We start from the raw sequence: 57,671 nt of genomic DNA on the forward strand, positions 1-57,671 counted from the left end.
ATTGGTGCACAAACATTGATTAACTTGGGTGTTCAAAATCCCGTGGTTGCGCTCGAGAACGGCACACAAGGTTGGTATTTAGAGGATTTGAATTTAAACCATGGCAAAGACGAGCGCTATGCGGAGATTGACTCGACCCAGGATTTGAGTGATCGCCTAGCCCGCTCACAAGCTTTGGCGCAACGATTCTCGATTCCGACGGTGGATGCACACACATTACAGAGTTGGTGGCAAGATGGTGATCGCAGTGTGTATCTGTGTGATGTTCGCACGCCCGAAGAAAACAAACGTCAACCCATTGCCGGTGCGCAGCATGCCCCGGGTGGTCAATTAATTCAAGCGACCGATCAATACATCGCCACACGTGGCGCACGGGTTGTGGTGGTTGATGATGATGGTGTTCGCGCACCGGTTGTCGCAAGCTGGTTATATATGTTGGGCTGGGATGTGAATGTCTTGCCACCCCAAGAAATTGAAGCGTGGACTGCTTGGTATAACGCGCACCAATCGGACAAAGCCAGTGCTCCTGTCTTGCCAGCATTGTCTGAATTAGATATGGAGGGTTTAAAGTCGCTCCTCCAAGAAAACGTGCCTGTTCTCGATATTCGACTTAGTCTGACTTATCGCGATGGACATATTGCAGGTGCGCATTGGACGACGCGCCCAATTCTGACACAGACTTTGAAAGATCTGGGTTCATCGGTTGATCGAGTTGTGTTGCACGCGAACGATCTGCGAGTGGCACAGTTACTGGCCATGGAACTTCAGGCACAGGGTATTCAGTGCGCCGGGGTTTTTTTGGGATCTTTGGGGTCGCTCCAAGAGGCTGGCGTGTCCACTGAGTCCACACCAGATATGCCTGCAGATGACGCTTGTATCGATTATTTGTTCTTTGTGCACGATCGTCATGATGGCAACAAAGAAGCTGCGCGTCAGTACTTGAAGTGGGAAACAGGACTGATTGCACAGTTGGATGAACAAGAAAAAGCGATGTTCCGTTTCGCGTAAACGAGGTGCGCTAGCGCAAGATGTTAGAGTCTTGCGCTAGTTACTAAGATGATCGACGGCGCAACGTCATCGGCACAAAATGAAATAAAGTGGCGATCACAATCACAATACCCAGCGTTTGCAACGGTTTGATGAGTTCGATTTCTAGACTGTGGGTTGCCAAGATATAAACACTGACCAGACCCATAATGGCCGCTAAGCGTGTCAGCCAGCCTTGAGGATCAAACCAGCGCTGGGGTAGTTTGACAAAAAGCTGTACTGCCATTAATCCAAAAAACAAACCAATCGCTGCACCCGCGAAAACGTCTGATGGCCAGTGCGCACCGACTGCCGTGCGCGTGACACCGCTGATGATAGCCAGCCCGAACAACCAGATGCCGTGGATACGATAAGGTTGTTTAAGACTGAAGTAGAGAGTGGTCGCGATTGCGAAGACGGTGAGTGTGTGCCCAGACGGCATGGAGAGCGCTTCAAGCACGTCCCCAACAATGCGGAAAGTCTCACGATCTAGAACGGCTGCAGGCCTAGAAACATCCAGAGAGTTTTTAAGAATGCGCCCTAGTAGACCGGCCATTAAACCGGCTGCAGCACTTGCCACCAAAGGCCGAGGTGCAAAAATAACCAATGGAAATGCGAGCGCTAGCAATCCCCAACCATTGCCTAGAAACACAAAAAAGGCCAGTGTTCCATCTGACCAGTGCTGTCCAAACTGGTTAAGGGCATAAAACAGTTCGACGTCGGTGATGAATAGCCGCGAACCGAACCAGATGAGTAACGGGATGAGGGGCAAAATCCAAGCACGGCGACAAAAGACGGGGTGATGAGCGCTCAAGCGTTTTCCTCGATTTGTTGTTGTGTGACTTCAAAAACATCATGAACCTGAATCGCTTGCATACAGACGTTGTCTTTACAGGCTGTTTTTCTGTGGTTGGCGGCACTCACACAGGGTGAGCATGCCAAGCCTGCGGTGATCGCGCGTGAACGCCCACCCAATGCGCCATACAGGGCCGGTGTTTCAGGTCCAAATAAAACCACAGTGCGCAGTGGCGTGACGGAAGCAAAGTGCGCGGGTCCCGAGTCATTGGTGACCATGACACGCGCAATGCTATAGAGTGCAGTCAGTTCGTTGAATTTGACTTGTCCCGCAAAATTCAGAACTCGTGAGTTGCGTGACAACAGTTGCACTTGTGAAACGTAATCGAACTCTTGAGGGGAGCCTGTTAGCAAGATGATCGCATCTGTGTATCGTTCTAGCAGCTGATCGGCCAAGCGGGAAAATTGGATTTGTGACCAGCGGCGCTGCACCAACAGCTCACTGGCGTTGACGTTGAGCAAAATGAGCGGCGCTTTGTCAAAATCAAACTCGATGCCCTGTTTGGATGCAAATTGCTCAATACGTTCGCGCATGGCTTGTTGATCGGCTTCTGGGACCTGTGCTTGTGCAAGCTGAGTGAGCGTATCGTCAATGCGAACTTTGCTGAAAGGAATTTCTGGTTCGTTACTAAAGGTTGCGTGAATGAGTGACAGAAAGTTTTTTGAGATATGGATATGCGGGTTGTAATGGACTTTGTGGGTCAGCATACCGCCACGCCACAAACCTTCACCATGGAAATTATGATATCCAACACGTCGATGGGCACCACTTAGTCCGGTGAGTAAGGCTGTGAATCGAGAAAACAATTCCAGGTCGATGACGGTGTCGATTTTTAACTTGTGAATGCGACGCAAACAACGCCATGTGTCGAGTGCCAAAGGGACTAAGCCGCCGGCATCGATCGTTAAAATGCGATCGGCTGGGACGGTTTGTAGTAGATCTAAGCTTTGCGCATTGCTTTTGAAGATCAGAAAATAAATCTCCGCCCCTTCATCAATCGCGGCTCGCATGGCAGGGTCAGCCAGAATGGCACTCCCCATTTCTGAAAGTTCGATGAATAAGACGCGATTCGGTTTATCAGATGAGACACGACGCTGTCGCCACCAGTCTCTGAGTTTGACAAAAGGGGTGATGAGCGCACACAGCGGAATCCCCGCGAGGCGATCAATCAGGCGCATGTTATCGACACTTAAGCTCATAGTGAGTGGATTATAGACATCAGATCATTGTTTAGGTTGTTGTGGGTTTTGAAATGACGCGGTTACGTATCAAAAACCAGCCTGCAGGTAAGTAGCACACCACGATGATTAGGCCAAAGCTTATAGACGCTAAAACGGTCGCGGAGGCGGGTACGGACCAGATGGCAAGGACTGCAGATAAGGTCGATTCACGCAGACCCCAGCCAGAAATACTGATTGGTAAAATCATTAGGATCGTCAAGGCAGGAATGCCAATCATAATGGCTTCAAAGGGAACTTCAACGCCATATGCTTTGAGGCACAGTAAAAATCCGTAGAGCGTGAGCAAATGAATCAGAATGCCTAAGAGCAACTGCCCCAAACTGGCTGGTATGGCGATTGTGGTTCGAATAGCGGCAAGGGCACCCGGCAATCTCAGACGATTTAAAATTCGATCGACCAGTCGAGTGTGCGGCTCCAGTGCCATTAAAACGCTCACGATGGTAAAGCCGATGCCGATCAGACCGAGAATGAACCAACCGATCCTGGGTGCCCAAGGGATTAAGAACACGCCCGCCAAAATCAGACCTGTGGCCCCAATAAGCACGTTAGTCAGTAGACCAATGCCGCGATCGAGGGCGACATAGAGAACGCCATATCGCAGTGCGGGATGGTCTGAAATGTGTTGATCACGCGCGCTCAGAATGGCACGATATGTGTCGCCTCCAAGCGTGGAAGGTAGACCTTGGTTAATCAGGCCGCCTGCAAAATACAGTGCAATGAAACGTCGCCAGCTTAGCTTCAATCCCCCTGAGCGGGCGATCCAACCCCAACGGATTGCTGCCAGAATATTGGTTGTCACCATGACCAACAAAGCCAGAACTAACCAGCTAATAGAGAGTTGATTGCGTGCGTCTTGCAACGTCTCCCACTCGATAGGGCGCAATGCCAACCATAACAAGGCAATGGATAACGCCAGTCGAATTAGAGTCCACAGTTGACTGCGCTTGATCATGGCTGCCCCTGCCAGTTTCGGCAAACTAAGAACTCAAAATTCGAGACTACACGCGAGAACCGCATGCTTTCAAACGAGGCTGTCAATTCGCATGTCTCAAAAAGTTGATCACCCACCGGTGCGGGATAGGAGGCTTGTGACCAATTGACGAACAAGGTGTCTTGTCCTGCTGAAAAATCGCCATACCACAGGTCAAATTGATCAAAACGATCATCTAGCACAATCACAGGCAACGGTTTGGCATACCAAGCGAGTCGGCTGGCAAGTGTCCAGTTGCGCACACTCAGTGTATCTAGGTTGTTTTGTTCGGCGATTTCACGCGCCATTTGGCCTGCTTGTTCCCAACCCCATAAGTCGGCCAGTGGGTTTTTTTGATGAAGTGGATGCTGTGCGCTCAGACCGGGGACACCAATAAAAAATAACCCTACAAAAGCAAGCGTACACAAGATTGCCTGAAACCAGGCGAAACCCGCCAATAAACGGCGTTTACCTTGTTGCCAAGTGATGGCCAGGGTTGGGGCAGCCAGCGCAATAATGGCGATCCAAGCAGGCGCCATCCAGTGGGGCAGGGTGCGTCCGCCACCTGCCATGACGGCGGTGATAAGTAATGGAAGTAACGGGAAGCTGGCCAGTCCGAATAAAACTTTCGAGCGTTGTGTGCGCAAAGCCATGAAGAGCCGAGTCAAAGCCACAATGACAAGGGGGCCAAATGCCACGACCTGCAAACCGATAAAGGCGCCAATGCGGTAAGCACGCCACTGGCCACCTTGACTGTGAGCGATTTGATATTGAAAAGAAATCCAATCATGAGTGGCATTCCAGAAGACAACTGGACTCACCAGAACTAAAGCAATGAACCCAGCCAACCAGGGGCCAGGTTGTAAAAGCCAGCGCCAGCCCAAATTGAGGCATAGAAAAACAATGACGGAAACGGCATACAACACACTGGTGTACTTAGAGAGACCGCATAAGCCCAGTAAGACGCCTAACCAGACCCAGTCGAGCCACTTTACCGAGGGTTGTGTGCTCAGTTTTAGCGTGGTTTGCATGAGGGCCAGGATGAGCACCATGAGCAAAGTGTCGGGTAGCAAACCAACGGCTAGTACGTGAAGCACGGGTGCCAGCAAAATCAATAAAACGGCCCAGTGGCCTGCTTGCCCGGGTTGTAAGGTTTGAGCCCAGTTTGGGATTAGATTGCGTAAAGTTTCCGCCAGCTGCCAAGCCAGTAGCGTTGCCAGTAACCACAGAAACTCCGGGACTAACCGTAAAACCCAATCCGGTTGATGACTTAAGACCAGAGGCCACTGAATCCAGCCGACTAAAGGTGGATGATCGAAGTAGCTCCAATCTAGCCAATATGCATAAAGTGCATAATGCGCTTCATCGACGGAGAGTGTCAGAAGACCACCGAAGACCCCATGAATGATGAGACCCACGGCAATGAGCCATAGGGTCTTGGGGTATGTGCGCAAAGTGAGAAGATCGGGTTTGATAGGCACTGCCGCCTTACTGGTTGAAAATAAACAAAATCAAAGTGCAAGGTTAAGCGCAGGATTTTAGCCCAGTGTTCGTCTCCACATACTCATTTTTGAGAGCTTTAGGAATGTATTAGCTGAGCAAAGTGTTTAGTGGTTGTACTTTGACGTGGTCGGCGTCACGAAGAATCGTTTCAGGATCAAATCGCAACTGTCCTTGTGTTTGTAAAGCAGCCGCTGCGCTGGCTGTGGCAATTTGGCTGGCTCTCGTTAAGTTCAGTCCTTGATCCAGCGCCCAGACCAACCCACCTACAAAACTGTCACCAGCCCCCACGGTACTTGTGACTTTGACAGGAAGTGCAGGCACATAAAGACGTTCAGAACCTTGACAGACGAGTGCGCCTTCACCGCCTAAAGACAAGGCCACGCCTTTGACAGGGTGTGTTTGCATGAGCGTGTGACAAGCTTGCTCACATTCTTGTAACGTATTTAAAGGCAGACCCATGAGATCTTGCAGTTCATCACGGCTGGGCTTGATCCAATCAATTTCTGATTGAATCGCCTGAGAAAGGGCAGCCCCCGACGTATCGAGGATGATTTGTTTGCCGGGTCGACGAATTTGATCGATTACTTGACGATAAAAGTCATCAGGTAAACCAGGTGCCAAACTGCCACTGAGAATGAGCCAACGGGCTTGAGCTGTACAAGTTTTAAGGGTCTCAAGACAACGCTGTGCTTCATCTTCACTCAGCGTGGGGCCAGGTAGAATGAATCGGTATTCTTGTTCTGTGGATGTTTCGTAGACTGTGAAACATTGCCGACTTTCTTGGGCAATCGGGATTGGCAAGCATTCAATACCATCCGCTGTCAGACGACTGAGGATTTCTCGTCCGCGCCAGCCACCACTTGTGAAAGCGGCTGTACTCGGGGTGCCTAAGGAATGAATGACTTGGGCCACGTTAATGCCACCACCACCGACTTGTTCTTGTTCGGTTTCGCAACGTAGCTTTTCACGATGCACAAGACGCTCGACACGGGTTGCCACGTCGAGCGTCGGATTGAGTGTGACCGTCAGAATTCTGACGGTCACACAAGTGGAGTCTTGCAAAATCACGATAACTCTTTCGCTTCCTCTCGTTCATGCTCCAAGGTTTTAGCGCGTAAGAAAACTTTGGCTGCACTAAAGAATGACCACAGTAAAATAACTGCTGTAATCACCAGAATCCACATACTGATTGGACGATCAATAAATGTGGCCATGTCACCGCGAGACAGTAAGAGTGCGCGGCGCATATTCTCTTCCATCAAAGGTCCGAGAATAAAGCCTAGTAACAAAGGTGCGCCCTCAAAATTTAGCACCATGAGGAAGTAACCAATCACGCCAATGACGGCGATCATATAGATGTCAAAGGTATTGTTGTTGACACTGTAGACACCCATCATGATGAACACCAGAATCGTTGGGTACAGCAAACGATAAGGAATGTTCAAAAGTGATACCCACATTCCAATCAATGGGATGTTCAGAACCACTAGCATGACATTTCCGATCAAGAAACTGATAATCAGCCCCCAGAATAGATCAGGCTGCTCAACCATGAGCATGGGGCCAGGCTGAATACCGTGAATGATTAGGGCGCCCAACATCAGAGCCATGGTGGCACTACCTGGAATACCGAGAGTCATGGTTGGAATAAAGGCGGCTTGCGCTGCAGCGTTGTTGGCCGATTCTGGTGCCGTGACACCCTGAACAGCACCCTTACCAAAGATGGTTGGATCTTTAGCCACTTTCTTTTCAACCGCATAAGCCACGAAAGCAGCAATCGATGCACCAGTACCTGGTAATGCACCAAAGAAACCTCCAAGGACGCCACCGCGTGCGATTGGACCTGCACTGACTTTGAGATCTTTTTTGGTGGGCAGCATGGATTTGAAAGTGATTTTTTCTTTAATCTTCGATCCACGGGAAACCGAAATACTCTTGACGATTTCAGAAATGCCGAACAGACCCATGGCCAGTGCAACCAGGCTGATACCATCCATCATCTCAGGGATATCGAAATCAAAACGGGCAATACCGGAGTTGATATCGGTACCAACCGTTCCCAATAGCAGACCGAAAACCACCATGGCTAGGCCTTTAGCCGGTGATCCAGACGCCAAGGTTGAAGCGGCAACTAAGCCTAAGACCATCAACGAAAAATATTCGGCAGGCCCGAAACTCAGCCCAATCTCCACAATTGCAGGTGAAAACAGAATCATGGCAGTCACCCCAGCGATACCGCCAGCCAGCGAAGCGATGGTCACCATGAAAAGGGCAACACCAGCTCGACCGCTTTGAGCCATGGGATAACCGTCCAGACATGTCACAGCTGCGGCTGCTGTGCCTGGCAGGTTCAGCAAAATAGAAGCGGTTGATCCGCCATATTCGGCACCGTAATAAACGCCAGCCAGCATCACGATCGCAGCAGTCGGTTCAATGTGATAGGTGATAGGGAGCAGCAATGAAATGGCGGCCAATGGGCCAATGCCGGGCAGCACACCCACGAAAGTGCCTAAAAAGACACCGATAAAACAATACATTAGGATGTTGGGCTGGAGTGCCGTTTGAAATCCTACAATCAGACTATCTAAGAGTTCCATGAAATGATTCCTTCAGATGACAGTGGTTCGAATGACGTATGTGGGATTAGTGAGACCAAGGCCACACAGGAATCACCATGCCAAGTCCGAAGATAAAGATAAGCCACGTTATGAATGCAACTGCGATTGACAGCAGAATGCGACTTTTCCAAGTCATATCCACACCAGGTATGCTGCTGAAAATAATCATGGCGATGGATGAAATGATTAGACCTGTGCTGTCAAGCAAGAGTCCAAAGGCCACCACACCGATCGTGCACCAAATCAAACTTTTCCAGTCAATGCGAATGATCGTGCCTGTTCTGAAGAAAGCCGGAATTGCAATAAAGACGCCTAATCCAGCCAAAATAATGCCTAGTACGACTGGGAAAAATCCTGGGCCCATTCGTTGCAGTTGGCCGATTTGGTATTTTTGCCCGTATATCGCGGCAAATGCACCAATTAATATCATGAGCAGGCCGCCCAGTATGTCTCGATAGTCTTTACTTGTCATAAGTTCCCCGTTTGCCATCATCAGACAGCGTTTTACTTTGTTTTATGAAAACAGTAGTTTGACTAAACCTGCTGCGTTGAGTCACTTGGTTGCATTCATAAATGAGTTCAACTGTACGATCGTACAGTCTATTGCACGATATCGCCGTAGTCTGAGCTGTGAGCGTTTCTGTGTATCAGAAATCTTTGATTCTCTTACTCAAAAATAAGCGAGCCTGAACATAACAGATCTTCAATGTTTCATGAAATCTGCGCGTAGTCATTCATCAGGCTTCGACAGTTTAGAGATCACAGCAGAATCGTGCATTCAGGGTTTGTCCCAATAAAATCAAGTTCAATTATGTTTTTAGAGTTTCTGGTTGTGTAAGTTTTTGTTTCTTTGACGCAAATCAAAATGGAAATCAAAGTGCATTAAATTTGGATTTTGAATGAGTCGTGATGAGAGTTTTAGAGTGAGTGTATAAAACGTATAACTCATGGTGGCGTACATAATAATGGTCAAGATCAGTCCATTAGCGAGTTGGTTCGGGCGTTTTGGCTGTTGTTCTAAAACAACAAGAGCGTATTGAAAAAGACTGATGGTTGCTTTTGGTTTTGCTGCGTTCATGGTGTTTTTATTACGAATGCTCGGATTTTCAGCGTGTTATAAATATTTGTTCATGATTTTTTGTAAGTAAGTAATGCATGGAACCATCTCAAAAAACGCCCAGTCAGGCTGCGGATAACCGATCGCTCTTGCGCGGTCTGGAGCTGTTGCGGGCATTTCGCCCTGGCATTGATGTGCTCAGCAATGGGGAGTTGGCAGAACGTGCCAATCTGCCCAAATCGACGGTGAGTCGGTTAACAGGGACACTGGTGCGAGCGGGATTTTTGCAAATGGACGCCCGAACCGGAGGCTACCGGCTTCATGCTACGGTCTTGGGATTGGCGCATGCAATGCGCAGTGGTTCATTCATTTTGCACCATGCTCTAGATGCGATGCAGGATGCAGGTCGTGAATTACGCGTGAACGTCGGACTTGCGATCGCAGACCAAGACGAAATGATCTATTTAGACACATTGCGTTTTGGTCCTAATGCGTCATTGCGTAAGGTGGTGTCGGGACAACGCGTGCCGATGGCGGTGACTTCTTTAGGTCGTGCTTATATGAGTACGCTTCAGGGCAAAGAACGGCGACTGCTTTTACAGCGTTTACGACAACGCCATGATCGTGGTTGGACGGAAATTCGTCGCCAGATCGATGACAGCATGTTTCAGCTCTATGACAAAGGCTATTGCGTTGCGAGCTGGCAACCGCAGGTGATCGCCATTTCAACGCCTTTGGTGTTTCAGCATGATCCAACCCATGTCTTGAATATGAGTCTTTATACCCAACGCAGTCAGGAAGCGGTTCGAATTGACTTGGGTCCAGAGTTGCTGAAGTTGCGTGACACGATTTTGCGTCATGTGGAACAAGCCAATAGCGAGTGATTTAAGCGTGTATTGACGCACTCTTGCATCATTTCTCACCATGCGACTATTCGGTTTTAATTGATCGATTGTGATATTGTGGAAACCACGAGCATTGCGGATTCAGATTCGTTTGAATTGCATGGCTGCCATCATTTAAAGGAGCGTGAAATGAGTCAATTGAATAGCTTCGACTCTAGGCAAGCACTCAAGGTGGGTGATAAAACCTACGACATCTATGGGCTTGACGCCGTCGAGAAGGCCGGTTTTGATGTCAAAACATTGCCTTACAGCCTGAAGATTCTTCTAGAAAATCTATTGCGTACAGAAAATGGATCGGATGTCACAGCCGACGATATTAAGGCGTTGGCACAATGGGATCCGACGCAATCTGCCAGCCGTGAGATCGCATTTACGCCTGCGCGCGTGATTTTGCAGGACTTTACCGGTGTGCCAGCGGTTGTGGACTTGGCTGCGATGCGTGAAGCCATGGCAGCCCTAGGTGGCGATGCGGATAAGATTAATCCGCTGGCACCGGTTGAATTGGTGATTGACCACTCAGTCATTGTCGATGCCTTTGGTAAAGAGTCTGCATTCGATACAAACGTTGAGACAGAATACGCACGTAACTTAGAGCGCTATCAGTTGTTGCGCTGGGGGCAGACTGCTTTTGATGACTTTAGAGTGGTGCCGCCGGGTACGGGGATTGTTCACCAGGTCAACTTAGAGCATTTGTCTCGGGTGATTTTTACACGCTCGGATTCGGATGCGAACCTCGCCTACCCAGACACCTGTGTGGGGACAGACTCACACACACCCATGGTCAATGGCTTGGGTATTGTGGCCTGGGGCGTGGGCGGTATTGAAGCAGAAGCTGCGATGCTCGGTCAGCCAATTTCCATGCTGATCCCTGATGTGGTGGGCTTTAAATTAACAGGGTCCTTGCCAGCAGGCACAACAGCCACTGACTTGGTGCTTACCATTACGCAAATGTTGCGTGAGCATCGTGTGGTCGGAAAGTTTGTTGAGTTTTATGGGCCAGGTGTCGCTGCCGTACCCTTGGCTAACCGCGCCACGATTGGAAACATGAGTCCCGAGTATGGTTCGACGATTTCTATTTTTCCGATCGATGAGGTCACATTGAATTACATGCGTTTGACAGGCCGTTCTGAGGAGCAAGTTGCTCTGACACGTGCTTATGCTCAGGCGCAAGGTCTCTGGCATGAGCCAGATGCCAATCCGCGTTATAGCGAAAGACTTGAACTCGATTTGTCCACGATCGTGCCATCGATTGCCGGACCTAAGCGTCCACAGGATCGCATTGAGTTATCAGAATCCAAGCCAGCGTTTCGTGGTGCACTGACTGCCTACGTGAATCATGATGAAGAGCCTCTCAAAGGGTACGATCGGTCGATTGCGGGCTCGTTCCCAGCCTCAGATGCGCCTTCACATCAACAGTCATCAGTCGTGTCGCGTGCACCAGACGATCACGTCGAAGATGCACCTAAAGACGGATATCGGGAAAGTAAGCCTGTTTCGGTGACGTTTGCAGATGGATTCACCGGAACGATTGATCATGGATCGGTCGTGATCGCCGCGATTACATCTTGCACAAACACTTCGAACCCGATGGTGATGATGGCGGCTGCGCTTTTGGCACGTAATGCCGTGAAGAAAGGATTGCAGCGCAAACCTTGGGTTAAAACCAGTTTGGCACCGGGTTCGCGCGTGGTGACTGATTACTATGACCACGCAGATCTGACACAGTATTTAGATGCTTTGGGCTTTAACTTGGTCGGTTATGGCTGCACAACGTGTATCGGAAACTCCGGACCTTTAATTCCTGAGGTGAGTCAGGCTGTCACCGAAAACGATCTGGCCGTTGTGTCTGTTTTGTCAGGTAACCGAAACTTTGAAGGTCGTATCCACGCCGAAGTCAAGATGAACTATCTGATGTCGCCGCCGTTAGTCGTGGCGTACGCTTTGGCGGGCACGATGGATATTGATCTGTATAAAGAGCCACTGGGGACTGATCCGCAAGGGCAGCCAGTCTACTTGAAAGATGTGTGGCCTGACGCCGCCGAAGTCGAAGAGTTTGTACGCAACTCTATTGTGGCTGAAATGTATGAAAGTGGTTATGCGGATGTGTTTGCGGGTGATGAGCGCTGGCAAGCCTTACCTAAACCGTCTGCTTCGACATTTAAGTGGGAACCGGATTCAACGTATGCACGCCGACCACCCTATTTTGATGGGATGGGTAGAACACCTGAGCCTTTGCAAGATATTCACGGTGCACGCGTATTGGCCAAACTGGGTGATTCGGTCACGACTGACCACATCAGTCCAGCGGGTTCTATCGCTCGCAAGTCTCCGGCGGGCCAGTATTTGCTAGAGCATGGTGTCAAAGAGAAAGACTTCAACTCGTATGGTGCACGTCGTGGTAATCATGAAATCATGATTCGAGGCACGTTTGCCAACGTACGCTTGCGCAACCAATTGGCACCAGGCACGGAAGGTGGCTTTACGCGTGATTTCACACAAGCGGATGGACCCGTGACGACCATCTTTGATGCGTCTAGAGCCTATATTGCACAAAACACGCCGTTGGTGATTCTGGCGGGTGCGGAGTATGGGTCTGGATCATCGCGTGACTGGGCCGCTAAGGGGACTGCCTTGTTGGGTGTTAAAGCCGTGATTGCACAATCTTACGAACGGATTCACCGTTCGAACCTGCTCGGCATGGGTGTCTTGCCCTTGCAGTTCCCCGAAGGTCAAAGCGCAGAATCTCTTGGTTTAACGGGCGAAGAAACCTTTGAAATTACAGGTATTACTGCACTGAACACGTCGGATCAGGTGCCGGTGGTGCAGGTGCGTGCCGGTGATGTAAGTTTTGAGGCAAAAGTACGCATTGATACACCAAGTGAAGCCGCGTACTACCGTCATGGTGGCATCATGCAGTACGTCTTAAGGAGTCTACTCGACTAAGGCTCAAGAAAAGCATGAGGTGCTCTGTGTAAAACTTACACAATGTTTGTAAGTGCACTGAGCATTTCTTGCTTTTGTGTGTTATCTTTTGCCAAATACAGTCTGTGACTCGAATGTAGTCTGTGAGTGTTATAGATTTGTACTTTCCCCAAAAAAAGATCTGAGAATTAAACAGCGTGATCGCTGTTTTGGATCAAATAAAATGGAGTTATGCGATGAAACGCACTTGGAAACTGGGCGCCGTGATGACGGCTGTGATGGTCATGGGCGGTGTGTCAGTTGCACATGCAGAGTATCCGGAGAAATCGGTTCGTTTAGTGGTGCCTTTTAATCCAGGCGGTGGTACAGATACGCTGTCGCGTTTGGTGGCTAAGCGTCTGGGCGATGGAATTGGACAACCTGTTGTGGTGGATAACAAAGGTGGTGCGGCTTCCATGATTGGTACCCGTATTGTGGCCACCAGTGAGCCCGATGGTTACACTATGTTGGCTGGCGCCAGTGGTCACACCATTAACCCATCAATGTACAAAGACCCAGGTTACGATGCGACTAAAGACTTTGTGTGCTTGACGCATGCCACAAACCAACACATTGTGTTGGCTGTGCCTGCAAACTCGCCTGTGAACACCATGGAAGAGTTTATCGCCTACGCAAAAGAGAACCCAGGTAAATTGAGCTACGGTTCTTCTTCATTTGCCACAGGTCTGCCTATGCAATTGCTCATGGCATTGACTGATATCGACATGACAGACATCCCTTACAAAGGTTCTTCACCTGTCATGACTGATCTGATCGCAGGTCGTCTGGACGCGACATTTGGTGCATTGGCCACCATCAAGCCGTTCATTGACAGTGGTCAGGTTAAAGCACTGGCACTGGGCGATAACAAGCGTTCAAAAGTATTGCCAGATCTGCCCACAGTGGCTGAGCAAGGCGTGCCTGAGTTCCAAGCCGCATTGTTTAACGGTTTCTTTGTGCCAACAGGTACACCTCAAGAAGCCATTGATCGTCTGACCAAAGAGTTTGCAGTCATGTACACAGAGGATGACTTTGTGAAAAGCGTGACTGACGCCGGTTTTGAAGTGGTCGGGACTGATGCGGCTACATGTGAAGACACTGTGAAGCGTGATCTGGAGAAGTGGGCCATGGTCGCCAAGCGCGCAGGGATCGTACCGCAGTAATTCGGGTGCTTTAAGCGCAATGACAAAGACCCGCTTAGGCGGGTTTTTGTCATTCTAGGGCAGCCATTGCCGAATTTAAATTAAGGAGTTAGACAATGCCTTCGACGTTACCGACGCAAACTCGACATGCTTTGCATGGTCAATATCCCCAGGCCAGCAGCGTAGATGATTTGTTACACAATCGTGCGCAAATCCAGTTACGTATTGAAGCGGCTTGTCAGCGAGTGGGTCGAGATCTGAGTGAGGTGCGTCTACTGCCTGTCAGTAAAACTCAATCGCTGGAGATGATTCGGCTGGCTTATGCGGCTGGATGGCGTCTGTTGGGCGAGAATAAAGTTCAAGAAGCGCAGCGCAAGTGGGAGGCTACGCAGGATTTGCATGATCTGCAATGGTCTGTGATTGGTCATTTGCAAACGAATAAAGCACGACATGTGGCACAGTTCGCCAGCGAGTTTCAGGCGCTTGATAGTCTACGTTTGGCTCGTGCGCTGGATCAACGGCTGCAAAACTTCAATCGACAGCTCGATGTGTATGTCCAGATCAACACCTCTGGTGAAGACAGTAAATACGGCTTGTCACCCGAAGAAGCGGTTTCGTTTGTCAAAGAATTGTCTGCCTTTGAGACACTTCGTGTGCGTGGTTTGATGACGCTGGCCATGTTGAGTACCCAAGCTAAAGAGGTTCGTCAGTGTTTTGTACGACTTCGTCAGTTACGCGATCAGTTGCAACAGACTGTACAGTCACCCGAAGACTTCACAGAACTATCCATGGGTATGTCGGGTGATTTTGAGATTGCGATTGAAGAGGGTGCAACAGTTGTGCGTGTTGGACAGGCGATTTTCGGCGCACGCTCAACGCCAGACAGTGCGTATTGGCCGAGTTGATCTGACTTCTGACGTTGTATTGGTACAAACTCTCGGGGGTTTGTCAGACTGGTTGCTTGCGGTATAGCACAATATGATTCAGAAGACATTGGGCGATTAGCGCCTTAATTAATATAATAAAAAGGATTATAAGTCATGCGTTGGAGACAGTCGGTACAAAAAATGCTTCCCTGGACCGTCTGGTTTTTTCTGGGCGCGCAATTTGATGTGGCAGCTGCAAATCCAGATGATCAGATCGAGGTGAATTGGTTTGAACGAGGCCAACCGACCGCCTTGGTGGATCAGGCACTGGCTGTGATGCAAGCCGCCGACTTGGATGGACTGGATCCTGAGGATTATCAGGTGACGAAACTACGTCAAGATATTCAGGCTATTCAAGATGCTTCGACAGGTACAGATCAGGCACAAGCGATTGCTCAGCTCGAGCACAACTTGATGACGAATCTGACGCATTTCTTTGAGGATTTGTCGAATGGCCGAGTTAAACCCCAGGAAGTCCATCACAAGTATGATGTGAAGACAGTCAAGTCCGTGGATGCGCAAGCCTTGACGCATCAAGCCCTCTTGAGTGGCAATCTGGGTCTGACGGTGGAACAAGCAAAACCCATGTTCCCGTTATATGGTCAGTTGCGCCAGTGGTTGGCAAAGTACCGGGCGTTGGGAGAACCTTCTGCCTGGGATCAGCCTTTAGTCATGCCACGGGGCAAGAAGCTCACATCAGGTCAACCGTATCAAGATTTAGCACGTCTAAAAGAACGTCTGGTGATACTGGGTGATCTGTACCAACCAGCTTCGACTCAGGCCGAAGAAGAGCCTGACACGATTTACGACACACAGACAGAAGACGCGATCAAACGCTTTCAAGCACGCCATGGTTTAACCGTTGATGGCGTGATTGGGCCGGCAACGCTGGCGGCTTTACAAGTTTCCCCTAAAGAGCGGGCTGAGCAGATTGCTTTGTCAATGGAGCGATTGCGCTGGACACCTTTAACACAGGGTGAGCGAGTACTGGTCGTCAACATACCAGGTTACACTTTGTACGGTTATGAGGTTCAGGCCGATGATGATGTCAATCTTCGATTACAGATGCCTGTGATCGTGGGACGTGCGGGACGCCTTGCGACCCCTGTGTTTGATGAAACAATGCGTTATATCGAATTCAGCCCGTACTGGAATATTCCGATTTCGATTGCCCGTGGTGAAACCATGCCAGCGATTGAACGCGATCCAGATTATTTTACGCGTCAGCAAATGGAGTTTGTCAGCCGTGACGGTAAGGTTTACACTGACGTGACACCGGATCATCTCGAAGCAGTGCAGCGCGGAGAAATGCGGATACGGCAAAGACCTGGACGTTCAAATGCGTTAGGTGGTGTGAAGTTCATCTTTCCAAATAGCATGAATATTTACATGCATCATACACCTTCGACTGGGTTGTTTGCGCGCAGTCAGCGTGACTTCAGTCATGGCTGTATTCGGGTGGAAGATCCTGTGGCGTTGGCACAGTTTGTCCTGCAAAACGATGTGGAGTGGGATGAAGCCAGAATTCGTCGGGCGATGAACACGGGACGTTCTGTGACTCTTAAGCTTAAAGAGCCTGTGCCTGTAGTGATTGCGTACAGCACAGTCATGATTGGCACGGATGGTCAGATTGCTTTTTATCCAGATATCTATGGTCATGACAAACGTTTGTCACAAGCGTTAAACCGACATCACGGAAAATAATCAAGGAAGTTTTTTATATGAGTCAGAAATTAATAAGTCCGTCTACAGGGGTTACCCGTCGACGTTTATTAATCGCTTCAGGTCTGGGTTCTCTGTTTGTGAGTGCTCCGACTATCGCCAAAGTCACGTCACCGGTGATGGCGAAACTCGATAAGCAAATCAATTTGAATCATTTGCATACAACTGAAAGTATAGGGGTTGTCTATGCGCAAGGTGAGCGTTATGTTGATCCGGCGCTGACACAGTTGAATCAGTTTTTAAGAGATCACTACACGCAAGAAGTGGGTGTAATGGATCCTAAACTTTACGATATTCTGTTTGATATCCGCGTCTTGTTGGGTGTTCGTGAGCCCTATGAGATCTTTTCTGGTTATCGCAGTCCGTTTACGAATGAACGGTTGAGAAACACGCGTGGTGGCGGTGTCGCCAAAAAAAGCCTACATATGGAAGGGCGTGCAATCGATATGCGTTTGCTTGATGTGCCACTAGAAGAGTTGCGTGATGCTGCCATTTCGCTTGAGCGCGGTGGCGTGGGTTTTTATCCAAAAGATAAATTTGTCCATGTGGACACAGGTGACTTTCGAACTTGGTAATACAGGTGGGTAGCGGTTGCATTCTACGCTCAGGTCTGTACACTAAAAAGAAGCTTGGCAAGCCACAGGAGTTCGGATGGATTATGACCTGTTGAGGGCGACACACATTCTGTCTATGGTGCTTTGGATAGGCGGCATGATGTTCGTGCAGTGGTTCTTGCGTCCAGCACTGCTGCATCTTGCAGCACCAGAGCGGGTGATGCTCCTGCAAGAAGTGCTCCTACGGTTTTTTAGGGCGGTGATTGTGGCCAGTCTGGCCATGCTGATTTCCGGCGCTTGGATGCTCTCCAACATGTTGCTTCGTTTTCGGCGCGCAGATTTGCCGTTTGAAATGCCTATCTCTTGGTGGGTGATGACGATCGCAGGCACTTTCATGGTCGGTGTCTTCTTCCACATTCGACTTAATCTGTTTGTCAGTCTGCGGGCAGCTTTGCAATTTAATGATCCCGAGCGTATAGCCAGTGCCTTGTCAAAAATCCGAATCTGGGTGTCAATTAATCTAGTTCTGGGTTTGCTTATCATTGTGACGATGTACGTGTTTTAAGGCGTTTCGTCAAAACCAACAAAAAGAGAAGGAAACTTTTCAGGGATGGAAAATTTTAAGGCGTCATTTGGTGATTTTTGGAACATTGTGCAAGATGTTTGGACGACGGGGGTCTTTGGATACTCCGTGGGCAATGCATTGATCGCAGTTGTCATTTTTTTGATTTTTTATGTCTTTCGCGGCCTCTTTAAAAGAGTGGTCTCCGGTGTGCTTCACCGTTGGCTCAGTAAAAAACGCATTGATGAAAAGAAACACCTTGATCAAATTCTGATTGAAGCTTTGGGCGGCCCACTGCAATTGGCATTTGTGACCTTCGGTCTTTTCTTTGCATTTCAATATATTGGATTTCAAGGCGAGATGGGTCTATTGGCTGACCGCATTATCCGTACCTTGATTTCTATCGCGATTTTCTGGGCCCTGTATGATCTGATCTCGCCCGTCAGTAATGTGCTGACCAGGCTTGAGCGCGTGCTAACTCGCGAAATGATTGAGTGGCTGGTCAAAGGGATTCGCTGGGCGGTCATCTTTCTGGGGGCTGCAACGATCTTGCAGCTCTGGGGGATTCAGGTCGGTCCGATCCTGGCTGGTCTGGGACTCTTTGGGGTGGCCGTGGCACTGGGTGCACAAGAGTTGTTCAGAAACCTAATCGGTGGTTTGTGCATTTTGTTAGAAAAACAATTCCGTAAAGGCGAATGGATTCTTGTGGAAGGGGTGGTTGAAGGCACGGTCGAACACATTGGTTTTAGATCGACTCGGATTCGACGTTTTGATGCGGCGCCTGTGTCTGTCCCAAATATGAAGTTGTCCGATGCCGCGATGACGAACTTTTCCCGCATGACAGCGCGCCGTATTTCTTGGAAAGTGCCTCTGGAATATCGCACTTCGATCGAGAAGCTTTCTCATATTCGTGCCGGTATTGAGAAATACCTTACAGAAAACGATGCATTTGTACAGCCGCCCAGCGCATCGCTTTTTGTGCGCATTGATTCATTTGCCACATCTTCGATTGATCTGATGATTTATACCTTTACCCGTACGACTGTCTGGGGTGAGTGGTTGCAACACAAGGAAGCCTTGCTCTACAAAATCAAAGAAATTGTCAGTGAAGCGGGCGCAGACTTTGCATTCCCAAGTCAGGCAATCTTTATTGAAGAGTTCCCTAAAGACGTCGCACGTCCGTTTTTACCACAAGCGCAAGATCAGGAAGCTTCTGATCAACCACCGACACCCAATGCGCAATCCTGATGCAAGCATGATCTGTAATCGTGATTTGCAGAAACTGCAAATGTGTTAAAAGTTGGATACTAAAATTAAAACAGCCAGTTCGGATGAACTGGCTGTTTTAATTAATCGCTTGTTTTGTGTGATCTTGCTTATCAGTCAAACCATTGTGTGAAACTATCCACACTCTCGCGTGCACTGTGATAGGCATTCAGAGGGGCGTCTGGATCAGGGTATCCGATCGACATGCCGACCAGTAGCTGTTTGTCATCCGAGATTCCCAGTGTGTCACGCACGATTTTTGGATAGTTGCTTAATGAGGCCTGAAAGCAGGTCCCTAAACCATGTCCGACAGCGGCCAGCGCAATGCCCTGTAGAAACTGACCAATATCCATCAGCGACCAGTTGCTTAGGTTTTTATCCATAAAAATAAAGAGTGCACAGGGTGCCCCAAAAAACTCAAAGTTAGACAGTCGCAAGGCTTCACGTCCTGCCTTGTCTTCGCGCGCAATATTGAGTACTTCAAATCGGCGCATGTTATGCGTTCGAGCGCGATCACTATGCACTTGAGGCCATGATTTTGGATAAGGCATGTCAGAATGACCCGGTTGATCGATTGCTGCCTCACGTAATCTCATACTCAGAACGTCACGTGTTTTGCCGGTTACGACCGCGACTTCCCAAGGTTGTGTGTTGGTGAATGAGGCGCTACGCGACGCCAGCCTTAGAATATCTTCGAGTGTGTCTCTGGAAATGACATCGGGTTTGAATCCGCGGATGCTGCGTCGATTCTCAAAAAGTTCATTGAGTTTCATGAGTATTGTGGCTCCTGCGCTAAGATCAATCAATGGTATCTATTGTGCCTCAGAGATGTCGCTATGTTGACGTTTGGTCTTACAAACCGGATCAATGAGGCGAAGAAGTGGAGAGTAACGTTAGTGACTGAGTGGAATATGAACGGCTCTGGCCGCGTTAAGCGCAATCCAAAGCAGCACGAACTGGCCACGTTCGCCAGTGGCAAGCAATACAACGCCGACCTGAATGCCAGCTACAACATTGGTGCCCGTTACTGGGCATGGAAACTCAAGCTGACCCACCGAAAGGATGGGCAGTTGCCAGCAGACAGAAGCTCTGTCGGCAAACCGAGAATACCGGTCACGCTCTCAACCCTTTGGAATAACTCCAAAGGGCATTGCGGAGCGAGAAGCCCCTTATCATGCGCAGCATGATGAGAGGGTGTATTCACGTTGTCGTAAAAATAGATAGGCCTGCCGTTCAAGGCAGGCCTGATTCGTGCGATTAATCAGTTAAGTCACTGAATTAGTCGCTTGCTGACGCACCGGATTGTTTCACCGCCGCAGACCATTTGGTCACTTCATTTTGAATGAAATCACGACCTTCTGCCGGTGCGTGGTGCATGGGGAAGGCGCCGCGTGAAGTGATCACTTCCTGAATTTTTGGGGAAGCAATGACTTTGCCAATTTTTTCATTCAAAAATGCTGCAATGTCATCAGGTGTTTGAGCGGGTGCCAAAATGGTAGCCCAGCCAATGGCTTCATAGTCTGGATAGCCCATTTCAGCCACGGTGGGGACATCAGGCAGTGCATCAATGCGTTTGGCGGTGGTCACGGCCAGCGGAACCGCTTTGCCAGACGCAATGTTGCCTTGGGCAGCTGTGACAGAGTCCACCATCAGTGGTACATGATTGCCCAAGAAGTCCGCTTGTGCAGGACCACTCCCTTTGTAGGGGATGTGGCGCAGTTTGATGTTGGCTGCGGCATTGAGCATTTCAGCGGACAAGTGTTGTGTACCACCAATACCGGCACTGGCGTAGGGCAATGCATCTGGCTCGGATTTAGCTTTGTCGATCATTTGTGTGAGTGACGTGATACCGGATTCAGGGGTTGCCAGAAAAATCAGGGGTACAGAAAAAATACCGCCCAGAGGTCTGAAATCCTCAGTCAATGAATAACCAGGTTTGGCATACAGAGTCTGGTTGACTGCACTGGCACTACCTGCCACCGCGAGTGTGTAGCCATCTGGTTTGGCGTTGCTCACATGCTGCATGCCGATGTTGCTACCGGCGCCTGCACGGTTTTCTACAACCACGGGTTGTCCGAGCTCGACCGCAAGCTCTTCAGCAATGGCGCGTGCAAAGATATCAGTGGCTTGGCCAGGTGGAAAGGGCACGACCAGTTTGATGGGTTGCTCAGGGTAGGCTGCATGTGCACCGAGGGTCACACTGAGGAGTGTGCCTGCGAGTGCGATTTTACTGACTGCGAGGATCTGTTTCATAAAGTGTCCTTTTGGGCAGGAAAGTTAATCAAAAAGTACGTCTATGTACGATCGCGTCGTGACGCGAAGCCGTTTATCGTAAAACACTGGCCGTGTAATTTCAGATAAAACTTGTTTTTCAAATTATTTTTGTTTTGATAGTTTGTTTTTTTAAAGATTGTTGTTTGTTCATGGAACATTCGGCGTCTTGTTCGTTAGAAAACGACTAACATATCGCTTTGATTAACTATGCCTTAGTTGGAACTGTTTGATGAATATGCCTTTACAGGGCCTGCTGACACTCAATGCAGGTTCTTCCTCGATTAAGTTTTCAGTGTTTGTGCCGGAAACGTTGGAACAGCTGCTGGTCGGTGAGTTGGATGCCATTGGCAAACAGACCGTTTTAAAAGCTAAAAAGTCCAATGAGGTACCTTTGCGTCACGATTGGCCCCAGGGCGAAGCGCCTCAGACGCATGGTTTAGCCTTGGCGTTTTTGATTGATTGGATTCAAGAGCAACTCGATGGCATTCAGGTGGTGGCGGTTGGTCATCGAGTTGTGCACGGTGGACAACAATACGATCAGCCCGTGCTCGTCAACGAAGAGGTGCTGCAACGACTGGTCGAGCTCGAGCCTTTAGCGCCGTTACATCAGCCTCACAATGTGGCCGGCATTCGAGCAGCGTTAAGCGTCTTTCCGGATGTACCGCAAATTGCGTGTTTTGATACGGCGTTTCACTGCCATCAACCCTTTGTGAAGGATTGCTTTGCATTGCCTCGCGCGCTGTACGACGAGGGCGTGCGCCGTTATGGATTTCATGGTCTTTCTTATGAATACATTGCTGGGCGCTTGGCGCAAGACTTTCCATTACATGCATCTGGTCGGGTCATTATTGCGCATTTGGGTAACGGTGCTTCGATGTGTGGCATGGTCAACGGACACTCTGTGACCTCGACCATGGGTTTTTCTGCACTCGATGGGCTGCCCATGGGGACGCGCTGTGGTCAGCTTGATCCTGGTGTCTTGTTATACCTTTTGCAAGACCGAGGAATGACGGCTCAAGAGATTTCAGATTTGCTCTACAAGGAATCTGGATTGAAAGGGATTTCAGGTATTTCGAACGATATGCGCACGTTACAAGCGTCTGATGATCCAGCTGCCAAAGATGCCATCGATTACTTTATTTACCGACTCAAGCGTGAAATCGGTGCACTGACAGCGGCCTTGGAAGGTTTGGATTGCATTGTTTTCACAGGCGGCATTGGTGAGAACTCTGAAATGATTCGCCGTCGTGCACTACGGGATTTGGGCTGGTTGGGTGTAGAACTCGATGAACGAGCCAACGCAGACGGTGCCACTATTCTGTCGACACCGCGTTCGCGCGTACTATGCTTGCGTTTACCCACAAATGAAGAGCAAATGATTGTGCAGCATATGCAGAGTCTGCTCGACGCACAAGCCGCTTTGATGACAGAGTCCTGATATTGACGTTTTTGAACTCAGCGCTTTTGGGATCAACGCTTAAAGTCGGTTAATCGGGCGAAAGTGATTCATTTGCCCGCCATCTCCCGAATAGCACCTTCGATTAAACGTCGGGCGATACTGACTCGATCTGGTAATCTGGGCAGATTGTCCAGATCAAACCAATCAGCGGCTTCGATTTCATGCGGATCAATGCGAATGTCTCCATAAGCATGGTCAGCCAGAAACGCGACCATCAAAGAGTTGGGAAACGGCCAAGACTGACTGTCAAAATAGCGCAGGTTTCTGATTTCGACGCCAACTTCTTCCATGACTTCGCGGTGAATGCAATCTTCAAGCGTTTCACCTGGCTCCACAAATCCTGCCAAAGCACTAAAGACGCCCGGTTTGAAATGAGGGCTGCGAGCTAACAATAATTGCGAGCCACGTCGCACAAGCACCATGATGGCTGGGGTAATGCGGGGGTAAGCGGTTAAACCGCATTGATGGCAACGCATCGCGTGTTCATGTTCAGCGATCTCGGTAGGGGTGCCACATCGCCCACAAAACCGATGGGTGGATTGCCAGTCGATGAGCTGAGTGGCACGACCTGCCAAAGCAAACGCTTTCGGACCGGCCACAGCGTAAAGCTGTCTAAGTGAAATGAGCTCAGCTGATAAATGCTCAGGTAGACGATCAATGTCTGTGGTGTAGCAAGGTGCGCCTTGCCACTGACCCACCCAGATGGGTGGCGTGTGATCATAGGTTAAGAACTCTGTTTGCAATAGAAAATCAGGACCCTGTGGGCTTGAAATGTCGATCAGGATTTGTTTTTGATAGCGAACAATCCAGTAAGCATGTGGATCCATGTTGCAAGCTTCCTCACGTTGTCGGTCAATGGCTCTTTTTGACGATACCGCAAAAAATTTCTTGTTGGGGGATTTTCTTGCGATTGTCACAGAACCCATCGAAACCTTAGAAGTTCTTCTGTATATACTCATTCACGAGAATGCGTATTTGTGACTGGAATGACTGTTTTCAGGGTGCGCAATTCCTATCTGATTATTAAAAGAGTCACTGGTGTCTTCAAAAAAAGTTTCCGAGTCTTCCAAAGCAACGGAACGTCAACCGACCAATTCGCCCGAAGTTGGGGATAAGCCCATTTCCGCTAAGCGCGATCTTTTTCTGGCTCTTCTTGGCATTGCGTTCGCGTCCATCATCGCCGCTTTTGATGCGACGATTATCAGTACGATTTTGCCTCAAGTCGCGCAAGCACTGGATGGCATGAGTTTGTATGCCTGGGTTGGGACAGGGTACTTTCTAGCGTCCTCGGTCAGTATTTTGATATTTGGTCGGCTTGGTGACTTATATGGCCGTAAGCCTTTACTGCTCTTATCGTTGGTGCTCGTATCATTAGGATCAGCCCTATCGGGCCTCGCGCAAAGCATGGAGCAGTTGATTTTGTTTCGTGTTTTACAGGGTGTGGGCGGCGGCATGATGGTGGCGACTGCGTTTGCAGCACCCGCTGATTTGTTTCCTGATCCCAAAGAACGTGTGCGTTGGATGGTGGTGTTGTCTTCGACCTTTGCGATGGCCAGTGGCGTCGGACCCGTCCTAGGCGGTGCGATTACACAAAACTTTGGTTGGCGTGCAGCATTTTTTCTGATTCCGCTGATTGGCTGCATTTCGATGATTGTGATCTGGAAGTTTTTCCCCATGATCAAACCCCATCCGAATCGTCGCTTTAAACTCGATTGGTGGGGCGGCGCATTACTCATTGTGACAGTGGCAACACCTTTATTAGGCCTAGAATTCCTGACGGCTGAACACATCACAGTGTCTCGCTGGGTGGGTGTGATGTTGATTGTGACCGCAATTGTTGGGGGGGTTGTGTTGCTTAAAGTAGAGCGTCACGCACAAACACCTATTTTTCCGTTGCGGGTTTTGAATACAACCCAGGCGCGATTTCTGAATGTCTCAGCACTTCTCGCCGGTGCAGTTATGTTTATTCTGGTGTATTACATTCCGCTGCAATCACAGGATGTGTTTGGTTTTAGTCCGACTTTAGCGGGACTTTTAGTCTCTCCTTTAGTGGCGGGTATTCCGGTCGGCAGTATTATTAATGGCCGACTATTTCCACGTGAAGCCAACCCGCAACGTCTGATGATGCTGGGTAGTATTTTGTTAGGCGTGGGATGTGCACTGGCATTGACATTTTCTAAAGACGATGCGGTTTGGTACATGCTGACCGTGATGGGGTTGTGCGGACTTGGGCTGGGCTTTTTATTACCCAACTTCACCCTATTTATGCAGATTGTGTGTGCCCGTAATGACATTGGCATGGGATCTGCACTGATTCAAACGATGCGAGCACTTGGGAGTGCTATTGGGACTGCGGCTGTGGGTTCTTTGATTGTGCGTTTTTCAATCAACACGGGTTTACAAATTGGTTTGGTCGCTTGCGTCGCAATGTGTGCGGCGATCTGGTGGCTGAGTACACGCATACGCATGGAAAGTTTCACCCGTTAGGATCACCGCATTGTGGTCGGCTTTAGGCGTCTTTTTTAAGCCAAGGTGCCATGTATTGCGCGGGCTCACCGGTATCAAAGGCTTTGCCAAACTCGGTGATGGTGTCTTGGATGGCATCGGTCATGGGGAGTTGTTCCCAGCGGCGCATGAGACGCTTTTGTTGTGCCACAGCCTGAGGAGCTAGCTCACAAAACAGAGTGACCATGGCTTGTAGACGTTGATCGAGCTCATCGGCCGGCACTTCTTCCGTAATCAGTCCCCAGTCTAGGGCTTGTTTTGAGGTAACGAGTTCACCACTGAGTAACATCCAACGAGCTTGGGTGGAGCCGATCATGGCAGGCATCAAGACCGCATGAATAACGGATGGAATGCCGACTTTGACTTCAGGCATACCAAACTGAGCGCCTTGGGCAGCTAGTCGGATGTCACATGCCATGGCCAGTTCCAGTCCACCACCCAAACACCAGCCAGGGATACGAGCGATGACTGGTGCTGGAAAGCGTCGAACGGCTTCACACAAATCGTGTAAGCCTGTGATGAATTTTTCTGCACTGATGCGTTCGAGCTTGGCCATTTCTTTAATGTCCGCGCCCGCCACAAAGGCTTTGTCGCCTTGACCACGCAGGGTCAGAACTCGGATGTCATCACGCAATGCCAATTCTTTAAGTGCAGTGGTTAAATCCTGAATGACCGGTGTGCTCAGGATGTTTAGGTGGTTGTGACTGACAATCGTCAGGCAAGCCGCGCCTTGAGCATCCAGTGTGGCCTGAGCGTGAGGTAGTGTGATTAAAGATGTCATGGTGAAGATCCTCAACGATGAAAGTGCGAATTTAAGCGAATGTTCAATCGTACAATGCGGCAAGCACCAGTCTCTTTGGCTATGGTGTTGAAACTGATATTAAAAGATTTCGCTAGGACGCCATGAACGTACTCACAAAACCCGCTAGCTATGACAGCAATACCCCACAAAACGACTATCGCGCCTGGGCCGATCGCCTCTTTTGGGTCGGCGTTGTACTGGGGTGCGTGCTGTCTTGGTGGTATGCCTGCAACCAGATTGTGGATGGTGACCAGCTACAAATGATCCACAAAGGGTATCTGGGTGCTTACGAGGGTACGTGGTTAAGTTTTGGTAATACAGCCAGTGTGGTGGGTAATGTGCCGGGCTCACTTCTGGCTTGGGTGGTGGGTGTGCCCTTGATGGTGTGGGATTCCCCGTATGCACCCATGCTGCTACTGATTGTTTTGCGGTTGATTGGGTTTTTAATGCTCGACAACATTGTGCGCCAAGTTTATGGACAGCAGCCCTTGGCTCGCCTGGTCTTTCTATTGATGTGCTGGTTAAACCCCTGGTTTTTGTTTGACAGCTTGCTCTATAACCCCTCATACCTAATTTTTTGCGCTGGCTTACATGCTTGGACAGCGTTCAGAATGCAGACACAAAAGCATTTTGTTTGGATGGTTTTACATGTGTTGGCGATTGGTTTGGCTATGCAATTGCATTTTTCATGGCCTTTGCTGGTGTTTGTGTCGTTAATGCTGTTTTACCGAGGGGTCCTGAAGGTGAGCTGGCTGGGCGTGCTGGTCGCGCTGGCATTGATAGGTTGGAGCTTAATACCTTATTTAACACAGTTGATCGATAATCCCGAGATGGCTCGCCATACCGATCCCAATGCCCGTGAGCGCTATATCGGCTGGGGGGCTGTGCATGTCTACCCAGTCTTGAAGTCGGTCTTGTATTGGTTACGCTATGGTGCTTGGTCTTTTCCCAGTAAATTAGTGAACAGTACCGACTTTGCTTGGATTGGCGTCACGTTTGTTCAAATTTCACTGTCTTGGCTCTGGACGCTCTTGTTGGGGATTGTTGGGGCGATCACGGTCGTGATCTCACTGGTTGCGAATGTGACTGCATTTCGGGCAATTCGTCCGTTTTGGCGGCGTGATCTAAAACCTGTCAGTCCACAGACTTGGTTCTTGCTATATGCCTTGGCGGCGTTTGTGGCCGCGTTGATCAGTGCGGGCTTGGCGCCTATTGTGTTTAATTATTGGCATTTGACGCTCATTTTTCCGTTTGCATTGTTTCCGATCTTGTACTGGGTGATGACATATTTGTCACGTAGTCTGAATGCCGTGCCCTATAGTTTATGCTGGGTGGGCGCGTTTTTGATTCTGGTGAATCTAGTGGCTTTGAATGACAGCCGTAAGTTTTCGTATGGAGTGAGTTATCAACAACAGACACAAGATTATGTCGAACAAACATTCGGTTCGGATAAATCGGCCAATGCATGGATTGGCCGTTAATGTGAGTCGATCGCGATGACACAAGCTGGGACTTCTTTGCGTATTCTGATCGTGGATGATGATCCGGATTTGCGACAGTTATTAAGTGCTTATCTCAGTAAGCATGGTTATGACACCGTGATGGCGGCGGATGCGGCTGATTTGGAAGCCAATATTGTGCGTTACGCCCCTGACTTAATTGTTTTAGATCGCATGTTGCCCAGTGGCGATGGGCTGGACGCCTGTCGTGATTTGCGCAATCGAGGTGAAGATGTGCCCATCATTCTGCTGACCGCCAAAGACGAATCAGTAGATCGGATTATGGGTCTTGAAAGTGGTGCCGATGACTATTTAGGCAAACCCTTTGATCCTCGTGAATTATTGGCTCGGATTCAAGCTGTGCTTCGACGTAAAGCGGGTCCATCAGCCTTGCGACCTGCGCAAACGATCCAGTTTGGTGATTTTGTGTTTGATCAGACCACTGAGCAATTGCGACGGGGTGGCGAACTGATTCATCTGACCAGTGGGGAGTTGAGTTTGCTAGGTGTTTTGATTCAGCATGCGGGCAAGCCATTGTCCCGTGAGCGGTTGTTGATTCTGGCACGTGATGATGAGGCAGGCGAACGCAATGACCGTGCCATCGATATTGCGATTTTACGTTTGCGTCGATTGTTGGAAGATGACCCCAAAAACCCGCGTTGGATACAGACTGTCTGGGGTGTGGGTTATCGGTTTATGCCATGAGTATCTTGCGTAAACTGCTGCCAACCTCGTTTCGGACTCGTCTGATTTTGTTGATCTTAGGTGCGGTTTTATTGGCGCAAGCTCTGACGATATATGCGTTTGCCGTCTATCAACAAAACCAGGTGCAGACAGCTGCTGTCAATTTATTGGTGACCAGTATTCAGACGGTTCAAGCTGCGTTAGGTACGATGCCAGCGAATGAGCGAGCGCCTTTTGTGAACAATGTCTCTCACGGGCAATGGCAGTTACTTGAGCGTGATTTACCTAGACATGCGCGGTTTCAATCTGAACGTGGATTGGAAGAGGTTTCGGCTGAGCAAATCACCTTGCGGCGTAGCTTGCGTCAGATGGCCAGGGCTGTGAATCGAGCGCTTGATCGAGGCTCCAGAATTGCAGTGACCGCGGGAGAACAACCCTTTTTGTATGTGTCGATTCCTCAGACACAGACCACGTCACACCGTAGATCTGGACAATGGTTACAGATTCCACTTGATCGCATCGATCCACCACTGACCACACCATTACTGGCAGCTTGGTTGGCCAGTTTGGGTGTTTTGTTATTGGGGGTGGTGTGGTTTTCTTGGCATATTACTCGCCCATTAACCCGTTTAGTCCACGCTACTGATCGATTAGCCGCAGGTCAGCCCGAACCGGTTAAGCCTAGTGGTCCAGATGAAACACGTTTGCTGGGTGAGAAGTTCAACACGATGTTGGCAGCACTGGCGCAATCACAAAAAACACAGCGAACACTGCTGGCTGGCCTACCCCATGATTTGAAAGGGCCGCTGACTCGCATGGGGTTGCGCATTGAAATGAGTCAAGATGCTGATTTACAGGCTGGTTTGCGACGTGATCTGGATGATATGCAGCGTATGGTTGAGCAGTTTTTGGCGTATCTACGAGGTCAGGATATTGACCGTTTTGAGCGCCAATCCATTGATCTCAATGATTGGTTCCAGTTGCGCATGACAGATTGGAGCAAGCTCGGTAAACCCATCAAGTGGCACAAGACAGATGCCAAGATTCAAGTGTTGGCAGATCCAAATAGTCTGGATCGTTTGCTCAGTAATTTGATCGACAATGCGTTGGCGCATGGTGAACCGCCGGTACTGGTGACATTGACAACAGAAGGCCGACAAGCTGTTTTAAGCGTGGCTGATCAGGGTTTTGGTATTGAGCCTGCACACCAGTCTCGGGTTTTAGAGCCTTTTGAACGCGCCGATGATGCGAGAACGCGCACCGGCAACGTGGGTCTAGGATTAAGTATCGTGCAGATGATTGTGAATGCCCATCAAGGCACACTACAGATGCATCAACAAGTAAGTGGTGGGTTTGTGGTTGAAGTGCGACTGCCTTTGCAAGAGGTTTGATTGTGTCCGAATGCAGACAGAGCTATGGGATACGCCCTCAGTATCATTTGCGACAAAGCCCACAAGGCTTGCTGGCTTGGGATGTGCGACGTCTGATTCGTCTGACAAGCAAATTGCCTGTGGTTGATTGGCCACTTGATCAGATCAAGGAGTTGGATGAACCGTATTGGTACCAAGATGAAACCAACCCACCCACTTGTCAATCCATTGCGGATCACATGCGTTTGGTGCAGGCGAGTGATCTGCGATATCCCATCATTCTTTGCTCAGAGGGATGACTAACGGATGGTATGCATCGAGTGGTGAAAGCGTATTTGCAAGGACGCACGAGTGTGTTGGCCTATCAGTTGCCTGTTCTACCCGAGCCAGATTATGTCGGTGTCGATCAGGATGATTTGCCGTACAACGAGGATGTCGACGTTTAAGACCAGTTCTAAATTAAAAATGCTCGGACATCGTGAGATGCCCGAGCATCAAGATCACTCAATGAGAAGACGTTTGAGTGTTTTATGAGGCCTGTTGTGCTGCGCGTTTGCCGCCTTTACGCTCACCACGTGCTTTTCTTTGCTCAAATCGATCTTTGTAATGTGTCTGAATGATGGACCGTTGATCGGCAGACAGGCTGTCCCAGAATCCTAACCATTGACCTTGGATTGTTTCGCGAGATTTCTGGAATTGTGCGAAACGCTCGTTTTGTTGTTCAAACATGGCCTTAGGATCAAAGTTGGGTGCAGCCTCTTTGTCGGCTTTGCGTAATTTCTGCATGCGTTCACGATTGGCGTCGAACATTGCCTTTGAGGCTGTTTGAGCATCGTGGTATTTCAGCTTTTGTGCATCCGTCAACTTGAGCTGTTCAAGCACGGGTGCAGGTAATTGCATTTGCATGCCAGCGCCCATTTTAAAACCGCGGTCACCGTGTTTTTTGAATTGTTGGCAATTTTGGCCGCCACGTTGACTGTGGAATTCGCCATCGTGTTTCTTGCCATGACCTTGTGCCATGGCAACGCCACTGGCGAGTGTGAGCGCCAAACCAGCGATGAGGGGGCGGATATAAGTTGCTTTACGCATCAGAGAACTCCTTTGTTCGTTGTGTTGATTGGACGATTCCATTGTGCGATTAAAGCTGTTTCAAAGGTATTACAGAATCTTCGAAAGTTGTTTCAAATTGTTACAAGGTGCTTACTAGATATGATGTCATAGGCTAGTGAGTTCAGGATACAGCCGCTCGAAGCGGAACTTCTGGAATATTGGGATCTTGCGGACGTTTGGCTAACCAGAATACCAAAGAACCAAAGAGCGCAATAATGGATAAGACCGTGAAAGCCACTCGATAGTTGCCTGTGGCATCACCCAATGCGCCGGACAACAGTGGACCGATTGATTGGCTGAGTGCAGTAATGCCTGCCGATAAACCCAGAATCATGCCGATGGCGCGGCGTCCAAAGTAGTCTGCCCGAATGGCTTGCATGAAGGGTCCGCGAATACCCCAAGCCAATCCGTGACCGACTGCAAAAAACACCAATTCAATTGCGCCGGTCGCATAAGTGAGTGATAGCATGGCGCTGGCATGTAAAAGCATACAGAGAGAAGCGACCTTACGCTTGTCGAATTTATCGCCTAGATAACCACCGAATAGCACACCACAGACCTGACAGGCTGTCATGAGCATAATGAAATATGACGCTTGTGCAATGGTGTAATCCAGTGCAATGCGCATGTGGTTAATGGCGTGCGTGTTGACGGAAGCCACCACAATTAATGCAATGCCATGCCCCAGTGCTAAAAGCCAGAAAGCCCGTGTGCGTAGGGCTTGTTTGGCCGTGAAGTTAGCTTCGACTGGTGCGAGGTCAGTTTGTTTTGCGTGTCGCTGCTGTTTAGCCTGAAAGTTTTTACCATCCACGACTTCGCCATAATCTTCGGGGCGATGACGAAACAGACTAGCAAGGGGTAATCCAACCAGAAGAACCAATAGGCCACTGCCCATGGCAGTTTCACGCCAACCAAACGCTTGGATGGCGCCGGCAATGATAGGAACAAATACACCACCCAGCGCAAATCCCAGTCCAACGACTGACAAAGCACGGGCACGTTTTTTTTCAAACCAGTTGATGACGGCAACGTTTAAAGGAAAGTAGCCTGCCATGGAGGCGCCGACGGCGACAATTCCGATGGCTAGATAGAATTCACCTAAGGTGTCAATCTGGCTTAAATAGATAAAACCAGTTCCAAATAGGGCGGCACCCATCATGATGACACCGCGAGCCCCAAATTTATCTAAAAAATACCCTAGAACTGGACCAAGAATCGCTGCTTCAGCAGACAAGAGTGCTGAAGCACCCGAAACCGATGTCTTGCTCCATTCCATTTCGACTGTGAGCACTGCTAGGTAAGCACCGAACGCCTGATGCAAGAGCATGGCTTGCATGATTTGCAGCAAAGCCGCTGCACCGACCATTTTCCAGCCGTAAAAGATTTTCAAAGCAGAGCCTCGTGTTGGATAGGAGGTTGATTAGACTCGGTCAGTGAGGTTGTCATGTGTTGTTTGAAGCACGAGAATCTGTGATTTGCCGCACAATCGCTTGCGCATCAAGGTTGTCTATGTCGGTCACATTGATACTTTTATCATTGAGTACACCGTAATGGATGGGACTGGTGGCGGTATAAAGGCCGACACAGCGAGCATTGGCCGCATCGGCCAAATGCAGTGGGCCGGTATCGCCACAGACAAATAAATCCATCGCGCTGAGCACGGCGCCGAGCTCACGTAAATCAGCACTCGCAAAAGTGACTGTTTCCGGTGTCAACGGGGTCGTGATATCTGGACTGAGGATCTCAACCCATTGGGTATTGTGATGAGTCGCTTCATCAAACTTCTGACGAATTGTGTGCCAAGTTGCATCATCAATAATCTTGTTACCCCGAGCACCTCGGAAATACGCAAAACACCAAGGTGCATCCGCTTGAAGGATGCTCACGGTCTGCCAGGCTTTTTCTTGCTCTCGTTCGGTGAATTCAATCGTGTGTGAGACTTGGCCCACCGAATGACCCAATGCACTTAAGATTGTGAGTGGTGATAGGGCAGCATGGTGTGAAGCAGGTGTTTGTTGGATCGCATGCCGAAATACACCCACTGTCTTGCCATCATGGAAAGCGACTTTGTTGCGTGCATGAATAAATGCGCAAATTAGTGTGTCACTGGCCGAGTTATGTGGCATGAGCAACAGGTCGTAGACGTTATGTCGCACCTTACGCATCGTTTTGAGGAACGGTAAAAATGTTGCAAACGCAAACTGCGACACAAAGGTGTGTCGTAAACCTAAATTCAAAAAGATACGACTTTGTCCTTGATGGATGATCATGAGATCAATCTGGGCATTGGGGTAAGCGTGTCTGACTTCGCGGATAAAAGGCAACAAAAAATACATATTGCCGATTCGCTTGTTGTTGCGAACAACGAGGATTTGTCGGACATCTTCGTTCGGTAAACGTGTCTCGGTGAGATGTCGACTGTGACCCAACCAGCGGTTGAGGCGAGTTGCTAAACCCAATGTGGAGCGGCGGCGCAGACGATCCAAGCGCCGTAAGAAATTGCTCAATGGCATGTGACAACGAGCCTTAGCAAAAAGAGTAAAGAGAAGACTGAAGCCCGATCTTATCGTAAGGCAGGGGTTTTGGGCGATTTGATGGGGAGGTTTATGAAGAAGGACGCATAAAAAACAACGGGCACGACCCGAAGGTGTGCCCGCACTGTTTTTTATGAACGATTAAACGTTCTCAAGCGCTTGAGCCAGATCGGCTTTCAGGTCTTCGATGTTTTCAATACCGATGGACAAACGAACCATGCCTTCACTGACACCTGCGAGTGCCAGCTCTTCCGGATTGAGCTGACGGTGTGTTGTGGAAGCTGGGTGTGTCGCCAGTGACTTGTTGTCACCGATGTTGACCAAGCGTGTGAAAAGTTTCAGACCATCCAAGAAGCGGGCGCCAGCGGCACGGGCGTCATCGGAGGTCTCTTTCAGATTAAAGGACAAGATGCCAGAGGCTTTGCCATTCATTTGACGTTGCACCAATTCGTGGTCGGGGTGGTTTGGCAAACCAGCGTACTGAACCGATTCGACTTTCGGATGATCTTGCAAGAATTGTGCCAAGGCCTGTGCGTTTTCGCAGATACGATCCATGCGCAAGGGCAGTGTTTCAATCCCTTGCATGATTTGGAACGCATTAAACGGCGAAAGGGCACCCCCGGTGTTGCGCAGTGGCACTACACGAGCACGACCAATGTAAGCGGCTTTGCCCAAGGCTTCGGTGTAGACCACGCCGTGATAGCTGACGTCGGGTTCGTTCAGACGTTTGAAACGTTCTTTGTGTTCAGCCCATGGGAAGTTGCCACTGTCGATAATTGCGCCAGCCAGGGTCGTTCCGTGACCACCCATGTATTTGGTGAGGGCATGAACCACGATGTCAGCGCCATGCTCAATCGGACGCAGCAAATAGGGGCTGGGTACGGTGTTGTCCACAATGAGTGGCAAACCATGGGAATGGGCAATTTCAGCAAGTGCAGCGATATCTGTGACGTTGCCTAAGGGGTTGCCGATGGATTCACAGAAAATGGCTTTGGTGCGCTCATCAATGTGTTGTGCAAAGCTCGCGGGATCGCGTGCATCAGCAAATCGCACTTCAATCCCTTGTTGTGGGAAGGTGTGCGCAAAGAGGTTGTATGTCCCGCCATACAGGGTGCTGGCTGAGATGATGTTGTCGCCTGCTTCTGCGATGGTTTGGATGGCGTATGTGATGGCGGTCATGCCAGAAGCCACCGACAGGGCTGCGATACCACCTTCGAGTGCTGCAACACGTTGCTCAAGTGCATCACAACTTGGGTTGGTGATCCGAGTGTAGATATTACCAGGTACTTTTAAATCAAAGAGATCGGCACCATGCTGGGCACTGTCAAACGCATAGGCAACAGTCTGATAAATGGGTGTGGCGACTGATTTGGTGGTCGGTTCAGGCGAGTAACCTGCATGTACAGCCAAAGTCTCAAATTTCATTCATGACTCCATCGGTAGATTTTAAACACATGTCACTATATCGGCATATTGAAGCGTTTCCAAATAATTTTTGGAAATATGCTCAGAAGTTAGATGCACAAAGAAACAGCCATCACACGGATGGCTGTGAATTAATCAATAATCCTGAGTGAAATTCTCAGAGATTGTGACGCGATTTTAGGGCGTGGCGCTGGTAATCCCCCCGTCGACTACGAGTGTTTGTCCCGTAATGTAGCGGGCTTCATCGCTGGCAAGGAATAAAACGGCATTGGCGACATCCCAAGCATCGCCCATCTTACCCATGGGAACCTGTTGGTGGCGGTGTGCCACAAAGGCATCGTAATCACCCCCTGCATATTTGTTGGCCAATCGCTCGACAAGAGGTGTAAACATTAGGCCGGGTGCGACACAATTCAGACGAATGCCTCGGTTTGCGTAGATGACCGCTGTGGTTTTTGTGAACTGCATGAGGGCAGCCTTACCCGCTGCGTAACCAACTTGGGGTTTGCCGATGTAGCGCAATCCGGCTACAGAGGAAATGTTGACGATCGATCCAGAGCCTTGTTCTTCCATGATCGGCAAAACGTATTTAGATGTGAGGTAGGCTGATGAGACGTTTAGATCAAGCTGATCTTGCCAAACCTCTTCAGTCAGTTCGACTGGTCCGCCTGGTTCAGAACGTCCGACGTTATTGACCAGAATATCGATACGTCCAAAGCGATCCATGCAGGCTTTGATCATGGCCTGAACTTGTTCAGTATCCGTCACATCGCACGCCATCACTTCGGCTTCACCCCCTTCTTCGCGAATGATGTCTGCTGTGACCTGAGCTGCATCAAGCTGTAAATCAACACCAAAGACTTTGGCACCTTGTCGAGCCAATAAAGCGGCGATGGCTTTTCCGTTGCCCCAGCCTTGTTCGCGGGTTCCGCAACCAGTCACCAAGGCGACTTTGCCCTGAAGATCTAACATATCAATCCTCCTGAAGGAATGTCGTGCTTACTTTTAAATTGTGATGGTGCTTATCATGCCTGTGAGGATGAACTGCGCGCAAGTGGTTTTACGTCGTCTCCATAGTCTGAGTCATGTCTGGCTAATTTGTATTGTGATTGTGGCAGTGTGAATACACCCTCTCATCATGCTGCGCATGATAAGGGGCTTCTCGCTCCGCGATGACCTTTGGAGTTATTCCAAAGGGTTGAGAGCGTGACCGGTATTCTCGGTTTGCCGGCAGAGCTTCTGTCTGCTGGCAACTGCCCATCCTTTCGGTGGGTCAGCTTGAGTTTCCATGCCCAGTAACGGGCACCAATGTTGTAGCTGGCATTCAGGTCGGCGTTGTATTGCTTGCCACTGGCGAACGTGACCAGTTCGTACTGCTTTGGATTGCGCTTAACGCGGCCAGAGCCGTCAAAGGCCCATGAGGATGTGCCACGGGCATACACGTAAACCACCTTGCCGCCCACCTCGGTGAACTTTTGCTCGATAAGCGTGGCAAGCCGGCGATGAGTCCATGCGTGAAAGCGCTGTTTCATGCTTGAGCGTTTGGCCACAGCCTTTGGTCGCCATCCTTTGAGGTTTTCCAAAACAATGACGTCCGCGCCCTGTTCAAGGGCGAAGTTCACCAGCTGTCTAGAAACAGTTTGAGCAATATGCTCGTTATAATGCCGCACCTTGCGGTACAGGGTGCTACAAAAGCCTTGCGAGAGCTTGGCTGTTTTGCGTGCCTTTGCCCGGATCAGGGTGCAGCACTTATCGCGACGGTCTATGTCCGCTGCCGGATGAAAAAATCTCCGTGCAGCGACAGTGCCGTTTTTGGAAACGATGCTGGCAACGGCCAGCGTGTTGATGCCGACATCCACGGAACAGATATGCTCACTGGAAGGGAGTGAAACTTTCTTGATGCTGAATGGTACCGACAGATGGCAGTGTTTGCCGACGATCAGGCTGGGCGATTGTATGGTGTTTTGAAGGTGGCGTTGACGCACCTTCTTGATTCCCATCTCATGCCACAACCATTCTTTACCATCCCACAGCTTCAGGTATGCGCGAGTGTAGTCCTCGTTAAACTTGAACAGCTGCCCACGGTACATAGCCGGATAACAGCCAGAGTCTGCATTGAAGACGGGTGGCTTGGCGGTTCGGCTTTTGCGCTCGCCTCGTTGCCAGGCTGCGTAGCGCGTCAGATAGGACGAAACCTGCCCCTTGGCGAACTCGATCGCAGCGCGGCGCAAATACGATGGGAACTTGTAGAAGCGCTTTTGGAAATAGGTGTGTCGAGTTTCAGGATTTTTTGCGGTCGGGTGAATCAGGCGCTCAGTTGCTGCGCAAAAGCTATCTGCCTGGCAAAGCGCCGGCCAATTATTCAGGATGATAATAGACACAGCACGACAAAACGCCCTGTACTCGTGGAGAGTCAGGCGCATCAGCTCTTTTTGCTGAGCGGTGGCTTGCAGTGGCCACTTGTCAGTGCGTATCATTGCCTTATTCATGATTGATATTTTGGATGATCAATATGAATAACGCAACACTAAGAACCAGCAGTCATAGTGCATACAGACTTTATTACCATTTGGTTCTGTCAATGAAGTATAGGCATAAATGTCTGTCGGCACCCATGCTGAACAGGCTTGATAGCCTGATGCGTGACCTGCTGATCAAATGGCGCTGTGAAATGGTGGAGTTTGGCGGTGAGGCCGATCATGTTCACCTGCTGTTTGAAGCACCGCCGACAGTCAAACCGTCCGACCTGGTGCGCAGCCTGAAATCCGTATCAGCCCGGCACATGCGTAAAGAGTTCGCAGCGGAGTTGGCCCCATTTTACTGGAAACCGTACTTCTGGAACAGTGCTTACGCCCTGATCAGTGTTGGCAGCCGGGCAAATATCGAAACCTTGCTGCGTTACATCGAGAATCAGGATGATCCACGCAAAATGGTTAAGCCGCTTGACTAGCGCACGATGCTGCGCATACGGGCGTAGGATGCGCGGCTGGTTTGCTCAAGATTTGAAGACCAAGAACAATTGATTTATTGAATTTTCCAGATAGTTACCGCCAAATCTGCCATGCTTCGTTGGCGTGCCTCTATTTTGCTCTCATCCCACGATGTGTATTTTTCTGCCACGCTTCGTGTGATTTGAAATTGACTCTCTCGATATGCTGTGATTTTGCTTTGGAAGCTACCGTTACCTAGATCTCTATTTGTATCTGCTTCTAGCGGTGTCATATTGCCTAATCGATAGATGCAACGATCTTGCTGCGTTTCATCCATGTAATTCCAATCTTCAGATGGATGTTCAGGAAGAATATGTTCAAGGTTATAGCGGCTACTTTCAAAATCAAAGCATTGGCCAGAGCGTTGTTTTTCCAATGCGAAAAGAATGTAGCGTACGACTTTTTTGTTGCGACTATTCGTTGTTTTTAGTGTTTTTGTTGTAAATGCAGCCTTAAAAACCGGATCTTTGGGATAAACCTCCTGCAGTGCAGAGAAGACGGCATGAATATCGGTGTGTTCGCCAATCGTTAATTTGCGCGCAATGCTGTTGTAGACCCTCTCTTGTTCGTGACTTGGTAGTCCGCAAATGACGTTATAGCGTAGTGAGACGACTGAAATGGCGCGTAGAATCCGCCTGAAATTTTCACGTTGATGTTCGTAAAAATGCCGATAGCAGGTCATAAGCATTGCCAGAGGTTGGCGGACATTAAACATAAGAAGTTGCTGCAAGGCTTCACGTTCTTCCAAATGCCAGTCCCTGTGCATAGGATCACGCAATACCGCATAAACCTCAGCTGAATAATCGAGTTCTCTAACCAGCGAAAAAGCCTCTTCTCTTGTGGTGACATGCCGTCGGATTGTTTTAAAGAGATCAGATTTACGAACTAAGCGGTGTCGGCTATTCCAATAAATGCGCAAAAATTCAGGGAAACTTTCGCTTCCAAGTAAACCCACAATCCGTTCCCAACGATCTTCAAGCGCACGGATCTCTATGTCGTGCAATTCGCCACTACTGATGACTGAAAATAGATAGTTTTTCAATAAATCAGTTGCAGAAAGACGTACGCCACGGGCATTTAAGGTTTCAAAGACTTTGAATGCGTTGAGCTCGTCTGTAACGGTTATCACGGTGAAAAATAGTTTGTCGACCAATGAATCCAGCATGGCGGCAAACTGTTGTCCGCTATCTGTCGTGCGTTCGAAACGCTGCGAAATGCGTTCTTTAAACCAGTGGAAAGCTTTGCGCAATTGATGCTCAGATGCATTTAAATTGCGCTGTGGCAGAACTTCCAGTGGCACGAGATAGGTTTGGTAAAACTTGTTGTTGTGACGATTGAGTTCAAGTTTTGCGCGTGGAATGAGCGAAACTGGGTCAACATAACCGATATAACTGTTTTGGAATTGTTCTTTTCTGCGCTGATTATTCTCGGCATCTAGATCGTAAGCAATGAGATCTTTCAAGTAGGACAGACCCGCCAAAATCATCACGCTGATTGTCGTGATGCGTTGTTGTCCATCGATAATGTCGAAACGTTTGTTGTCAGAGGATTGAAGGACGAGGTAGCCCATATAGTGTGCAGGCTCGCCTTCGTCTTCATAAAGGGCTGTGATGTCTTGCCAGAGATCGTCCCACTCATCTTCAGTCCAAGAATAATCGCGCTGAAAAGGTGGCACACGGTAGATTAAACCGTTACCTAATAACTGCCTGAAAGTATTGTTACTCGTATTGAAATTCATTGCGATTTTCTTGCATAGCGGTTCGACAAAATAAATGCACAAAAACTACACAGGAATGCTTGAGCTATCTGTCAGGCGCTTTATCTCAGGATTTTGTCTAAGTTGCTTAGTTCGTGTTGGCTTCAATAGTAACAGCGAAGGTGCAGGCTTGCTATATCAATTTAGACCCACTCGATTAGGTATCTAAAGCCAATTCGATGACTGCTAGAGGGTGAGTTAGATATAAGGCACAGGCCATCAAGATTAGGTTGCTAAGATGGCCTGTGCTCGTCCGTCTGAAATGATTTCAGGTTGGCGTGGTTTGACTGTTAGACGCTTGCATCTGCCTGTGCAATATCCGTTTGTGAAGGGCGTCGCATGCCACGAATCATGTCTTCTACATTCAAGTGGCCGATGGCTTCATCTTGACGATTCACCACAATCAAATGATCGCTGCTACTTTCGGCAAAGATTTGCAGTGCGGTTTCAATGGTTGTGGTGCCACGAACGCGTGGGCCGGTATCTTCTGGACGTGCCGCACTCATTACGGATTGAACCTGCAGAACCCGTGCACGGTTAATGTCTTTCATAAAGCTGGCGACATAGCTGTCTGCAGGATTGAGGAGAATGTTCTGTGGAACATCGTTTTGAACAATCACCCCATCACGCAAAATCGCGATGTTTTCTCCGATGCGTAAAGCTTCATCGAGATCGTGCGTAATAAACACGATGGTTTTTTGGAGTTCGTTTTGAAGGTCTAGCAAGATGTTTTGCATTTCTGTGCGAATGAGCGGATCTAACGCAGAAAAAGCCTCATCCATCAGCAAAATGTCTGCATCGGTCGCTAAAGCTCTGGCCAACCCGACTCGTTGTTGCATGCCACCAGACAGTTGGGTTGGATAGTGTGTTTCAAATCCAGTGAGTCCGACTCGTTCTAGCCATTGCATGCTGATATCGCGGATGCGGTTTTTTGCGAGCCCTTGGTTTTCAAGGCCATAACCAATGTTTTCTAGGATCGTGCGGTGTGGAAAGAGTGCAAACCGTTGAAACACCATAGAAATCTTAAAACGCCGAAAATCTCGTAATGCGTTGTCATCCATCTTTAACACATCGTCACCATCGACAAGGATTTCTCCTTCCGTGGGGGCAATCAGACGGTTTAAATGACGAATCAGCGTAGATTTTCCAGAACCTGAGAGTCCCATCACAACTTGAATCTTGTGACGCTCCATCTCTAGATTCACATCGCTTAAGCCCACCACATGGCCTGTTTTTTCCAGAATTTCTTCTTTGCTCAAGCCTTCGCGCAACATCTTCATGGCTCGTTGCGGATGTCGCCCAAAGACTTTGTAGAGGTGACGAATTGAAATGATGATGTCAGCTGACATGTTCACCTCCTTGTTGATGACGCTGTAAACGTCGACCAAAGCTTTGCGTGATACGGTCAAAGATGATTGCGAGAATGACGACGGCTGCGCCATTAAAGAGACCCAGTGCGAAATACTGGTTGGTCACGGCTTGTAGGACAGGTTGTCCCAAACCTCGTACGCCAATCATGGAGGCGATCACAACCATAGCCAATGCCATCATGATGGTTTGGTTAATACCAGCCATGATGTTTGGAAGTGCTAACGGGAGTTGCACACGCAGTAGTTTTTGTAAACGGCTTGCACCAAAAGCATCAGCGGCTTCCAGAACTTCTTTGTCAACTAAACGGATGCCTAGGTTGGTTAAACGAATCACTGGTGAAATGGCATAAATCACAACAGCGATTAAACCGGGGATGCGCCCAATGCCTAACAACATGACGACCGGAATCAGGTAAACGAAGCTGGGCATGGTTTGCATGACGTCTAGAACTGGCAGAATTGCATTTTTGGCTCGCTCTGAACGGGCCATCACAATGCCGATCGGAATCCCGACGATGATTGATAAGAGGGCGCAGACAATAATCATGGCCATGGTGCGCATGGTGTTGTCCCACATGCCAAATAAGCCGATGACGCCCAATGCAATGACGACGCCTGTCGTCAGTTTCCAGCTGCGTGCTGCGAGATAACTAATGGCTGCGACAGCCACAATAACGACCCACCACGGATTGGTTAGTAAGAGTTTTTCAAACCAGACTAAAAAATGAAGCAGGGGATTAAAAAGACTTTCAATGAAATCCCCATATTCGCGCGAGAACTGTAAGTAGCTCTGATCGATGGAGCGTGATAATTCACGTAGTGTTTGACTATTAATTTGGGGGAATTTGTTGGACCAAATCATATGTGTTTCCAAAAGCCGACAAAATGCGGTGCGGTGCTCAAGAGCAAACCGCACCGCCCGGACTGTCTTGTCTTACAGCGCATCCTTGACGCGTTGCGCAACATCTTCTGGCAACCAAGCGCGCCATGAATCTTCGTAGTTGTTGAAGAACTCTTCGGCGGCCACTTCACCATCGGCTTGGGTGTCTTCCATGAACATCAACATTTCGTTGTAATCCTGACCACGCCAGACACGGTTTTTAAGGTAAGTCATGACTTCAGGGTTGTTGTTGCTAAATGAGGTGGCCACAACGGTTTTAATTTCGCTGACAGGAAAATTGTTTGGGGCTGGGTTGGGGCAATCCGCCTGTGAAATGCAGGCATCGTATGACTCGGGATCATGGTCGACTTCGAAGTCAACTCTGGCCATGTCATATCGAGCCAACACGGATGTGGGTGCCCAGTAGTATGTCAAGAGGCCTTCGCCTCGGTTGTAAGCGCGACCAATGGCGCCTGCCATGGCGGCACCAGAACCAGGGTCGACAAGGTTAAAACCTGCATCATCCATCTTGAATGCTCTGTACAGATTATCTGTCGCAATCTGACAGGTCCAACCTGAAGGGCAACCCAGCATGTAAGCACGACCCGGATTCTCGGGGTCTGCAAACAACTCAGGATGCTTTTTAATGCCTTCAATGGTGGCGAGTTCTGGATTTTTATCGAGCATGTATTGTGGAATCCACCAGCCTTCACCCGCGTTTTCTGCTGGGTTTTCAAGAATGTCTCCCGCAATTACGAGGCGTCCAGCATCGACGGCTTTTTGTAAAGGCTCTTGCACCATGTTCATCCACATTTCGGGTGCAATATCCGGACGTGCTTTCTCTGACATGGAGGTTGCTGTGGGGACTGTGTCACCCGGCACAATATGTGCGTCACAGCCATAACCGTGCTCAAGAATAAAGCGGTCTACATGGGCTGCCAGTTGTGCAGTAGGCCAGTTCATCTCGGCGATACTGACTTCCCCACAATCAGCTGCCATTGCAGATTGTGTCAATGTGCCCAGCGCTGCGGCCGAAATGGCGAGCAGAGTTTTGTGCATGGTTTTTGATTTTTTCATGATTGAAATGAATTCATGACAGAGCCGTTACAGACTTTCTCCGGTTTGACAGGAAAAATCGCATTGCAAATAGCAAGGCTGCGTGCGGGTGTTGAACGACCTCGTACGGTCAGATTAGCGTGTGCTGAGTGGAAGCGGGCAATGCTTTAATGGAAATGACTGCAAAAGTGCAAAGAAGCAGAAAAAGCAAAAAGCAAATCTGAATGAGACCTCAGAAAGAGGCGGTTCAAACCCCGTGATTCAAAACAGCACGATCTGGTTTGTTGGCTTGTCTGTCTGAATTTTTGACTTGTATTGGTTGTTGACCTTATTTAGGGTAACGCATGTAAAAAAATTTGCAAACCTCGAAATTTTAAAATTTTTAATTTCAATTGCTTTTTCGTAAGTGCTTGTGGATGTAGGGTTTGACGCATTTTCAGACAATGAGTTTTGCGGCTTCAAGGGATTTCCCCACTAATGCGGAGTCATTCGTAATGCTAGGATTTTTCAGTAATCAGCCCATGCCTGTTGATCGTTGATCAGAAAGTGGGCTGGATGATGTCCGTTCTGTACCCGTCAAGATCACAGTAATCACACGAGATTTTGCGTGATTCTTGGATTTCACAATAAGTAGGAGACTAGATAATGAGAAATGCCCAAAAACTTTTGGTTGGCGCGTTAGCCGCAGGATTTACATTGGCAGCAGTGCCCACCTATGCTGCAGAAGTGGATGGCCCGGAGGTGAACTGGCGAATTTCAGTGTGGGGTAACCCACGTGCATTTACGGCTGGTGGTGAATATCTGGCTCAAAAGGTGAAAGAGAAAACAGACGGTAAGTTCAATATCACGATTGGTTATGGTGAACAGTTTTCAAAAGACCGTGAGAACCTGGACAGCGTGAAGATGGGTGCAGTCGAAGGCGCATACTTCTGCAACTTCTACCACCCTGGAAAAAACCCAGCTTTTATGGTGTTCTCATTGCCCTTCCTGCCTTTGGGTGATTGGGACGTGAACGTTGAAGCACGTAAGAAGCTTTTTGCACATCCAGCACTGCAAAAAGACATGGATATGTGGGATGCTTTCGTGTATGCCGGTGCCCTGATGCCCCAGTATGAGTTTATGGGTGTGGGTGAACCGCCACATAAACTGGAAGACTGGGAAGGCAAGCGTGTGCGTGCCGGTGGTGGCTTAGGTGATGCCATGGTCAAACTAGGTGCCAGAAAAACCACAACCACGGCAACCGAGGTTTACACCTCGATGGATCGTGGCACGATGGATGCAGCTTCCTTCCCGTACACATACTCACACGCAGCTTATCGACTGCCTGAAGTGTCTAAGTGGTTTACCTCCAACATGGCCCCTGGTACTTCCGCTTGCCCACTGGTCTTCAGTAAAACCGCCTTCAATAAACTCCCACCTCAGTATCAGCAGTTGACTAAAGATCTGCTCGATGAAGTCTATGAAGTGCAGGCCAAGGCTTATCAAGAAATCGATAAAAAGAACTTACCTGAATTCCGTGAGCAGCTCATTGAGGTGAAATATAGCCCAGAGCAGCTCGAAGAGTTCCGTAAGATTGCGGCTAAGCCTGTCTGGGATGAGTGGATTGAGGCCAACAAGAAACGTTTTGATGGCCAAGAGCTCATCGATGTGATTCTTGAAACTGCCAAGGCTCAAGGAAAATAAGAAAAACTGATCATTTTTTTGAATCAGTTCCATGCTTTGCAGCAAAAAAGGACTTCTTTGTCCTTGAGCGACTTGCCGGTGTCAACCGGCAAGCCGCCTGTTTCACCTCATAGAGTTGTCTTATGCAAATACAAAATACATCACCGTCTGAGCAGCAAGGGCCGGAAGGTTTATTGTGGGCTGACCGATGGCTTGCAAAAGCGGAAGATTTGTTTGATCTGATCGCTGCGATCGCGATTTCAATCCTGATGGGACTGGGGGTCGTTCAGGTTCTAGGGCGTCAGCTGTTTGACAGTCAACTCGATGGTTACATCGACATGGTTGAGTTGTTGATGGCGACTTTTGTCTTTATGGGCATTGCTTATTGTCAGCGACTGGACGGGCACGTGCGTATGGATTTGTTTGTCCGTTTGATGAAGGGTCGCATGCGTTGGGTGGTTGAATTTATAACCACATTTATCCCCTTGTTCCTCATTGGTATTCTGATTTATTTCAGTTGGGAACACTTTGTTCGTTCGTATGAGAGCGGCGATAGCACGATTGATATGGAGTATCCATTCTGGCCTTCCAAACTGGTTGTGCCGATCTCGTTTGTGCTGTTGTTCTTGCGCTTATTGATCCAGAGTATCGGATATTGGCGCCTAGTTTTGCATCCGAATGCCACGCCTGTGGTTGTGCCGCTGGTGTACAGCGAAGAAGAGCAGGCTTTGCAACAAATTGAAGCATCAAAAAAGGGCGATAAAAATGGATAGTTTGACGATTGGTGTGATCGGCATCATCGCCTTAGTGGTGTTGGTGTTTTTAGGGATGCGAGTCTATTTGGCGGCTGCTTTAGTCGGAACGCTGGGTTTGGTCTCCATGATTGGTTGGGAATCTGGGTTGGGAATGGCCGGTTCGATTCCTCACTCAAAAGGGACGTCTTATTCTTTGAGCGTTCTGCCCATGTTTATTTTAATTGGTTATCTGGCCTTTCACGCTGGGATTACGGAGGCGCTGTTTGATGCCGGCCGGAAGTGGCTAGGGTGGCTGCCCGGTGGGCTTGCAGTCGCGACTGTGGTCGCGGCAACAGGGTTTGCAGCCGTGTCAGGTGCCAGTACAGCCACAGCGGCAGTGTTTGCACGAATTGCCATTCCCGATATGCTGAAGTCTGGCTATAGTCCCAAGCTTGCCGCAGGTGTGGTGGCTGCAGGTGGAACGCTGGCAGCCTTGATTCCGCCGAGCGCGATTTTGGTGTTGTACGCCATTATCGTGGAGCAATCGGTGGGGGCTTTGCTGGTTGCGGGTTTCTTGCCAGGGATTGTGACTGCCTTAGTGTACATGGCGATTATTGTTGTGATGGTTGCCATTAAGCCAGAGCTTGGTAAACCGATTCGCGGCTTTACCTGGAAAGAGCGGACTAAATCATTGCCGGGTACTTTCCCAACGGTGCTGGTCATCGTCATCATCTTTACTGCGATGTATGAAGGCTGGGCCACACCCACAGAAGCAGGTGCACTGGGTGCAGGGGTGATCTTTGTTGTGGCTTTGACCAAAGGCATGCGCACCAAACAGCTCAATGATGCGCTGATGGAAACAGCTAAGCTGACTGTGATGATTTTCTCGATCATTTGGGGGGTTTTAGTCTTTGTGCGGTTCTTAGGTTTTGCGGGATTGCCCGATGCCTTTGCTCGCTGGATTGTGGCCCTACCTGTGGAACCCATCTGGATTTTGATTGGTATTCTGATCTTCTATGTGATTCTCGGGATGTTCATGGACGCGATCGGGATGCTAATGCTGACCTTACCGGTTGTGTATCCCGCTGTGACCGCGTTGGGCTACGACCCAATCTGGTTTGGGATCATTGCCGTGAAGATGGCTGAGGTTTGTTTGATTACGCCACCAATTGGTTTGAACTGCTTTGTGGTGAATGGGGTGCGGCCAGATATTCCGCTCAATGATGTCTTTAAAGGCATTGCACCGTTCTTTATCGCTGAGGTGATTGTGATTGCGATTCTGGTCTCTTTCCCAGAAATCGTGACCTTCCTGCCTCACTTGATGAACATGAAGTAAGTTTTGAAGAATAGCTTTAACCTTTGCCTTTAAAGTTGTACATAAACACACAGGGATCCTTCGGGATTCCTGTGTGTTTATAGAGCTTTAAAAACTGAATCTTAAGAGTCAAATGCTGAATATTAAGCCTCAAGTGGTGAGGATCAAGAATCAGCAGTTAAGTTTTAAGCGGAATGCTCAAAGATGTTTTTTGACTCTTGGATCGCTTTAGCATGTGCCACGTCTTGGTCTTTGCTTAAGGCCACGCCGTTTTTGACTGCTAAAATTTCTGCCATGATGCTCACCGCAATCTCAGGTGGTGTTTTGCTGCCGATGTAAAGCCCGACGGGGCCGCGTAGTCTTTCGAGTGATTCAGGCGTGATATCGAAATGCTCGATCATGCGCTGTCGACGCGCTTCACTATTGGCTCTGGAGCCAATTGCACCAATATAGAAAGCCTCAGTTTCCAAGGCTTCCATGAGCGCTGCATCGTCCAGTTTAGGGTCATGTGTGAGCGCCACAATACAGGTGCGACGATCTGGTTTGAAGAGTCTGACTGCATCATCAGGCCAGTCGCTCATTTGGGTGATGTTGGTGGTGCTCCAACCCGCTGCATATTCTTGTCGAGGATCACAAACGGTGACTGTGAATCCATTAAAAATGGCCATGGTTGCCACATATTCTGCCAATTGACCTGCGCCAATCAACAGCATTCGATAACTTGGACCAAAGCAGTTTTGTAGGGTCTGTTCGTTTAGTTTGAGGCTTTGTACAGTTTGCGTGGTTTCAAGAGCACTTTCACCGGTCTGCAGATCTAGCTGTCGCAGCACGAGCGTGCCCTGATCGAGTTGCTCTATAAGTTCAAGGAGTTGATCTGCATCTGGGTTGAATTCCAGCACCAGTTCTAACGTACCACCACAGGGCAGTCCAAAGCGATGTGCTTCGTCAGCTTTAATACCGTAACGTAAAGTTTTTGGTAAGCCTTCCATCTGGCGTTCAGTGTGCCCAGTTTGTGGATCTCTGCGTGTAAAGGATGCGATTAAGTCGTCTTCGATACAGCCACCAGAAACCGATCCAACCACTTGACCGTTTTCTGCCATAGCCATAATCGATCCGATAGGGCGTGGTGAGGAGCCCCAAGTGCGGGTGACTGTCACAAGCATGGCGCGCAAGTCACTGGCTCGCCATGCTTGTAGGCGCTTTAAAACGATCAGATCTATGTTTTCCATGCGTCGCTTCCCCTTAAATTCGAATGTCAAACAGAGACAAACTACTCAGCATTACGATAATCGTTTCTGAGCGTTTTGTCTCTTTTTGTCAAGAATTATTTGGTTGTAGGCATCGCAAAGTCTGCGCCAGCTGCAATGGTTTCGGGCCAACGCTGCATGATGGATTTTTGTTTGGTGTAGAAACGAACACCTTCCTCACCATACGCATGCATGTCGCCAAAAAGGCTCTTTTTCCAGCCACCAAAGCCGTGCCAAGCCATCGGAACGGGGATGGGAACGTTAATACCCACCATACCGACCTGAATATGTCGACCGAATTCGCGAGCGCTATGGCCATCACTGGTGTACAGAGCTACCCCATTGCCATAGGCATGTGCATTAATCAGTTCGATCGCTTCTTCTAAGGTTTTGCAACGTACGCAAGCCAGCACAGGTCCAAAGATTTCTTCCTGATAAATCGTCATCTCAGGTGTCACGTGATCAAACAGCGTGCCGCCGGTAAAGAAGCCGTTTTCGTGATCAGGCACTGTGACATCTCGACCATCAACAACTAATGTTGCGCCCTGATCCACGCCGCTTTGAATATAGCTGTGGATACGTTCCAGTGCCTCGCGGGTAATGACAGGTCCCATTTCACTGCGATCATCCATGCCATCACCGATTTTGAGGGCGAGCGCGCGTTCTTTTAAGCGCTCGACTACACGGTCCCCAATGTTGCCGACCAGCACGGCCACAGAAATGGCCATGCAGCGTTCGCCAGCAGAACCATATGCCGCACCAATCAAACCGTCTACAGCGGCATCTAGATTGGCATCGGGCAGAACGACCATGTGGTTTTTGGCGCCACCCAAGGCTTGTACACGTTTACCTTGGTTGGCTGAACGTGTGTAGATGGCTTGGGCAATCGGAGTGGACCCTACAAAGCTCAGCGCCTGAACTTCGGGAGCATCAATCAGCGTATCCACGGCCACCTTATCACCCTGAATTACGTTAAAAACACCATCAGGTAATCCGGCTTCCTTAAGTAGGCTGGCCATGAGGAGTGAAGCGGACGGATCGCGCTCGCTCGGTTTGAGAATGAAGCTGTTACCACATGCCAATGCCATCGGAAACATCCACATAGGTACCATGCACGGAAAGTTAAAGGGCGTAATGCCTGCGACGACCCCTAGTGGCTGGCGAACCGTCCAGTTGTCAATGTTGGTGGAGACTTGCTCGGTATAGTCGCCTTTTAGCAATTGTGGGGCACCACAAGCAAATTCGACAATTTCAATGCCGCGCATGACTTCGCCTTGTGCATCAGAAAACACCTTGCCATGTTCGGCGGTAATCAGTGCAGCAAGCTTGTCGAGGTTTTCATTCAACAGATTGAGGTAGTTGTGTAAGACGCGTGCCCGACGCAATGCGGGAGTCGCCGCCCAACCTTTGAAAGCTTTTTGAGCGCTGGCAATGGCTTTTTGAACGGTTTGTTCGCTGGCGATTTCAACTTGACCACTGACTTCACCTGTGGCGGGGTTGTAAATGGCCTGTGTGCGGCTTTGTGGATCGCTGTAAATCTGGCCATCAATCCAATGTCCGATTCTATTGATCGGGGAAGTCGTAGAGGTCATTGCCTGTCTCCTTATGTCAACGTTTTATTCAGGGGTTTTGTATATCAGAACAATCTGTTCATAATACAAGAACAAACATCAGGAGCGATGGATTGCACTACGTGCAACAGGGGATGGTCGCGAAGTTGTTGAATGCTTGTGAAGTTCGAAGCAGCGAAAGTGGTCTGATTTGTTGGCGTGTGCAACAGCACAGGCCACTTAATCGTCTGCTAAGTAAGAGTAGGATTATTTTTTCTTATCTTCGGCTCGGTCGTAAATGTATCCGCCCAGTGAACCCACTGCGGCACCCCCAATGGCACCCCAAATGGCATCACCACCTGTAATGGCAGAAATGCCAGCACCTGTGGCTGCACCGATGGCACCACCGGACAAGGTGGATTGTTGCGATGAAGACATGTTGGTGCATCCGCCCAGCGCAAATAAAGCAGCGACAGGCAATGCAATCAAAACACGTTTATAAGTCGTCATGAGAATCTCCAACTAAGTTTAGGATTAAATTGCCTAGGTCTTATCGCTTGGTTTTGCAAGGATAGGTGGCTCTGAGGTAACGCAATAAGGCGTCAGAAGCTGTTTTTTCTTTGAGCTGAGGATTGGCATCCACCCATTTTGTAAAGTTTGATAAGACTTGAGTGCGGCTGAGCGTTTTATCTTCGATACAAATAAAATGCGGATTTCTTTTTGAGTGGCGGCTCACGACATAAGTTTCGTACACACCTTGCGCATAGCCGAAGCAAAATGCTCGCTCAGCCTGTGATGCCTTCGCACTGCAGGTTTCAAGGAAAGCTTGTGTGCTCACGAAGTCTGGGGTTTTTTGATCGGCCTGTGCCAGACCCACCAGACACAGAGACAGTCCTGCTGCATAAATGAAAGATTTCATCGGGAACTCCATCAATGTGGTTGAATAGTGAAACTGCAACTGCGATTGAATGCGTAAAATAAATGAAGCCAACCATGATGATCACGATTGGCTTTACTGGTGATTACGATGGTTGTAACCACATCTTACATCAGTGCGTTTGTGCGTGGATGTAATTATCTAGTGTATTAAGGGCGTTTAACCCAGAGGTTACACCAACCAGTGCTAGCCACCATTTTTCCGGGGAAGATCGTACAGGTACCATCTTTGTCAGATTTGGCGGTGTACAACTGACAGGTCGCACAGTCCTGACCAGCCTGATATTTGGGGAACTTGGCCTTGTCGACAGTGGTGGCATCCGTTTTGTAACCCAGAGCAATGGCTTGAGGATCGGTTTCTGCGACCATGGGCTGTGCGTAAGCGACCTTGCTGCCGGCCAGGGCGGCAACACTGATTGCAGAGACTTTCATGAACTGGCGACGATTCGTGCTCATTTTGATTTCCTTTTCTAGGCTAACAATAGGGCGGAACGATTTAAAGTGGTTCCTATATGTCACTCATAATACTTGAGCATTTCGATAGATAACACTTTATGTTGTTTGTAATTATAAAAATGTTTGATATATCTCAAGGCTCTGTACTCATTAGACACGAAATTTTTCATTAAACCTACTAATCCTGATTATTTTGTTTTAACTGAGAATCATTCGTGTTATTTGTATGATTCAGAACATCAGAGCTGGCTGGGTCTGCATGTTTTTATTAACAAAAACATCGGATAGTTTGCGCAGGTACGCCGGTTGCTTAGAATGGATCAGATGATTCAACCTGTCTTTTCATTCTTCGTGTAAGGAATCTGTTTTTATGCAAACCAAACTTGCGCTGGAAGGTGTGCGCGTCATTGAACTCTGCAACGTGGCGGCTGGACCGTTTTGCGGCATGTTACTGGCAGACATGGGCGCCGATGTGATTAAAGTAGAAAATCCCAGTGGTGGGGATACGCTGCGTAGTTGGCCACCCATTTCGGATGGTTACAGTGAGAACTTTGCGTCACTGAATCGCAATAAGCGCTCTGTCACATTGAATCTGAAAGACGAGGGTGATTTGAAAAAATTCCGAGCGCTCATTAAAGATGCCGATGTTTTATTAGAAAACAATCGTCCAGGCGTGATGGCACGTTTGGGCATTGATTTTGACGCCCTTAAAAAAGTGAATCCGAAGCTTGTGATGGCCTCGATTTCTGCGTATGGACAAACTGGTCCACGTGCCAGTGAAGGTGGCTTTGACTTAACCGTTCAGGCGATGAGCGGCATCATGAGCATTACGGGTGAGCCCGACAGCCCGCCGGTGAAGTGTGGTGTGCCATTGGCTGACTTTAGCGCGGGTTTGTATGCGGCTTATGCAATTACTTGCGCACTGCGTCAGGTTGAGCAACAAGGTGAAGGTATCCACATTGATGTGCCGATGCTGGGTGCAACGCTTGGCATTGCCGCTTTACAAACATCCGAATTTTTTGGCAGCGGCAAAGATCCGGCGCCATTAGGTTCTGCACACCCTCGTAATGCGCCGTATCAAGCCTTTCGTTGTCAAGGTGGCTACTTCGGTATGGCTGCTGGTAACAACGCGCTTTGGACATCCGTGTGTGGTGTCGTCAAGATGCCGGAGTTGTTAGAGGATGAGCGCTTTACCAGTCCGACGCTTCGTGCTGCCAATCAGGTTGCCTTGCGCGACATTTTGGAAGCTGAGTTTCTGAAAGAAGATGCCAACACTTGGCTAGCTCGATTCCGTGAGGCAGGTGTACCTTGCGCGCCCATCAATACATATTCCGAAGTGCTGGCTGATGAACAGGTTGAACATATGGAGTGGGTGCAGCCGCTGACATTACCCAATGGCGTGCAAACTCGCACTTTTGGGTCTCCCGTTCGATTTAATGGTGAATCAGCCCCGATTCGTCTGCGTCCACCTGCGCTGGGTGAGCATAATGACGAGGTGTTTGCGGGTCTGACCGATGCCGATGGAGCGCAATCATGAGTGGCGTCTTATTAGAGTCTGTCGATCAAGGTCACTGGACACTGACATTGAATCGTCCCGATAAACGTAATGCATTGAATGACGAACTGGTGCTAGCGTTATCTGATGCACTCGATCGAGCCCATGCTGCGCAGGCCTCTTCGCTGGTTTTACAAGGCGCGGGCAGGAGTTTTTGTGCGGGTTTTGATTTCTCTGATTTTGATACGGTCAGTGAAGGCGATTTGCTGCTGCGGTTTGTGCGCATTGAATTGTTGTTACAGAAACTGTATGCCAGTCCGATGGCAACACTCGCCTATGCACAGGGTAAAAACTTCGGGGCAGGTGTTGATTTATTCATGTCCTGCCAGCGTCGTGTGGCTGCGCCTGAGTCAACGTTTCGGATGCCAGGTTTGAAGTTTGGGCTGGTGCTGGGAACGCGTCGTTTGGGCGAACGTATTGGACAAGAGGCGGCGAGAAATATTCAAGAAGTGGCCGCGACCGTCGATGTGCAAGAAGCCTTGAAGCTCGGAATGGCCAATGCCGTGGCGGCGCCAGAGAAATTGACACAGGCGATTCAAGGTTTGCGCGAAGCAGCACTAGCGTTAGCTCCCCAGACGCGTGCCGATTTGTATCGCGTATTGGGGCAGACTGAATCCAATGAGGATTTGGCTCAGTTGGTTTTATCAGTGGTTCGGCCCGGTGTTAAAGATCGGATTGCTGCATACCGACAAGGCGCTTAAAAAGAATAAGGGGGAGACAACATGGATACGATGGATTTTGCGCCCGAGGCTGATCAGCCGGTGAGCTATATGGCCAGAACGCGTGCTTGGTATTTGGCACTTGGCTATGACAATCCTTATCGTTGGGCGCATTATTTAGATGTGCCTTTCACAACATTACAAAAACCTTTGGCGCAAAACCGCGTGGCTTTAATCACGACAGCTGCACCCTTTAATCCAGAGCATGGGGATCAGTCGCCTCAGGCGCCGTATAACGCGAAAGCCAAGTTCTATGAGGTATACACTGGTTCGACTTCCGAGGATCATGACGTGCGGATTGTACATGTGGCGATTGATCGCCAACATGGCCCAATGACCGATGCCAATAGTTGGTTTCCGCTCCCTAAAATGCGTGCACTCGCAGAGCAAGAGGTGTTTGAATTAGGCCCTCGATTTTATGGTGCGCCTACCAATCGTAGTCAGCGTCAAACTTTGGAATCAGATTGCCCACGAATTCTCGAACTCTGCCGTGAGGATGGGATTGATGCCGTGGTACTGGTCGCCAATTGCCCGGTTTGCCACCAAACTTTGAGTTTGATTGCACGTCATTTGGAAGCGCATGGAATTTCGACCGTGATTATGGGGTGCGCAAAGGACATTCCAGAGTATTGTGGCGTGCCGCGCTTTTTGTTTAGTGACTTCCCTTTGGGCAATGCCGCAGGCAAACCGCATGATGAAGCGTCACAGCAAGAAACGCTGGAGATGGCTTTAACACTATTGGAACGGGCGTTTGCACCTCGCACGACTGTACAGTCGCCTCAACGTTGGTCTGACGATGCTGACTGGAAGCTGGATTACTCCAATCCAGATCGTACCAGTCCAGAAGAAATGGCAAAATTGCGTGCACAGGCCGATGAAGCCAAAGCAGAAATTGCTCGACTCAAAGGCAAAGAGCCGCCTGCACCGGCTTGCGCTTTAAATTAATACACAAGCCAATACAAGTAGTCGTCAGTCACACCAGACCAATTGGTGTGACTGACAGCTGCTTATGTGTACCTTAGTTTCTACACTGATGCCAACGTTGATTCCCGCTTACTCTCGGGCAAGGCGATCAATCAATTGTGGATCCACATTCAGGCTAGCTGCTGCACGTAGGATCTCTTGCCAGGAGTTATCATCGACGGGAATACCATCTCTTAAGCGTTTAATGCGAGTTTGACGCTCTGGCTCTCCAGCGATTTTGACACCCTCACTGTTAGGGGCAGCGGGGGATTGTTTGACCCAGTCGATAAAGGCCATGGCTTCATCGACAAAGACCGATCCTGGTGAGAGTTTATTGGGATCAATCACAATCGTCAGCATGCCGTTACCCACACGGCGGCCGGTGGGATATTCATGGACTGTGAGTCCGCCCGCCAGTGCGCCCCCTAAAAGTTCACAAACTAAGGCCAGCCCCCAACCTTTGTGCTCACCAAATGCACGAAGCGCACCGAATGGGGCACGAATGGCGTGAACGGGATCGGTCGTGGGATTGCCCTCATGGTCAATGAGTTGGCCAGGTGGTAAAGATTCACCTTTGTTGTGTGCAACACGGGCTTTGCCTTTGGCAATGACGCTGGTGGCAAAGTCCAAAATCACAGGCTCGTGACCTTCGAGAGGAATGCCAACACAAAAGGGGTTGGTGCCAAAGCGGGCATCGCTGCCGTCCCAGGCCGCAACAGCGGGATCAGAGAGCACATTCACAAAATGAATTGAAATTAGATTGTTTTGTATGGCCATCTCTGCCCAAGCGCCAATTCGACACAAATGATGGGCATTGGATAAAGCCATGATGCAACTGCCATATTGTTTGGCGCGAGCCATGGCTTCTTCCATGGCTTCATGTCCGACGACCTGCCCAAAACCGCTGCAACCATCTAGAGCCAATAGGGTTTGGTGGTCAAGACGTGTTTGGATATGTGCGTTCGGAATTAGCCCGCCTTCCAGAAAGGACTCGGTGTAACGCGGCAGCATACCCACTCCGTGTGAATCGTGACCGGTGAGGTTGGCTTCAATTAAATTGCTCGTGACTAGATCCACTTCGCGTGGATCGCTGCCATAACCCCGAACCAGTTCTTGCATGGCGCGGGTTAAAGAATCGGATTTGAAAACATGGGTTTGCATATTTAGAGGTTCCGTGACGGGCGTGAAACAGGCGGTTGTTGTTAAATGTATTGCAGACATTTCAATGCCGTCAGCGTACAACAGTGGCGTCCTCATTCCCAGTTTTTTATCCAAATTTCGATGTGATGTCTGATCTAATTGATATCCTCCTCGCCCTAAATGACGAGGCTTTGCACGCGTTTTGGTCAAACCATGTTCAAAAGGTCGCACATAAAACAGATTCTGTGTCATAGAATCAAAGTATTGGTCATGTAGATCAAATTAATGATTTAAAAAAAAGAACCGATATGTCTGGTTCGGATGATTCAGATTCAGGGGACTAAGATGACGTTAAGTGTCAGGTATGAAGCGCCCGACTCAATTGAGCAGGCCATCCATCTTCTGCGGCAGGCTCGACAGCCACGTTTGCTGGCTGGTGGCACTGATGTGCTGGTGCAGATGCGTTCGCGCCGAATCCAGCCCGATGTGATGATCGATATTAAAAAGATCCGCGAATTATCACAAATTGAAGTACAAGCGGATGGTTTGAAGATCGGTGCGGCAGTATCCTGTTTGGCGCTACTTGACCATCCTGAGTTTAAGAATACTTACCCAGGTGTGGCGCAAGCGGCAAATTTAATTGGCTCATTTCAGGTGCGTGGACGCGCCACGATGACGGGTAATCTCTGTAATGCCTCGCCGGCGGCTGACAGTGTGCCAGCGTTAATTGCTGCGGGTGCACAAGCCATCATTGCTGGACCGAATGGACGTCGACAAGTGCCAGTTGAAGCCATTCCGCAAGCACCCGGGCAAACATCTTTGGCCGATGATGAGCTGTTGGTGGCTTTGTTTTTACCGAAACCGGCACCCGGCAATGGTATGGCGTATTTACGTTTTACACCAAGAACTGAAATGGATATTGCTGTTGTAGGTGCTGGTGTGAGTCTGACGCTCAACGCACAGGGGATTTGTACCGATGCCAAAGTCTGCCTGGGTGCGGTGGCCAAAACCGCGATTGTGCTTCCAGAAGCGGCTGAAATTCTAATTGGGACGACGGTGGATGACGCCGTCCTTGAAATGCTGGCACTGGCGGCTCGCCGAGCGGCACGTCCTATTACCGATAAACGAGGTACCGCAGCCTTTAGAACCAAACTGGCTGGGGTGATGGCACAACGCAGTGCTCGTCTGGCATTACAACGTGCACAGGAGAAACTGAACAATGGCTAAGCAACATGTGAGCACAACACTCAACGGCGAGCGCGTTGAGTTTTTATGTGAAACAGATCAAACGCTTCTCGATGTCTTGCGCAATTCATTGAATATGACGGGTACCAAGGAGGGCTGTGCGACCGGAGACTGTGGCGCCTGTACGGTGCGCTTGAATGACACGATGGTGTGTGCCTGTTTGGTGTTGGGTGTGGAAGCTCAGGATAAATCCATCGAAACTATTGAAGGCATGGCGCGTGGTGAGCAATTGCATCCTCTGCAACAAAAAATTTTAGAGCATGCCGCCTTGCAGTGCGGAATCTGTACACCCGGGATTTTGATTGCAGCAAAAACCCTACTCGAACGTAACCCTGATCCAACCGAAACCGAAGTGCGTTACTGGTTGGCTGGAAATCTGTGCCGGTGTACTGGCTACAACAAAATCATCGAGGCTGTGATGGATGCAGCCCGAGAAATGCGAGGAGCCTAAGATGCTGAAAAAAACCGTCACTGAAAAGAAAACATTTGATGTGATTGGCACACGTCCGGTTCGTCCAGACGGTGTGCCCAAAGTCGTGGGTCTAGCTCAATACGGTGCGGATTACATTTTACCGGGGATGCTGTGGGGTAAGATTTTGCGCTCACCGCATGCCCATGCTCGTATTCTCAGTATCGATACCTCGCGCGCACTCGCTTTGCAGGGCGTCAAAGCCGTGATGACAGGCGCGGACCTGCCTGAACAAACCTTTAAGTATCTTGGGCCTGAGCGTACGCAGATGAATTTCTGGCATATGCAGCGCAATACGATGGCGCGTGAGAAGGCGTTATTTGCGGGTCATCCGGTTGCGGCTGTGGCGGCAGTCTCGCAGAAGATTGCTGAACAGGCTTTGGAGCTGATTGACGTGCAATATGAGGTTTTACCGCATGTCATCGATGTGGAAAAAGCGATGGAGCCGGGTGCGCCATTGTTGTTTGAAGACATGCGAACCCGAGGTGTAGAGCCCGAGCCGGCGGCACCTTCAAACGTGGCGCGTCGCTGTGAATATACCTTGGGCAATGTCGAAGACGGATTTGCGCAAGCGCACGAAGTGGTTGAAATGAAGTTCAAGACCGCTCCTGTGCACCAGGGCTATATCGAGCCCCATGCTTGTCTGGCTCGTTATGG

General features: G+C 49.3%; 55 protein-coding genes (2 of these 55 running past the window's edge). 27 read left to right on the forward strand and 28 right to left on the reverse strand.

Annotated elements, in window-relative coordinates; genetic code table 11:
• Positions 1–1,008, forward strand: partial view of a rhodanese-like domain-containing protein gene (locus ACOI06_RS03770; protein ID WP_420661172.1) — the 3' portion only. It extends 603 nt beyond the left edge of the window; 1,008 of the gene's 1,611 nt are visible here — the last part of the coding sequence; its start codon lies beyond the left edge, outside the window; its stop codon occupies positions 1,006–1,008.
• 43 nt (positions 1,009–1,051) lie between these two features.
• On the opposite strand, the gene ACOI06_RS03775 is transcribed toward ACOI06_RS03770, so the two are convergent.
• The 8 genes from ACOI06_RS03775 to ACOI06_RS03810 form a co-directional block, all read right to left on the reverse strand.
• Complete coding sequence (locus tag ACOI06_RS03775; protein WP_420661173.1) at positions 1,052–1,840, reverse strand: phosphatase PAP2 family protein; 789 nt, start codon at positions 1,838–1,840, stop codon at positions 1,052–1,054.
• Entirely contained in the window at positions 1,837–3,060 is a 1,224-nt protein-coding gene (locus ACOI06_RS03780) for a glycosyltransferase family 9 protein (protein ID WP_420661174.1), read from the reverse strand. The genes ACOI06_RS03775 and ACOI06_RS03780 overlap by 4 nt, the downstream gene beginning before the upstream one ends.
• 52 nt (positions 3,061–3,112) lie before the next feature.
• Positions 3,113–4,075, reverse strand: a complete 963-nt coding sequence (locus ACOI06_RS03785) for a lysylphosphatidylglycerol synthase transmembrane domain-containing protein (RefSeq protein ID WP_420661175.1) — start codon at positions 4,073–4,075, stop codon at positions 3,113–3,115.
• Positions 4,072–5,574, reverse strand: a complete 1,503-nt coding sequence (locus tag ACOI06_RS03790) for a glycosyltransferase family 39 protein (RefSeq protein WP_420661176.1) — start codon at positions 5,572–5,574, stop codon at positions 4,072–4,074. The genes ACOI06_RS03785 and ACOI06_RS03790 overlap by 4 nt, the downstream gene beginning before the upstream one ends.
• A gap of 109 nt (positions 5,575–5,683) precedes the next feature.
• Positions 5,684–6,664 carry a 1-phosphofructokinase family hexose kinase gene (locus tag ACOI06_RS03795; protein ID WP_420661177.1) on the reverse strand — a complete coding sequence of 327 codons (981 nt, stop codon included), beginning with the start codon at positions 6,662–6,664 and terminating at the stop codon, positions 5,684–5,686.
• A complete protein-coding gene (locus ACOI06_RS03800) occupies positions 6,661–8,193 on the reverse strand; it encodes a tripartite tricarboxylate transporter permease (RefSeq protein ID WP_420661178.1) in 1,533 nt (510 codons plus the stop codon). Before ACOI06_RS03800 ends, ACOI06_RS03795 begins: the two co-directional genes overlap by 4 nt.
• A gap of 46 nt (positions 8,194–8,239) precedes the next feature.
• A complete protein-coding gene (locus tag ACOI06_RS03805) occupies positions 8,240–8,686 on the reverse strand; it encodes a tripartite tricarboxylate transporter TctB family protein (protein ID WP_420661179.1) in 447 nt (148 codons plus the stop codon).
• A 345-nt stretch (positions 8,687–9,031) separates the two neighbouring features.
• Positions 9,032–9,292 (reverse strand): hypothetical protein, encoded by a 261-nt coding sequence (locus tag ACOI06_RS03810; RefSeq protein WP_420661180.1) that lies wholly within the window; start codon positions 9,290–9,292, stop codon positions 9,032–9,034.
• Positions 9,293–9,369: 77 nt separating this feature from the next.
• Between ACOI06_RS03810 and ACOI06_RS03815 the strand changes: the two genes are divergently transcribed.
• The 8 genes from ACOI06_RS03815 to ACOI06_RS03850 all read left to right on the forward strand — a co-directional run bounded on the left by ACOI06_RS03815 (position 9,370) and on the right by ACOI06_RS03850 (position 19,291).
• On the forward strand, positions 9,370–10,155 hold the full coding sequence (locus ACOI06_RS03815; RefSeq protein ID WP_420661182.1) for an IclR family transcriptional regulator: 786 nt from the start codon (positions 9,370–9,372) through the stop codon (positions 10,153–10,155).
• A 150-nt stretch (positions 10,156–10,305) separates the two neighbouring features.
• Entirely contained in the window at positions 10,306–13,119 is a 2,814-nt protein-coding gene (locus ACOI06_RS03820) for an aconitate hydratase (RefSeq protein ID WP_420661183.1), read from the forward strand.
• Positions 13,120–13,334: 215 nt separating this feature from the next.
• Positions 13,335–14,300, forward strand: coding sequence for a Bug family tripartite tricarboxylate transporter substrate binding protein (locus ACOI06_RS03825; RefSeq protein ID WP_420661184.1), 966 nt, complete (start codon positions 13,335–13,337; stop codon positions 14,298–14,300).
• A 95-nt stretch (positions 14,301–14,395) separates the two neighbouring features.
• A complete protein-coding gene (locus ACOI06_RS03830; protein ID WP_420661185.1) occupies positions 14,396–15,184 on the forward strand; it encodes a YggS family pyridoxal phosphate-dependent enzyme in 789 nt (262 codons plus the stop codon).
• A gap of 135 nt (positions 15,185–15,319) precedes the next feature.
• The gene (locus ACOI06_RS03835; protein ID WP_420661186.1) at positions 15,320–16,909 is read left to right on the forward strand and encodes a L,D-transpeptidase family protein; all 1,590 of its coding nucleotides are present in this window, start codon (positions 15,320–15,322) and stop codon (positions 16,907–16,909) included.
• 17 nt (positions 16,910–16,926) lie between these two features.
• Positions 16,927–17,502 carry a YcbK family protein gene (locus ACOI06_RS03840; RefSeq protein WP_420661187.1) on the forward strand — a complete coding sequence of 192 codons (576 nt, stop codon included), beginning with the start codon at positions 16,927–16,929 and terminating at the stop codon, positions 17,500–17,502.
• A 76-nt stretch (positions 17,503–17,578) separates the two neighbouring features.
• Entirely contained in the window at positions 17,579–18,046 is a 468-nt protein-coding gene (locus ACOI06_RS03845) for a hypothetical protein (RefSeq protein WP_420661188.1), read from the forward strand.
• Between the two features lie 45 nt (positions 18,047–18,091).
• Positions 18,092–19,291 carry a mechanosensitive ion channel family protein gene (locus tag ACOI06_RS03850; RefSeq protein ID WP_420661189.1) on the forward strand — a complete coding sequence of 400 codons (1,200 nt, stop codon included), beginning with the start codon at positions 18,092–18,094 and terminating at the stop codon, positions 19,289–19,291.
• A gap of 131 nt (positions 19,292–19,422) precedes the next feature.
• On the opposite strand, the gene ACOI06_RS03855 is transcribed toward ACOI06_RS03850, so the two are convergent.
• On the reverse strand, positions 19,423–20,082 hold the full coding sequence (locus ACOI06_RS03855; RefSeq protein WP_420661190.1) for a nitroreductase: 660 nt from the start codon (positions 20,080–20,082) through the stop codon (positions 19,423–19,425).
• Between the two features lie 138 nt (positions 20,083–20,220).
• Between ACOI06_RS03855 and ACOI06_RS03860 the strand changes: the two genes are divergently transcribed.
• Complete coding sequence (locus ACOI06_RS03860; protein WP_420661191.1) at positions 20,221–20,496, forward strand: hypothetical protein; 276 nt, start codon at positions 20,221–20,223, stop codon at positions 20,494–20,496.
• 91 nt (positions 20,497–20,587) lie between these two features.
• Here ACOI06_RS03860 and ACOI06_RS03865 read toward each other — a convergent pair whose 3' ends face one another.
• Positions 20,588–21,562: a Bug family tripartite tricarboxylate transporter substrate binding protein gene (locus ACOI06_RS03865; protein ID WP_420661192.1), complete on the reverse strand. Its 975-nt coding sequence runs from the start codon at positions 21,560–21,562 to the stop codon at positions 20,588–20,590.
• Positions 21,563–21,812: 250 nt separating this feature from the next.
• On the opposite strand from ACOI06_RS03865, the gene ACOI06_RS03870 reads away from it, so the two are divergent.
• On the forward strand, positions 21,813–23,021 hold the full coding sequence (locus ACOI06_RS03870; protein ID WP_420661193.1) for an acetate/propionate family kinase: 1,209 nt from the start codon (positions 21,813–21,815) through the stop codon (positions 23,019–23,021).
• Between the two features lie 68 nt (positions 23,022–23,089).
• Here the strand turns inward: ACOI06_RS03870 and nudC are convergent, their stop codons facing one another.
• Positions 23,090–24,001 (reverse strand): NAD(+) diphosphatase, encoded by a 912-nt coding sequence (gene nudC / locus ACOI06_RS03875; RefSeq protein ID WP_420661194.1) that lies wholly within the window; start codon positions 23,999–24,001, stop codon positions 23,090–23,092.
• 79 nt (positions 24,002–24,080) lie between these two features.
• Here nudC and ACOI06_RS03880 point away from each other — a divergent pair, with 79 nt between their 5' ends.
• Positions 24,081–25,529, forward strand: a complete 1,449-nt coding sequence (locus ACOI06_RS03880; RefSeq protein WP_420661195.1) for an MFS transporter — start codon at positions 24,081–24,083, stop codon at positions 25,527–25,529.
• A gap of 22 nt (positions 25,530–25,551) precedes the next feature.
• Here ACOI06_RS03880 and ACOI06_RS03885 read toward each other — a convergent pair whose 3' ends face one another.
• The gene (locus ACOI06_RS03885; protein WP_420661196.1) at positions 25,552–26,328 is read right to left on the reverse strand and encodes an enoyl-CoA hydratase; all 777 of its coding nucleotides are present in this window, start codon (positions 26,326–26,328) and stop codon (positions 25,552–25,554) included.
• Positions 26,329–26,450: 122 nt separating this feature from the next.
• On the opposite strand from ACOI06_RS03885, the gene ACOI06_RS03890 reads away from it, so the two are divergent.
• Genes ACOI06_RS03890 through ACOI06_RS03910 form a run of 5 tightly spaced genes read left to right on the forward strand, consistent with a single transcriptional unit; the run spans position 26,451 to position 30,348 of the window.
• Positions 26,451–27,830 carry a hypothetical protein gene (locus ACOI06_RS03890; RefSeq protein ID WP_420661197.1) on the forward strand — a complete coding sequence of 460 codons (1,380 nt, stop codon included), beginning with the start codon at positions 26,451–26,453 and terminating at the stop codon, positions 27,828–27,830.
• A gap of 15 nt (positions 27,831–27,845) precedes the next feature.
• Positions 27,846–28,553: a response regulator gene (locus ACOI06_RS03895; protein WP_420661198.1), complete on the forward strand. Its 708-nt coding sequence runs from the start codon at positions 27,846–27,848 to the stop codon at positions 28,551–28,553.
• Entirely contained in the window at positions 28,550–29,923 is a 1,374-nt protein-coding gene (locus tag ACOI06_RS03900; protein ID WP_420661199.1) for an ATP-binding protein, read from the forward strand. Before ACOI06_RS03895 ends, ACOI06_RS03900 begins: the two co-directional genes overlap by 4 nt.
• 2 nt (positions 29,924–29,925) lie before the next feature.
• A complete protein-coding gene (locus ACOI06_RS03905) occupies positions 29,926–30,201 on the forward strand; it encodes a hypothetical protein (RefSeq protein WP_420661200.1) in 276 nt (91 codons plus the stop codon).
• Between the two features lie 12 nt (positions 30,202–30,213).
• A complete protein-coding gene (locus ACOI06_RS03910) occupies positions 30,214–30,348 on the forward strand; it encodes a hypothetical protein (RefSeq protein ID WP_420661201.1) in 135 nt (44 codons plus the stop codon).
• A gap of 82 nt (positions 30,349–30,430) precedes the next feature.
• Here ACOI06_RS03910 and ACOI06_RS03915 read toward each other — a convergent pair whose 3' ends face one another.
• From ACOI06_RS03915 to ACOI06_RS03940, 6 genes are all read right to left on the reverse strand, one after another.
• On the reverse strand, positions 30,431–30,991 hold the full coding sequence (locus ACOI06_RS03915) for a hypothetical protein (protein WP_420661202.1): 561 nt from the start codon (positions 30,989–30,991) through the stop codon (positions 30,431–30,433).
• Positions 30,992–31,133: 142 nt separating this feature from the next.
• Positions 31,134–32,402 (reverse strand): MFS transporter, encoded by a 1,269-nt coding sequence (locus tag ACOI06_RS03920; protein WP_420661204.1) that lies wholly within the window; start codon positions 32,400–32,402, stop codon positions 31,134–31,136.
• A 52-nt stretch (positions 32,403–32,454) separates the two neighbouring features.
• Entirely contained in the window at positions 32,455–33,525 is a 1,071-nt protein-coding gene (locus tag ACOI06_RS03925) for a glycosyltransferase family 9 protein (protein WP_420661205.1), read from the reverse strand.
• A 162-nt stretch (positions 33,526–33,687) separates the two neighbouring features.
• Positions 33,688–34,971 carry an O-acetylhomoserine aminocarboxypropyltransferase/cysteine synthase family protein gene (locus ACOI06_RS03930; RefSeq protein WP_420661206.1) on the reverse strand — a complete coding sequence of 428 codons (1,284 nt, stop codon included), beginning with the start codon at positions 34,969–34,971 and terminating at the stop codon, positions 33,688–33,690.
• Between the two features lie 177 nt (positions 34,972–35,148).
• The gene (locus ACOI06_RS03935) at positions 35,149–35,943 is read right to left on the reverse strand and encodes an SDR family NAD(P)-dependent oxidoreductase (protein ID WP_420661207.1); all 795 of its coding nucleotides are present in this window, start codon (positions 35,941–35,943) and stop codon (positions 35,149–35,151) included.
• A gap of 164 nt (positions 35,944–36,107) precedes the next feature.
• Entirely contained in the window at positions 36,108–37,460 is a 1,353-nt protein-coding gene (locus ACOI06_RS03940; protein WP_420661208.1) for an IS200/IS605 family accessory protein TnpB-related protein, read from the reverse strand.
• 23 nt (positions 37,461–37,483) lie between these two features.
• Here ACOI06_RS03940 and tnpA point away from each other — a divergent pair, with 23 nt between their 5' ends.
• The gene (tnpA, locus tag ACOI06_RS03945) at positions 37,484–37,921 is read left to right on the forward strand and encodes an IS200/IS605 family transposase (protein ID WP_420661209.1); all 438 of its coding nucleotides are present in this window, start codon (positions 37,484–37,486) and stop codon (positions 37,919–37,921) included.
• A 74-nt stretch (positions 37,922–37,995) separates the two neighbouring features.
• On the opposite strand, the gene ACOI06_RS03950 is transcribed toward tnpA, so the two are convergent.
• The 4 genes from ACOI06_RS03950 to ACOI06_RS03965 all read right to left on the reverse strand — a co-directional run bounded on the left by ACOI06_RS03950 (position 37,996) and on the right by ACOI06_RS03965 (position 43,044).
• Positions 37,996–39,699, reverse strand: coding sequence for a DUF262 domain-containing protein (locus ACOI06_RS03950; RefSeq protein WP_420661210.1), 1,704 nt, complete (start codon positions 39,697–39,699; stop codon positions 37,996–37,998).
• A 308-nt stretch (positions 39,700–40,007) separates the two neighbouring features.
• Positions 40,008–41,066 (reverse strand): quaternary amine ABC transporter ATP-binding protein, encoded by a 1,059-nt coding sequence (locus ACOI06_RS03955; protein WP_420661211.1) that lies wholly within the window; start codon positions 41,064–41,066, stop codon positions 40,008–40,010.
• Entirely contained in the window at positions 41,056–41,949 is an 894-nt protein-coding gene (locus tag ACOI06_RS03960; RefSeq protein WP_420661212.1) for an ABC transporter permease, read from the reverse strand. Before ACOI06_RS03960 ends, ACOI06_RS03955 begins: the two co-directional genes overlap by 11 nt.
• A gap of 72 nt (positions 41,950–42,021) precedes the next feature.
• Positions 42,022–43,044: a glycine betaine ABC transporter substrate-binding protein gene (locus ACOI06_RS03965; RefSeq protein ID WP_420661213.1), complete on the reverse strand. Its 1,023-nt coding sequence runs from the start codon at positions 43,042–43,044 to the stop codon at positions 42,022–42,024.
• 624 nt (positions 43,045–43,668) lie between these two features.
• Between ACOI06_RS03965 and dctP the strand changes: the two genes are divergently transcribed.
• The 3 genes from dctP to ACOI06_RS03980 all read left to right on the forward strand — a co-directional run bounded on the left by dctP (position 43,669) and on the right by ACOI06_RS03980 (position 46,755).
• On the forward strand, positions 43,669–44,706 hold the full coding sequence (gene dctP, locus ACOI06_RS03970) for a TRAP transporter substrate-binding protein DctP (protein WP_420661214.1): 1,038 nt from the start codon (positions 43,669–43,671) through the stop codon (positions 44,704–44,706).
• Positions 44,707–44,828: 122 nt separating this feature from the next.
• The gene (locus ACOI06_RS03975; RefSeq protein WP_420661215.1) at positions 44,829–45,458 is read left to right on the forward strand and encodes a TRAP transporter small permease; all 630 of its coding nucleotides are present in this window, start codon (positions 44,829–44,831) and stop codon (positions 45,456–45,458) included.
• Positions 45,451–46,755: a TRAP transporter large permease gene (locus ACOI06_RS03980; protein WP_420661216.1), complete on the forward strand. Its 1,305-nt coding sequence runs from the start codon at positions 45,451–45,453 to the stop codon at positions 46,753–46,755. Before ACOI06_RS03975 ends, ACOI06_RS03980 begins: the two co-directional genes overlap by 8 nt.
• 164 nt (positions 46,756–46,919) lie before the next feature.
• Here ACOI06_RS03980 and ACOI06_RS03985 read toward each other — a convergent pair whose 3' ends face one another.
• From ACOI06_RS03985 to ACOI06_RS04005, 5 genes are all read right to left on the reverse strand, one after another.
• The gene (locus tag ACOI06_RS03985) at positions 46,920–47,963 is read right to left on the reverse strand and encodes an XdhC family protein (protein WP_420661217.1); all 1,044 of its coding nucleotides are present in this window, start codon (positions 47,961–47,963) and stop codon (positions 46,920–46,922) included.
• 95 nt (positions 47,964–48,058) lie between these two features.
• Positions 48,059–49,573, reverse strand: a complete 1,515-nt coding sequence (locus ACOI06_RS03990; protein WP_420661218.1) for a CoA-acylating methylmalonate-semialdehyde dehydrogenase — start codon at positions 49,571–49,573, stop codon at positions 48,059–48,061.
• Positions 49,574–49,798: 225 nt separating this feature from the next.
• A complete protein-coding gene (locus tag ACOI06_RS03995) occupies positions 49,799–50,041 on the reverse strand; it encodes a glycine zipper domain-containing protein (protein ID WP_420661219.1) in 243 nt (80 codons plus the stop codon).
• 40 nt (positions 50,042–50,081) lie between these two features.
• Complete coding sequence (locus ACOI06_RS04000; protein ID WP_420661220.1) at positions 50,082–50,450, reverse strand: Rap1a/Tai family immunity protein; 369 nt, start codon at positions 50,448–50,450, stop codon at positions 50,082–50,084.
• 167 nt (positions 50,451–50,617) lie between these two features.
• On the reverse strand, positions 50,618–50,923 hold the full coding sequence (locus ACOI06_RS04005) for a high-potential iron-sulfur protein (RefSeq protein WP_420661221.1): 306 nt from the start codon (positions 50,921–50,923) through the stop codon (positions 50,618–50,620).
• Positions 50,924–51,293: 370 nt separating this feature from the next.
• On the opposite strand from ACOI06_RS04005, the gene ACOI06_RS04010 reads away from it, so the two are divergent.
• The 3 genes from ACOI06_RS04010 to ACOI06_RS04020 are packed head-to-tail and all read left to right on the forward strand — an operon-like array spanning position 51,294 to position 54,142.
• Complete coding sequence (locus ACOI06_RS04010; protein WP_420661222.1) at positions 51,294–52,460, forward strand: CaiB/BaiF CoA transferase family protein; 1,167 nt, start codon at positions 51,294–51,296, stop codon at positions 52,458–52,460.
• On the forward strand, positions 52,457–53,179 hold the full coding sequence (locus ACOI06_RS04015; RefSeq protein ID WP_420661223.1) for an enoyl-CoA hydratase/isomerase family protein: 723 nt from the start codon (positions 52,457–52,459) through the stop codon (positions 53,177–53,179). Before ACOI06_RS04010 ends, ACOI06_RS04015 begins: the two co-directional genes overlap by 4 nt.
• Positions 53,180–53,200: 21 nt before the next feature.
• On the forward strand, positions 53,201–54,142 hold the full coding sequence (locus ACOI06_RS04020) for a reductase (protein WP_420661224.1): 942 nt from the start codon (positions 53,201–53,203) through the stop codon (positions 54,140–54,142).
• Between the two features lie 108 nt (positions 54,143–54,250).
• On the opposite strand, the gene ACOI06_RS04025 is transcribed toward ACOI06_RS04020, so the two are convergent.
• Complete coding sequence (locus ACOI06_RS04025) at positions 54,251–55,321, reverse strand: malate/lactate/ureidoglycolate dehydrogenase (protein ID WP_420661225.1); 1,071 nt, start codon at positions 55,319–55,321, stop codon at positions 54,251–54,253.
• 324 nt (positions 55,322–55,645) lie between these two features.
• On the opposite strand from ACOI06_RS04025, the gene ACOI06_RS04030 reads away from it, so the two are divergent.
• The 3 genes in view from ACOI06_RS04030 to ACOI06_RS04040 are tightly spaced (at most 1 nt apart) and all read left to right on the forward strand, a layout consistent with a single transcriptional unit that may run on beyond the window.
• Positions 55,646–56,527: an FAD binding domain-containing protein gene (locus tag ACOI06_RS04030; protein ID WP_420661226.1), complete on the forward strand. Its 882-nt coding sequence runs from the start codon at positions 55,646–55,648 to the stop codon at positions 56,525–56,527.
• Positions 56,520–56,996, forward strand: a complete 477-nt coding sequence (locus ACOI06_RS04035) for a (2Fe-2S)-binding protein (protein WP_420661227.1) — start codon at positions 56,520–56,522, stop codon at positions 56,994–56,996. Before ACOI06_RS04030 ends, ACOI06_RS04035 begins: the two co-directional genes overlap by 8 nt.
• A 1-nt stretch (position 56,997) precedes the next feature.
• Positions 56,998–57,671 carry the start of a xanthine dehydrogenase family protein molybdopterin-binding subunit gene (locus ACOI06_RS04040; protein WP_420661228.1) on the forward strand. It continues 1,609 nt past the right edge of the window, so 674 of the gene's 2,283 nt are visible here — the first part of the coding sequence; its start codon is at positions 56,998–57,000; its stop codon lies off the right edge, out of view.

Origin of the sequence: Orrella sp. 11846 (assembly GCF_048820935.1) — a bacterium.
Taxonomy (GTDB): Bacteria; Pseudomonadota; Gammaproteobacteria; order Burkholderiales; family Burkholderiaceae_B; genus Algicoccus.

Excerpts from the sequence above, each read along its gene's own strand:
- ACOI06_RS03910 (WP_420661201.1), top strand. The coding sequence starts at position 30,214 with ATGCATCGAGTGGTGAAAGCGTATTTGCAAGGACGCACGAGTGTGTTG.
- ACOI06_RS03810 (WP_420661180.1), bottom strand. The coding sequence starts at position 9,292 with ATGAACGCAGCAAAACCAAAAGCAACCATCAGTCTTTTTCAATACGCT.
- ACOI06_RS03995 (WP_420661219.1), bottom strand. The coding sequence starts at position 50,041 with ATGACGACTTATAAACGTGTTTTGATTGCATTGCCTGTCGCTGCTTTA.
- ACOI06_RS03835 (WP_420661186.1), top strand. The coding sequence starts at position 15,320 with ATGCGTTGGAGACAGTCGGTACAAAAAATGCTTCCCTGGACCGTCTGG.
- ACOI06_RS03845 (WP_420661188.1), top strand. The coding sequence starts at position 17,579 with ATGGATTATGACCTGTTGAGGGCGACACACATTCTGTCTATGGTGCTT.
- nudC (WP_420661194.1), bottom strand. The coding sequence starts at position 24,001 with ATGAGTATATACAGAAGAACTTCTAAGGTTTCGATGGGTTCTGTGACA.
- ACOI06_RS03855 (WP_420661190.1), bottom strand. The coding sequence starts at position 20,082 with ATGAAACTCAATGAACTTTTTGAGAATCGACGCAGCATCCGCGGATTC.
- ACOI06_RS03890 (WP_420661197.1), top strand. The coding sequence starts at position 26,451 with ATGAACGTACTCACAAAACCCGCTAGCTATGACAGCAATACCCCACAA.
- ACOI06_RS03850 (WP_420661189.1), top strand. The coding sequence starts at position 18,092 with ATGGAAAATTTTAAGGCGTCATTTGGTGATTTTTGGAACATTGTGCAA.
- ACOI06_RS04020 (WP_420661224.1), top strand. The coding sequence starts at position 53,201 with ATGGATACGATGGATTTTGCGCCCGAGGCTGATCAGCCGGTGAGCTAT.
- ACOI06_RS03990 (WP_420661218.1), bottom strand. The coding sequence starts at position 49,573 with ATGACCTCTACGACTTCCCCGATCAATAGAATCGGACATTGGATTGAT.
- ACOI06_RS03785 (WP_420661175.1), bottom strand. The coding sequence starts at position 4,075 with ATGATCAAGCGCAGTCAACTGTGGACTCTAATTCGACTGGCGTTATCC.
- ACOI06_RS04015 (WP_420661223.1), top strand. The coding sequence starts at position 52,457 with ATGAGTGGCGTCTTATTAGAGTCTGTCGATCAAGGTCACTGGACACTG.
- ACOI06_RS03870 (WP_420661193.1), top strand. The coding sequence starts at position 21,813 with ATGAATATGCCTTTACAGGGCCTGCTGACACTCAATGCAGGTTCTTCC.
- ACOI06_RS03965 (WP_420661213.1), bottom strand. The coding sequence starts at position 43,044 with ATGAAAAAATCAAAAACCATGCACAAAACTCTGCTCGCCATTTCGGCC.
- ACOI06_RS03840 (WP_420661187.1), top strand. The coding sequence starts at position 16,927 with ATGAGTCAGAAATTAATAAGTCCGTCTACAGGGGTTACCCGTCGACGT.
- ACOI06_RS03815 (WP_420661182.1), top strand. The coding sequence starts at position 9,370 with ATGGAACCATCTCAAAAAACGCCCAGTCAGGCTGCGGATAACCGATCG.
- tnpA (WP_420661209.1), top strand. The coding sequence starts at position 37,484 with ATGAATAACGCAACACTAAGAACCAGCAGTCATAGTGCATACAGACTT.
- ACOI06_RS04000 (WP_420661220.1), bottom strand. The coding sequence starts at position 50,450 with ATGAAATCTTTCATTTATGCAGCAGGACTGTCTCTGTGTCTGGTGGGT.
- ACOI06_RS03940 (WP_420661208.1), bottom strand. The coding sequence starts at position 37,460 with ATGAATAAGGCAATGATACGCACTGACAAGTGGCCACTGCAAGCCACC.
- ACOI06_RS04030 (WP_420661226.1), top strand. The coding sequence starts at position 55,646 with ATGACGTTAAGTGTCAGGTATGAAGCGCCCGACTCAATTGAGCAGGCC.
- ACOI06_RS03900 (WP_420661199.1), top strand. The coding sequence starts at position 28,550 with ATGAGTATCTTGCGTAAACTGCTGCCAACCTCGTTTCGGACTCGTCTG.
- dctP (WP_420661214.1), top strand. The coding sequence starts at position 43,669 with ATGAGAAATGCCCAAAAACTTTTGGTTGGCGCGTTAGCCGCAGGATTT.
- ACOI06_RS03865 (WP_420661192.1), bottom strand. The coding sequence starts at position 21,562 with ATGAAACAGATCCTCGCAGTCAGTAAAATCGCACTCGCAGGCACACTC.
- ACOI06_RS03915 (WP_420661202.1), bottom strand. The coding sequence starts at position 30,991 with ATGCGTAAAGCAACTTATATCCGCCCCCTCATCGCTGGTTTGGCGCTC.
- ACOI06_RS03975 (WP_420661215.1), top strand. The coding sequence starts at position 44,829 with ATGCAAATACAAAATACATCACCGTCTGAGCAGCAAGGGCCGGAAGGT.
- ACOI06_RS03860 (WP_420661191.1), top strand. The coding sequence starts at position 20,221 with ATGAACGGCTCTGGCCGCGTTAAGCGCAATCCAAAGCAGCACGAACTG.
- ACOI06_RS04010 (WP_420661222.1), top strand. The coding sequence starts at position 51,294 with ATGCAAACCAAACTTGCGCTGGAAGGTGTGCGCGTCATTGAACTCTGC.
- ACOI06_RS03800 (WP_420661178.1), bottom strand. The coding sequence starts at position 8,193 with ATGGAACTCTTAGATAGTCTGATTGTAGGATTTCAAACGGCACTCCAG.
- ACOI06_RS03925 (WP_420661205.1), bottom strand. The coding sequence starts at position 33,525 with ATGCCATTGAGCAATTTCTTACGGCGCTTGGATCGTCTGCGCCGCCGC.
- ACOI06_RS03825 (WP_420661184.1), top strand. The coding sequence starts at position 13,335 with ATGAAACGCACTTGGAAACTGGGCGCCGTGATGACGGCTGTGATGGTC.
- ACOI06_RS03955 (WP_420661211.1), bottom strand. The coding sequence starts at position 41,066 with ATGTCAGCTGACATCATCATTTCAATTCGTCACCTCTACAAAGTCTTT.
- ACOI06_RS03780 (WP_420661174.1), bottom strand. The coding sequence starts at position 3,060 with ATGCGCCTGATTGATCGCCTCGCGGGGATTCCGCTGTGTGCGCTCATC.
- ACOI06_RS03980 (WP_420661216.1), top strand. The coding sequence starts at position 45,451 with ATGGATAGTTTGACGATTGGTGTGATCGGCATCATCGCCTTAGTGGTG.
- ACOI06_RS03950 (WP_420661210.1), bottom strand. The coding sequence starts at position 39,699 with ATGAATTTCAATACGAGTAACAATACTTTCAGGCAGTTATTAGGTAAC.
- ACOI06_RS03830 (WP_420661185.1), top strand. The coding sequence starts at position 14,396 with ATGCCTTCGACGTTACCGACGCAAACTCGACATGCTTTGCATGGTCAA.
- ACOI06_RS03805 (WP_420661179.1), bottom strand. The coding sequence starts at position 8,686 with ATGACAAGTAAAGACTATCGAGACATACTGGGCGGCCTGCTCATGATA.
- ACOI06_RS03820 (WP_420661183.1), top strand. The coding sequence starts at position 10,306 with ATGAGTCAATTGAATAGCTTCGACTCTAGGCAAGCACTCAAGGTGGGT.
- ACOI06_RS03885 (WP_420661196.1), bottom strand. The coding sequence starts at position 26,328 with ATGACATCTTTAATCACACTACCTCACGCTCAGGCCACACTGGATGCT.
- ACOI06_RS04025 (WP_420661225.1), bottom strand. The coding sequence starts at position 55,321 with ATGCAAACCCATGTTTTCAAATCCGATTCTTTAACCCGCGCCATGCAA.
- ACOI06_RS03985 (WP_420661217.1), bottom strand. The coding sequence starts at position 47,963 with ATGGAAAACATAGATCTGATCGTTTTAAAGCGCCTACAAGCATGGCGA.
- ACOI06_RS03935 (WP_420661207.1), bottom strand. The coding sequence starts at position 35,943 with ATGTTAGATCTTCAGGGCAAAGTCGCCTTGGTGACTGGTTGCGGAACC.
- ACOI06_RS04035 (WP_420661227.1), top strand. The coding sequence starts at position 56,520 with ATGGCTAAGCAACATGTGAGCACAACACTCAACGGCGAGCGCGTTGAG.
- ACOI06_RS03960 (WP_420661212.1), bottom strand. The coding sequence starts at position 41,949 with ATGATTTGGTCCAACAAATTCCCCCAAATTAATAGTCAAACACTACGT.
- ACOI06_RS03895 (WP_420661198.1), top strand. The coding sequence starts at position 27,846 with ATGACACAAGCTGGGACTTCTTTGCGTATTCTGATCGTGGATGATGAT.
- ACOI06_RS04005 (WP_420661221.1), bottom strand. The coding sequence starts at position 50,923 with ATGAGCACGAATCGTCGCCAGTTCATGAAAGTCTCTGCAATCAGTGTT.
- ACOI06_RS03930 (WP_420661206.1), bottom strand. The coding sequence starts at position 34,971 with ATGAAATTTGAGACTTTGGCTGTACATGCAGGTTACTCGCCTGAACCG.